The 57,671-nt window shown below is 41.2% G+C and carries 40 protein-coding genes and 1 tRNA gene (1 of these 41 running past the window's edge); 15 read left to right on the top strand and 26 right to left on the bottom strand.

Annotated elements, in window-relative coordinates; genetic code table 11:
• The first annotated feature begins 3 nt into the window (after positions 1-3).
• Positions 4-3,078 carry a gliding motility-associated C-terminal domain-containing protein gene (locus IPO83_15090; protein ID MBK9732577.1) on the top strand — a complete coding sequence of 1,025 codons (3,075 nt, stop codon included), beginning with the start codon at positions 4-6 and terminating at the stop codon, positions 3,076-3,078.
• A gap of 83 nt (positions 3,079-3,161) precedes the next feature.
• On the opposite strand, the gene IPO83_15085 is transcribed toward IPO83_15090, so the two are convergent.
• Together IPO83_15085 and IPO83_15080 are read right to left on the bottom strand one after the other, a co-directional pair.
• Positions 3,162-4,736, bottom strand: coding sequence for a trypsin-like peptidase domain-containing protein (locus tag IPO83_15085; GenBank protein ID MBK9732576.1), 1,575 nt, complete (start codon positions 4,734-4,736; stop codon positions 3,162-3,164).
• Positions 4,729-5,901: a hypothetical protein gene (locus IPO83_15080; protein ID MBK9732575.1), complete on the bottom strand. Its 1,173-nt coding sequence runs from the start codon at positions 5,899-5,901 to the stop codon at positions 4,729-4,731. The genes IPO83_15085 and IPO83_15080 overlap by 8 nt, the downstream gene beginning before the upstream one ends.
• 329 nt (positions 5,902-6,230) lie before the next feature.
• Here IPO83_15080 and IPO83_15075 point away from each other — a divergent pair, with 329 nt between their 5' ends.
• Together IPO83_15075 and IPO83_15070 are read left to right on the top strand one after the other, a co-directional pair.
• Positions 6,231-6,749, top strand: a complete 519-nt coding sequence (locus IPO83_15075; GenBank protein MBK9732574.1) for an inorganic diphosphatase — start codon at positions 6,231-6,233, stop codon at positions 6,747-6,749.
• Between the two features lie 408 nt (positions 6,750-7,157).
• Positions 7,158-7,242, top strand: a tRNA-Ser gene (locus IPO83_15070).
• A 372-nt stretch (positions 7,243-7,614) separates the two neighbouring features.
• Here IPO83_15070 and IPO83_15065 read toward each other — a convergent pair.
• Positions 7,615-9,273, bottom strand: coding sequence for a Na+/H+ antiporter (locus tag IPO83_15065; protein ID MBK9732573.1), 1,659 nt, complete (start codon positions 9,271-9,273; stop codon positions 7,615-7,617).
• 261 nt (positions 9,274-9,534) lie between these two features.
• Here IPO83_15065 and IPO83_15060 point away from each other — a divergent pair, with 261 nt between their 5' ends.
• Complete coding sequence (locus tag IPO83_15060) at positions 9,535-10,272, top strand: class I SAM-dependent methyltransferase (GenBank protein ID MBK9732572.1); 738 nt, start codon at positions 9,535-9,537, stop codon at positions 10,270-10,272.
• Between the two features lie 132 nt (positions 10,273-10,404).
• Here the strand turns inward: IPO83_15060 and IPO83_15055 are convergent, their stop codons facing one another.
• The 4 genes from IPO83_15055 to IPO83_15040 all read right to left on the bottom strand — a co-directional run bounded on the left by IPO83_15055 (position 10,405) and on the right by IPO83_15040 (position 13,516).
• Positions 10,405-11,148, bottom strand: a complete 744-nt coding sequence (locus IPO83_15055; GenBank protein ID MBK9732571.1) for a LytTR family transcriptional regulator DNA-binding domain-containing protein — start codon at positions 11,146-11,148, stop codon at positions 10,405-10,407.
• A complete protein-coding gene (locus IPO83_15050; GenBank protein ID MBK9732570.1) occupies positions 11,141-12,115 on the bottom strand; it encodes a histidine kinase in 975 nt (324 codons plus the stop codon). Before IPO83_15050 ends, IPO83_15055 begins: the two co-directional genes overlap by 8 nt.
• A 170-nt stretch (positions 12,116-12,285) precedes the next feature.
• Positions 12,286-12,672 carry a DUF4288 domain-containing protein gene (locus IPO83_15045; protein MBK9732569.1) on the bottom strand — a complete coding sequence of 129 codons (387 nt, stop codon included), beginning with the start codon at positions 12,670-12,672 and terminating at the stop codon, positions 12,286-12,288.
• Between the two features lie 91 nt (positions 12,673-12,763).
• On the bottom strand, positions 12,764-13,516 hold the full coding sequence (locus IPO83_15040; GenBank protein ID MBK9732568.1) for a hypothetical protein: 753 nt from the start codon (positions 13,514-13,516) through the stop codon (positions 12,764-12,766).
• 496 nt (positions 13,517-14,012) lie between these two features.
• Between IPO83_15040 and IPO83_15035 the strand changes: the two genes are divergently transcribed.
• From IPO83_15035 to IPO83_15025, 3 genes are read left to right on the top strand one after another with little or no spacing between them, the layout of a single operon-like run.
• A complete protein-coding gene (locus IPO83_15035) occupies positions 14,013-14,675 on the top strand; it encodes a DUF2306 domain-containing protein (protein MBK9732567.1) in 663 nt (220 codons plus the stop codon).
• 40 nt (positions 14,676-14,715) lie between these two features.
• Positions 14,716-14,859 carry a hypothetical protein gene (locus tag IPO83_15030; GenBank protein ID MBK9732566.1) on the top strand — a complete coding sequence of 48 codons (144 nt, stop codon included), beginning with the start codon at positions 14,716-14,718 and terminating at the stop codon, positions 14,857-14,859.
• Positions 14,844-15,011, top strand: coding sequence for a LytTR family transcriptional regulator DNA-binding domain-containing protein (locus IPO83_15025; protein ID MBK9732565.1), 168 nt, complete (start codon positions 14,844-14,846; stop codon positions 15,009-15,011). Before IPO83_15030 ends, IPO83_15025 begins: the two co-directional genes overlap by 16 nt.
• A 104-nt stretch (positions 15,012-15,115) precedes the next feature.
• Here the strand turns inward: IPO83_15025 and IPO83_15020 are convergent, their stop codons facing one another.
• From IPO83_15020 to IPO83_15010, 3 genes are read right to left on the bottom strand one after another with little or no spacing between them, the layout of a single operon-like run.
• A complete protein-coding gene (locus IPO83_15020) occupies positions 15,116-16,351 on the bottom strand; it encodes a bifunctional 3,4-dihydroxy-2-butanone-4-phosphate synthase/GTP cyclohydrolase II (protein ID MBK9732564.1) in 1,236 nt (411 codons plus the stop codon).
• Entirely contained in the window at positions 16,320-17,495 is a 1,176-nt protein-coding gene (locus tag IPO83_15015) for a glycosyltransferase (protein ID MBK9732563.1), read from the bottom strand. Before IPO83_15015 ends, IPO83_15020 begins: the two co-directional genes overlap by 32 nt.
• Positions 17,492-18,694: a glycosyltransferase family 4 protein gene (locus IPO83_15010; protein ID MBK9732562.1), complete on the bottom strand. Its 1,203-nt coding sequence runs from the start codon at positions 18,692-18,694 to the stop codon at positions 17,492-17,494. Before IPO83_15010 ends, IPO83_15015 begins: the two co-directional genes overlap by 4 nt.
• A 474-nt stretch (positions 18,695-19,168) precedes the next feature.
• Between IPO83_15010 and IPO83_15005 the strand changes: the two genes are divergently transcribed.
• Positions 19,169-20,866: a T9SS type A sorting domain-containing protein gene (locus tag IPO83_15005; GenBank protein MBK9732561.1), complete on the top strand. Its 1,698-nt coding sequence runs from the start codon at positions 19,169-19,171 to the stop codon at positions 20,864-20,866.
• 54 nt (positions 20,867-20,920) lie between these two features.
• Here IPO83_15005 and IPO83_15000 read toward each other — a convergent pair whose 3' ends face one another.
• The 4 genes from IPO83_15000 to arfB all read right to left on the bottom strand — a co-directional run bounded on the left by IPO83_15000 (position 20,921) and on the right by arfB (position 24,929).
• A complete protein-coding gene (locus IPO83_15000) occupies positions 20,921-22,228 on the bottom strand; it encodes a deoxyribodipyrimidine photo-lyase (protein ID MBK9732560.1) in 1,308 nt (435 codons plus the stop codon).
• A gap of 74 nt (positions 22,229-22,302) precedes the next feature.
• Entirely contained in the window at positions 22,303-23,136 is an 834-nt protein-coding gene (locus IPO83_14995) for an aminotransferase class IV (GenBank protein ID MBK9732559.1), read from the bottom strand.
• Between the two features lie 112 nt (positions 23,137-23,248).
• A complete protein-coding gene (locus tag IPO83_14990; protein ID MBK9732558.1) occupies positions 23,249-24,436 on the bottom strand; it encodes a homogentisate 1,2-dioxygenase in 1,188 nt (395 codons plus the stop codon).
• A gap of 85 nt (positions 24,437-24,521) precedes the next feature.
• A complete protein-coding gene (gene arfB, locus IPO83_14985; protein ID MBK9732557.1) occupies positions 24,522-24,929 on the bottom strand; it encodes an aminoacyl-tRNA hydrolase in 408 nt (135 codons plus the stop codon).
• A gap of 201 nt (positions 24,930-25,130) precedes the next feature.
• Between arfB and rplU the strand changes: the two genes are divergently transcribed.
• Both rplU and rpmA read left to right on the top strand, forming a co-directional pair.
• On the top strand, positions 25,131-25,430 hold the full coding sequence (rplU, locus tag IPO83_14980) for a 50S ribosomal protein L21 (GenBank protein ID MBK9732556.1): 300 nt from the start codon (positions 25,131-25,133) through the stop codon (positions 25,428-25,430).
• Between the two features lie 42 nt (positions 25,431-25,472).
• On the top strand, positions 25,473-25,745 hold the full coding sequence (gene rpmA / locus IPO83_14975; GenBank protein ID MBK9732555.1) for a 50S ribosomal protein L27: 273 nt from the start codon (positions 25,473-25,475) through the stop codon (positions 25,743-25,745).
• 66 nt (positions 25,746-25,811) lie between these two features.
• Here the strand turns inward: rpmA and IPO83_14970 are convergent, their stop codons facing one another.
• On the bottom strand, positions 25,812-27,527 hold the full coding sequence (locus tag IPO83_14970; GenBank protein MBK9732554.1) for a hypothetical protein: 1,716 nt from the start codon (positions 27,525-27,527) through the stop codon (positions 25,812-25,814).
• Positions 27,528-27,952: 425 nt separating this feature from the next.
• On the bottom strand, positions 27,953-29,071 hold the full coding sequence (locus tag IPO83_14965) for a hypothetical protein (protein ID MBK9732553.1): 1,119 nt from the start codon (positions 29,069-29,071) through the stop codon (positions 27,953-27,955).
• 255 nt (positions 29,072-29,326) lie between these two features.
• On the opposite strand from IPO83_14965, the gene IPO83_14960 reads away from it, so the two are divergent.
• The 5 genes from IPO83_14960 to IPO83_14940 all read left to right on the top strand — a co-directional run bounded on the left by IPO83_14960 (position 29,327) and on the right by IPO83_14940 (position 33,564).
• Positions 29,327-30,439: an Mrp/NBP35 family ATP-binding protein gene (locus IPO83_14960; GenBank protein ID MBK9732552.1), complete on the top strand. Its 1,113-nt coding sequence runs from the start codon at positions 29,327-29,329 to the stop codon at positions 30,437-30,439.
• 59 nt (positions 30,440-30,498) lie between these two features.
• Positions 30,499-30,747: a NifU family protein gene (locus IPO83_14955; protein ID MBK9732551.1), complete on the top strand. Its 249-nt coding sequence runs from the start codon at positions 30,499-30,501 to the stop codon at positions 30,745-30,747.
• A 250-nt stretch (positions 30,748-30,997) separates the two neighbouring features.
• Entirely contained in the window at positions 30,998-31,810 is an 813-nt protein-coding gene (gene pyrF, locus IPO83_14950) for an orotidine-5'-phosphate decarboxylase (GenBank protein MBK9732550.1), read from the top strand.
• A 194-nt stretch (positions 31,811-32,004) separates the two neighbouring features.
• Positions 32,005-33,282: a DUF2851 family protein gene (locus IPO83_14945; GenBank protein ID MBK9732549.1), complete on the top strand. Its 1,278-nt coding sequence runs from the start codon at positions 32,005-32,007 to the stop codon at positions 33,280-33,282.
• A 66-nt stretch (positions 33,283-33,348) separates the two neighbouring features.
• Positions 33,349-33,564: a PspC domain-containing protein gene (locus IPO83_14940; GenBank protein ID MBK9732548.1), complete on the top strand. Its 216-nt coding sequence runs from the start codon at positions 33,349-33,351 to the stop codon at positions 33,562-33,564.
• A 389-nt stretch (positions 33,565-33,953) separates the two neighbouring features.
• Here the strand turns inward: IPO83_14940 and IPO83_14935 are convergent, their stop codons facing one another.
• The 10 genes from IPO83_14935 to IPO83_14890 all read right to left on the bottom strand — a co-directional run.
• Entirely contained in the window at positions 33,954-35,747 is a 1,794-nt protein-coding gene (locus tag IPO83_14935; protein ID MBK9732547.1) for a T9SS type A sorting domain-containing protein, read from the bottom strand.
• Between the two features lie 140 nt (positions 35,748-35,887).
• Positions 35,888-36,598 (bottom strand): response regulator transcription factor, encoded by a 711-nt coding sequence (locus tag IPO83_14930; protein MBK9732546.1) that lies wholly within the window; start codon positions 36,596-36,598, stop codon positions 35,888-35,890.
• Positions 36,599-37,240: 642 nt separating this feature from the next.
• Entirely contained in the window at positions 37,241-47,098 is a 9,858-nt protein-coding gene (locus IPO83_14925) for a tandem-95 repeat protein (protein ID MBK9732545.1), read from the bottom strand.
• Positions 47,099-47,482: 384 nt separating this feature from the next.
• Positions 47,483-48,904, bottom strand: a complete 1,422-nt coding sequence (locus tag IPO83_14920) for a sensor histidine kinase (protein MBK9732544.1) — start codon at positions 48,902-48,904, stop codon at positions 47,483-47,485.
• A 38-nt stretch (positions 48,905-48,942) separates the two neighbouring features.
• Entirely contained in the window at positions 48,943-50,559 is a 1,617-nt protein-coding gene (locus IPO83_14915; protein ID MBK9732543.1) for a hypothetical protein, read from the bottom strand.
• 39 nt (positions 50,560-50,598) lie between these two features.
• Positions 50,599-51,240 (bottom strand): response regulator transcription factor, encoded by a 642-nt coding sequence (locus IPO83_14910; protein MBK9732542.1) that lies wholly within the window; start codon positions 51,238-51,240, stop codon positions 50,599-50,601.
• 436 nt (positions 51,241-51,676) lie between these two features.
• Positions 51,677-52,333 carry a ligase-associated DNA damage response endonuclease PdeM gene (pdeM, locus tag IPO83_14905; protein MBK9732541.1) on the bottom strand — a complete coding sequence of 219 codons (657 nt, stop codon included), beginning with the start codon at positions 52,331-52,333 and terminating at the stop codon, positions 51,677-51,679.
• Positions 52,330-54,813 (bottom strand): ligase-associated DNA damage response DEXH box helicase, encoded by a 2,484-nt coding sequence (locus tag IPO83_14900; protein ID MBK9732540.1) that lies wholly within the window; start codon positions 54,811-54,813, stop codon positions 52,330-52,332. Before IPO83_14900 ends, pdeM begins: the two co-directional genes overlap by 4 nt.
• A 163-nt stretch (positions 54,814-54,976) precedes the next feature.
• On the bottom strand, positions 54,977-56,557 hold the full coding sequence (locus IPO83_14895; protein ID MBK9732539.1) for an ATP-dependent DNA ligase: 1,581 nt from the start codon (positions 56,555-56,557) through the stop codon (positions 54,977-54,979).
• 447 nt (positions 56,558-57,004) lie between these two features.
• Positions 57,005-57,671, bottom strand: partial view of a ligase-associated DNA damage response exonuclease gene (locus tag IPO83_14890; GenBank protein ID MBK9732538.1) — the 3' portion only. Its footprint extends 344 nt past the window's final position; 667 of the gene's 1,011 nt are visible here — the last part of the coding sequence; the start codon falls outside the window, past its right edge; the stop codon is at positions 57,005-57,007.

Below are 57,671 nucleotides of genomic sequence, written 5' to 3'. Positions count from 1 at the left end.
GCAATGCAGCTATTCATTTTTCAGGGAAAAAATTTTACGAAATCAAAACCATTGATCAATCCTGTTACAAGATGTTTGTTGTTTGCCACATTAGTATTGACATGTTCAATGGCATCTGTCGATTCCGTGATTGCGCAGTGCGACACTTCACGATGGAAAGCATCTATTGATCCGGGAGCCGGCGGGCCTATTACCGAAGTGCTTCCTGCTTCAACTGTCTTTCAAGGTGGGATATTAACAGCGACACCTTCCGCTTCCTTTCCCAATCCTTATTATGTAAGTTTTTCATTGAAGGACACCTTTTGCATCACCAATAATTTTTCCGTCGAAGTTCGATTGAAGAATGATCCGGCGGAAGGTGGTGCTGTTGCCGGCGATACATGGCTATCACTCACGGGGAGTGGTATCACGGCCGGTTGTCTGCTGGAAGGACTGCCTTCTTCCCAGATTTACACAGGAATTTATGTGGGCAGCAGTTGGATGGGCAACATTCCTCAATTAGTGATGGATCTCACCTCGTGGCGAACGATCCGGCTTGACTTCGTCAACAATGTGGTGAAATGGTCTTACGACGGATCTAATTTTTTCGCCATGAACTATTCCGGCAGCATATGCAATATTAATAACCTGGTGATAGGTTTTCGCGAAGCAGGTAAAGTTGATTACGTTAAAATTTTTGATGCAGTCAATACTGTCGTGTATTATGAAGAATTTAATGACTGTAACAACCTTGCACTCGCACCTGATTGTGTTGCACCTGATGTAACTGCCACTTCTTCCAGTGCTGTATACTGTGAGCATGATTCGATCAAGCTGACTGGTGCAAGCAATGTTTCTGTTCAATATACCTGGAGCGGTCCGAATAGTTTTACCTCTGCACTTCAGAATCCTGTTATTCCAAATGCAGTTCCTGGAGCTTCAGGTTGGTATAAACTTACGGGTTATGTAAATCCATGTACACCGGTTCATAAAGATTCAGTTTTTATAACAGTGTATCCGGAGAAGTTCACCAATGTGTATGCATATATCTGTAACGGCGACGCCTATTTTGCTGCTGGCCAAAATCAAACAACAGCCGGATTATATTATGACACATTAAATACTTCAGCCGGATGCGACAGTATTATTCTTACCTATTTATCACTCCTTTCAACTTCGGCATCTTCCGGTTCCATTTCCATTTGCAGCAACGATTCCTTTTTTGTGGGTGGAAGCTATCAGCACGTTGCAGGCATTTATCATGATACACTGATCAATCATCTTGGTTGCGACAGTGTGATCACGACTACGTTATCTTTGATTGCTCCGGTTTATCATAATGTAAGCATGAACATCTGCCAGGGTGATTCAGTTTTCTTAGCTGGAAATTTTCAGCACCTGCCGGGAATATACAATGATACTGCAGTAGCAATAACAGGTTGCGATAGCGTGATCGTTACTACACTTTCTGTAGTTGCGCCAATCAGTACTTCCTTGAATATTTCCATATGCCAGGGCGACAGTTATCTCGCCGGAGGAGGTCTTCAAACACAAACCGGCATTTATTATGACACACTCACTGCTGTTTCCGGTTGTGACAGCGTCATCATTACCCATCTGAATATTATTCTTGCCGTAAGTGGTTTCCGTACAGTTTTCATTTGTGAAAATGATTCTTTGCTTACAGGAGGAGCCTATCAATATACCGCAGGATTATACATGGACACGCTGGTGAGTGCAGCAGGCTGCGACAGCATGCTCACAACAGATCTTCATTTGATTCTTCCACTTTATGCTAATTTAAATTCATTTATCTGTCAAGGCGATTCGATGTTTGTAGGTGGAAACTTTCAAAAATCAGCCGGATTCTATAATGATACACTTACCGCCATCAGCACCGGTTGCGATAGTATTATCATTACGCATCTTCAATTGATCTTACCATTATATACCACCGTAACACAAAAAATTTGTTTTGGTGATTCCGTTTTCGCGGGCGGAAATTTTCAAAACTCAGCGGGTACTTACATTGATACTCTTCAGAGCGCAACAGGATGCGACAGCATAGTAACAACGGTACTCGAAATCATTTCACCTGTCAACAATGCAATTGCTGTTTCCATTTGCAATGGCAGTAGTTATTTCACTGGCGGAAATTTTCAAACTACTACAGGAACTTACATCGACACTTTGCAAAGTGCCGCCGGCTGCGACAGCATTTTAACCACACATTTACAAGTGCTCTTTCCTGTTTACGAAAATAGAAGTGTATCCATTTGTGATGGTCAATCTTATTTTGCAGGCGGTGACAGTCAGACCTTATCTGGAAATTACATGGACACTTTGATCGCCTCGAATGGCTGCGACAGTATTCTCATTACACAACTCACAGTGTTGGCCAATCCGTTTGTTTATCTCGGACAAGACACTACAATTTGTGAAGGGACTTCAGCAGTGTTTGATGCCGGAAACGGATTTGCATCTTATTATTGGAATGATGGCAGTGATGACAAGAGCATTCAAGCTGCTGCTGAAGGAATGTATTGGGTGAAAGTATCCGATCTCTCGGGCTGCTCGGCAAGTGATACCATTGTCATTTCCGGAGTATATCAAAACCCTGAAAATTTTCTTCCTGCTGACAGTGCTGTATGCGGAAAATTCGTTCGCACGATTAGTGTTCCTGGTTACACTTCGTATCAATGGAGCAACCATTTAACCGGAGACACAGCAACATTTACAGCACCCGGACAATATAGTTTGCAGGTAACGGATTCAAACGGCTGTAAAGGAACTGATGAAATTGTTTTTGAATCAGTTTGTGAAAAAGCCTTGATCATGCCCAATGCATTTACGCCCAATGGTGATGGATTGAACGATGTGCTTAAACCCGTACTTCTTGATGAGATTGTGGATTATGAACTCAAAATATTTAATCGATGGGGCAGATTGATATTCTCTTCCGATAATCCTGACAATGGCTGGACAGGTCGTGAAAACGGAGTGTTATTACCTATTGAAGAATATGTATGGACGGCGCGATATAAGAATGGCAATGGCGAAGAACAGTTTGAAAAAGGAAGTGTAGCGCTACTTAAATAAATCACAATTCCATTGAATGGGCAGGGAAATGTATTAAAGCGCTTTGTATTCAATTTAAATCACTTTTCGAAATACAATGGCTCTCAATAAAGAGAAGCCAATGTAGTAAGATGTGCCGCAACAACAATCTGCATCAGCGATTCAAAGTAATCGCAGCAGACAGCATTCGCATCATAATTGGTTATGCAATCAATTCCGCTGCTAAAAGCAGCGTTTATATCCTTTCGGTTTTCAGGCAGATAACATACAGCGAGCGAGTAAAAAGCCACCTTGTCATTTGAAATCACATTCAGGTAAAAACTCGTGGAAACCTGTCCCAGGTTTTCATCTTCATAACTTTGGTTGCCATTAAGCAACACATAATCAATTCTCCACTCATCGTTGATCTGATACGATTTTGTATACCTGGGATCTATCATTAATCCTTTAACATCATTATCAAAATCGTCATTGATATTACCAATCACTTCATTCACAGGATCGCCCTGGTGATCCACCATGTAATAAAACAAATCAAAATATTCACCATTCGGAAAATCTGCCAGGTCAACACTGAATACTTCATAATCTTTATCATATTTCAAACTTGTTCCGGAAGGCAACGCCAACATGAATCCGTTATTAATATCCTGGTAAATATCAAAATCCAGTACATCATAATCAATATTAAGATTGCTTGCTTTAAAATCCGCGGCAAAACTTTCCATATTTTTTGGATCAATGGAAGTTCTTTGCATCTCGGCAAATGAGCGCGTTTTGGTTTGAAAGAAATCATAATTGCCATACGCGTAAGAGTTGTAGCCATCATTAAGATGGTCCGGAGCAGCCATTACCGGATTTGCAGCGGGATCTTCTCCCCCATTACCGGAAGGACTCACAGGTATTGCCTTTTCAGGCTTCACATCTATCAACACTTCTGCTGAATAAAGTTGTGACGCGTTACCAAGATTTGCCGGCAAAGCAGCTACAGTCGATGCTTCCAATGCATCAAGATTGCTCGCCGGAATGCACCAGCTTACATTCATCAATCCGCGTTCTAAGCCGCCATCACCAATGCCGATGAGTTCATTCTTTGTATTGAAAACAGGTGAACCCGAAAATCCGGGTAACAAACTTCCGCTCAAAAAATAAATCGGCAATTTCATGGAAGGAAATCCCAATGCACTCAGTTGTGTTTTGTCTTCAGGCCTTACCAGGAATTCAAGCGTCTCCGGATTAGCATGCCCTTTTTCCAATGCCTGCGTCTGATCTCCTTTTGAACCGCCATTATAACCAATTGCATAAATTTTTTCTGCGAAAGCCACTTCCCCCTGGTGATAAGTGGTTAACGGAATCAGTGTATTGGAAACAGGATTCGCATCAATAGTCGTTTCAAGCAATACTAAATCGCCCGGCTGATAAACCTTAATCACTTTCGCTTCCCTGATGTTATCACCGGAATAAACAACCTGCACCTTTCCTCCCACTTTCATGGCGTGTAGCGATGTAACCACCCACGACTTCTTCTTCCACATAAATCCGCTGCAAACACCCATTTTGGTTCCACCCGTTACCATCACTTTCACAAGAGATTTTTCGGCTACTTCCGGTTTGAACTGTGAAAATGAAGGTGAACAGAAAGTCAGCAGCAGCAATACAATTATCATCATCTTATTCATGACCAAGAATTTTTGCAAGTGACAAGAACAAAGTCTTTTGATTTCCTTCAGAAATATCAGCACTCAACTTGTTTACAATTGTATTCCATATCGGTGCTGCAGCCACGAGTGTTTTTTTTATTTCACTTAATGATTGTGTGCTGTTCAATTTGTCAACCGCAGCATTTTTAGGAATCTTCAACACACCTCCTTTTCCTTCTTCACAAAAAATATCACGCAAATCAAACAGCGCTTCCAGATACACGCTTTCAGGCAAACCAGTTCCAAGTTTATCCGCCAGCTCTTTCCAGGTTCCGCCAGCCTGTTCAAATGTATTTTTGATTTGTGCAACAGGTTTTTCACTACTTGTCATATCCAGAATATAACATTGACTTGCGTCAATTTCTGAAGAGTACAATACGTTTTTTCTCGCTGCTCCATTCTCATTCGGATCCGCAAACTGATGACCTGTGCTTTGCTTGGCGGATGACGAAGAAGTTATAGCAGCACCTTCACCCGCTTCGTCTGAACCATCTTCTTCTCCAGTTGAGTCTGAATCTACACTTGAAGAAGTTGCCTCACCGGCAGCGCCACCTTTCCAGGAAGAAGGTATCAGGTTGAATTCCCGGTAGGCAATAAAGTCAAGTGCTTCCTGTTTCGAGAATCCGACCTTGGTATATTGCTGCATCATTTTTTCGCGCGATGGCAATAAACCATTGTTGGTTCTGATGTACATGCCCATCACAATGCCCGCTACACAAAAAAAACCGAATGCACCAATGCGTATGCTCTTCAGCGGACTTAAAAATTTATCATCGAGTCCTAACAACACCGCAAGCATACCTGACAATACACCGATGATGCCGCTTACCACAGGCGAAACTGCCAGACCCAGCAGCATGCCCAGCAAAAGCCCAATGCCGGCACCGTTTGCTACTGCTGTAATGATCTGCAATGGAGTCGCAGTGGATGCTTCTGTCACCTGAACAGCAACGTCTGCTTTAACTATATTTTCAACTGGCGTGATTTCCTCAACAGGTTCCGCAGATGGTTCTTCTGCCGATGCTGTTATTGATTCGTTTTCAGGGTCCTTTAGAGTTGCATCCACAGGTTTATTTTCATCGCTCATAAGAAAGGGTTTGATTTTTTCAAAAAGTGTTTTTGCAAATGCGATCAGTTGATTCATTGCGATTAAATGCTTTTAACACATGATTTTTCCAGTTATGAAAATCAACCGCCTTTCAATCCTTTAAAAAATTTAAAGACTTGCCTGGAATCAAAATGCATGTGATACCAGGAATTATTTACGCCCAATATAAACAAAAGAGGATGCAAAGAAGCATTCACTCCCGTTAAGAATCGGATGCAATCACTTGCAATAATCAAAACCTGCATAAAAATGAGTGTTGCTTAACAGTTTATAAATCTATCCCATCACTATCCCTGAAGAGGTGATTACGGCACTTGTATAATTAAAGGCATAAAATTTAGAGCGCATGGTAAAAATAAATTGCTATGAAATTACCACCCGCTTTTGCAGCAAAAAAGAATGTCGTGAACGTAATCATTGAATCACCCCGCGGAAGCAGGAATAAATATGATTATGAACCGGAATCCGGTTTGTTCAAATTAAAAAAGATTCTGCCAACCGGCTTGTTCTTTCCTCTTCATTTTGGATTCATCCCACATACCATAAATGGAGATGGAGATCCTGTGGATGCATTGGTTATGATGGATATGCCTACTTATCCGGGTAACTGGATTGAGTGTCGTGCCATCGGACTGATAGAAGCGGAGCAAACAGAAAAAAACGGGCAAGTTGTTCGCAATGATCGTTTGCTGTCAGTGCCAGATTGTGCTAAAGACCTGGCACATATTCAGAGTATAAAAGATGTGAACCCATCTATGCTTGACGAATTAGTTAAATTCTTTATGTTTTATAATGAAATGGCGGGGAAAAAATTCAGGATGCTGCGCTTGGCAGGCACCGAAGCTGCAATGCTACTTGTACAAAAGACAATTGTTGCGTCGTAGAAGTACTTTTAGAAAGTTGCATAACTTTTATGCACTTCCAGGTTGTTGAAGTAAATCAACCATGAATGGAATAAATTCCTCAGTGAATTTAATTACCGGTGAAATGATTTCTTTAAACTGAAATGGAAATCCGGCACTGAATTGAACTATAAACCTTGCAAATTATATGTTGTAAGGGAATAGATGCATTAATTGCAAAGATGCGGAGAGAGCTTTTGCGTCACAATCAGGGGAAAGTGAGAAGCACAAAAAGCAGAAGACCTTTTGTAATTCATTACATCGAAAAATTTCCTACAAAATCGGAAGCTTACAGAAGAGAGATTTATTTTAAGAGCAGCGAAGGAAGAAAATGGCTTATTGGAAACCATATCATTTGAATATTGATCTTTCCAACCTATCTTTAACCCCGGAGAGATGGCAGAGCGGTCTAATGCGGCGGTCTTGAAAACCGTTGTCCTTCACGGGACCAGGGGTTCGAATCCCTTTCTCTCCGCAGTTTATGTTTTATAAGCATTTATAATTTACATGTCATGGTTATTGCGGGTGTTGCAAAGAGTTATCAGCCAGTTTAAGCACGCACAATGCTTTCTCGTATTGGTTCGTATCAATTTCTTCAATATGATTTCCATTCTTGTCTGTTATGTGTAATGCAACGCGATCAGTAAATTTCTTTTCAACCCTTCGTGTTTGTGAATAGCCGTAACCATAGAAGAACCTCTGGTCCCGTAAAGGACAATGGTTTTTCCAAAGGATCCTTCGGACAAGACCGCCGCATTAGACCGCTCTGCCATCTCTCCGGGGTTAAAGATAGGTTGCGCTTTTGGGAAATCAAATTATCTGTTGTTTCCAATATTCAGGTAGCTTTCTATAGCTTAAATACAGGCAATTCCTTTTTAGAATCACTCTGCGTCGGCTCTTCAATTTTTACCTGCGCCTGCCTTCTCAATACAGCTTCTTCCAGATCAAGTTCATACTCCAGTTTACGCAGCACTTCTTCGCTGAATTTTTTATGGTGTCTTAAGGACGTTAGCTGTGCACGTTCATAATTCACAAGCTCAATCTGCAGCTTGTTGAATTCATGAAATACTTCCGTTGAATGTCCGGAAGAATCGGCCGTCAGCATCCGCTGATTGATATGATCAATGCGCCGTTCATACTTTGTTTTAATATGATGAAGCGCATCGCGTGTAGCATCTTTGCTGGAATAGCTGGCTTCAATTTTTTCAATGGAACTGTACGCTAATTGAATACGCAGTTTCTTCTCTTCGGCTGAATCATCTTCTGTAACAGGAATTTTGAGAAGACCAATGATCCATGGAAGCGAAAGGCCCTGCACAACTAACGTTACCAGGATCACAAAAAAAGTTATGAAAAGGAGGAGGTTTCTGAATGGAAATGCGGAACCATCCTGCATAATTAATGGCACCGCCAATGCCGAAGCGAGCGACACTACTCCCCGCATACCACTCCAGCCCACAATAAACACACCTTTCCAGTTGGGCCATGGTTCCTTTTTCCTGATGGAGCGAAAAAGCAGGAGTGGTAGATACGCTCCGGGAAAAACCCAGGCCATACGAACGATGATAATCAACACACTTAGAGCTGTACCGAATTGTATAGCCTGTAACAATGTTGCACCATCCAGGTCACCAATGATCTGTGGAAGTTGCAAGCCGATAAGCACGAATACAACGCCATTCAATATAAAAACAAGTGTTGACCAGACTCCGATTGCCTGCAACCTTGCTTCATAAGAAAATATCCTCGCTGCGCGAATGGATAGAAATAATCCTGCGGCTACAACAGATAATACACCGGAAAAATGAAAGTGCTCTGCAATAAGGTACGCCAGGTAAGGCGCAATTAAAGTCAACGCTGTGTCAACATTGGGCGAAGTAGGGAGAAACCGGTGAATACCATACACCACCTGACCGATCATTAAACCGACCACTACGCCCATTATCGCAACCATAAAAAATTGTCCCGTCGCTTCGATTAATGAAAACTGTCCCGTGATGACGGCTGCAATAGCGAAACGGAAAATGATAAGACTTGAAGCATCATTCACCAGACTTTCACCTTCGAGTAAAATGGAAACGCGCCTGGGAATTTTCATACTTTTCAACACAGAATTCGCAGCAACTGCATCCGGTGGTGATACAATGCCGCCCAATAAAAAACCCAATGCAAGTGTAAAGCCCGGGATCAACCAAACAGAGAAATAAGCAACGATGGTAGAAGTGGCCACTACGAGTCCGAAGGCCAGCAAACCAATTGGACGTTTGAATGCCCAGAAATCATTCCATGAAGTGTTCCATGCCGCGGCATATAATAATGGAGGAAGAAAAATAAGAAAAACCACATCAGGATCAAGCTTAATGACCGGCATTCCCGGAATCAACCAAATCAACAAACCCGACACAACAAGCATGATAGGCTGAGACAACTTTATCTTGTCGGCAACAACAGACAAAAGCGTTATTCCAAATAATAAGGCAACAAAAACAATTATTTTATCCGACATGCAGTGTTCTAAATTATTCTAATCCGCGTAAAATAAAAACTATTCAGTCGAATTGCACTCAGTCAATCATTCTAAAACAATCTCCTGTAAATGACTAAAATGATTTTGATCTATCATGCAGCAATTAATAGATTAACCATGTATGCAGAAGCCTGCGTTTTTTTCATGGTGATTTTTAAATGCCTTTCTTCCTGTAACTAACACCCAATTTTTGATTCGGCTTTTACATGCATTATCTTCGTTAAATAAAAAAAATTATACTTGAAAGACAATTTCTCCGCAAATTCTGATCAATACGCTTTATTCAGGCCTGGTTACCCAAAAGAAATATTTGATTTTCTAATTCCAATTCTTTCTCATCGCAATCGTGCATGGGATGTTGCCACAGGAAATGGTCAGTTAGCAAATATGCTTGCCGGTTATTTTGAGGAAGTAATGGCAACAGATATCAGCCGGAACCAGTTGAAACATGCCTCGCAACGCAGCAATATCATTTACAAAGTGGAACGTGCAGAAAAATCTTCATTTAAATCCGCTTCTTTCGATCTCATTACTGTTGCCCAGGCAATTCATTGGTTTCAATTCGATAAATTTTACGATGAAGTGAAACGAACATTAAAACCTGATGGAATCATTGCGATAATTGGATATCCATTGTGCCACATCAATGTGGAGGTGGATGCTTTGATCCGGCTTTTTTACAATCAGAAATTGCACGGTTGCTGGGATCCGGAGAGAAAATACCTGGATGATTTGTATACTACCATTCCATTTCCGTTTACTGAATTACCTACTCCTTCCTTTGAGATGGAGTATAAATGGAAACTGGATGAACTTACAGGTTTTCTGAACACCTGGTCCGGCGTGCAACATTATATCAGAAAGCACGGAAACAATCCTGTAATTGAATTACGAATGCAACTGGAAAAAATCTGGCCGGAGCAGGAAAAGAAGCAAGTACATTTCCCGGTTATTTTAAGAGTGGGAAGAAATTTATGATCAGATTCAGCATTTGTTCCCCTTTCATAATTGCCTTCAACTCCTTCGACGGGCTCAGACAGCTGGCAACTTTTTTTAGAGGTACGCTCCCTGAGCCAACCGGAGGACTTTTAAATATCGAATGCTAACAATTTACAATCCTAGCACTTGCTTCAATTTTCCATATCCATTTTTGCTCACCGGAATTTTTTGCCCTCCTTTTAATATCGCAAGGTGACCTTCTTTTTCATACGGATCAATCCTGTTAATCTGTTGCACATTTACCATGAACGAGCGGTGTGTACGGACAAACTGTTGCGCATCCATCACCTGTTCAAAATAATTCATCGTTTTATTTTTTAGGAAATATCCTTCAGCGGTATTTATTTTAACATAATCATCCGCCGCTTCAAGATATTGAATGTCGTGAATGGGAATGATCTTTATTTTGCCCGCTACTTTTACAACAATGCGGTGCTGCGCAGCAGGTAAGTTTAATGCGACCTCCTTTGAGGCTACAATACTACTTTTCAAAGTGCCCGCCTTCCACTGATCCAACCATTTTTTCATTGCCTGATCAAAACGATCTTTACTGAATGGCTTCAACAAATAATCAATTGCATGCGCATCAAATGCACGAATAGCGTATTCTTCAAATGCCGTTGTAAAAATTACCGCAGGTGGTTGATCAATCAGCTCCAGCATTTCAAAACCGTTGATCTTCGGCATTTGAATGTCGAGAAAAACCAAATCCGGTTGCTGGTGTTGAATGGCTTTCAATCCTTCAAAGCCATCGTTGCATTCCTGAACTACTGAAATTTCAGGATACGCCTGAAGATATTCCATCACCATTGATCTTGCCAGCGGTTCATCATCAATGATGATTGTTTTAATCATACTGTTGCGGGATTTTAATGATGGTAGTGAAAAGCTGATCTTCAGTTACTGTAATCAAAAGATCGTTGCGTGCAAACAACAAATATAAACGCCGTTGAACAGATTTCAATCCAAAGCCTGTTCCGGTGGCTGCGGAAGAAGTCTGCGGATCATATGGATTTTGTACTGTTACTATCAATTCCATGTTTTCTTTTCTTGCACGGATTGAAATGGTAATTGCACCTGTGGTATCATACAATCCAAACTTTATAGCATTCTCCACTATTGGTTGCAATAACAATGACGGAAGCCTGAGCTGGTTGCTTTCTTCATCAGAAAGTATTTCTGTCATCAACCTGTGGCCGAACCTTACTTTTTCTATATCAAGATATAACTGAAGGTGAGTCAGTTCATCTGCAAGCATAATCCATTGTTGTTCCTCTTTTTTTAACGTCCCTCTTAAAAAGTCAGCAAGCTGCTGAATCATTTTTCGTGCTTCACCCGGTCTTGATCCAATCAATGCATTGATTGAATTAAGGCTGTTGAATAAAAAATGCGGCTGCAGTTGTTGCCGAAGGTTAAATAATTCCGCGTCACGTGATAACCTGATTGCATCTGCTTTGCGTTGCTCATTTTCGTTCTGTTCCTGCAACGTGTACCATAATACACTCACTATTGCCATGCAACCAATCATTAGAAATGAAATAGCCGTTCTGATGATAATAGACGCATCAAGAAAAGTCAGGTAAGCATCATCCTTAATTAAGTGGATCATTATCCATCTGCCAACAAACATCCATGCAACACTCAATCCAATGCTCCACAAAAGTATGTACCAGAATCTGTCCTTCTGAGGCAGGTAATATTTAAGATTATTACTCACTAATAAGCAGCCAGATAACAGAAGGAGGTTCATGACGCCGCTGTCAAGCATGGAGAGCTGCCAGGAAAATCCCAATCCATGAATCACTACCATATGCAACGTCATCCAGATAATCCAGAAAATAACAAAAGCAAACTGTAACCTGATGGCAGAAAGTGGAGAAGTTGGCAAGATGATTTTTTATATGGCCATGAAATTAAGCAAAGCTGAAGATGCACCGGATGTCTTACAATTGATTTTCACTTTCTGACCTTTCGGCAACAGCTATTGGTGTTTTAAACTTCAACACCTTCTGCATTAGCAAAGCTGAAATCTGAAACAGCATTTCCTTTACCTACGCTGAGTTTCTGTGATTTAACGGTGATCATGTTTGTATAAGCTTCCGCATCTTCCGGTTCCTGTATTCTTGCAAATAATTCAGCTCCATCGCTTAATGCTCCGAAAGGATGTAATTCCGGAACACCAATAAATTTCCATTCCACCAGTTTCTTCTCTGAATTGTAAAATGCATCTTGTTCAAATTTTCCAATAGCACATGCCTTTTCATACGCCTTGCTTTCACTTGACGCTGCTATCAATCTCAACTGTTCATCAAACTGCGCCTGGTGGAGGCCATCACCACAAATAATCCTGAAAACTATTTTTGCGAGGTACCAATTCATATTCATTTTTTTTGCTATTAAAATTATCGGTTGAATGTGGTTGCGATGAATCGTTTTGGATTCATCGCCACATGATATTTTCCGGCAACAATTATTTTGAATAACTGCGAATCTCTATTCCGCCAAGAATCGCCGTACCTTTTAAAACCAATATCTTATCGGGGTCAATGTCAGATGCAATCACTGAACGTTTGTCTTCAATTCCTCCCAAAACAGAAACAAGCTCTGACTTCAATTCCCAATTGCCAGGTATAATCAATTTCGTACCACCCAGTATCGCTGTTACTTCCAATACCGCCCTACCGTTAATATTGGCCTGACTCAGGTCAATTTCACTACCACCAAAGATGCTGACCACATCGCCGCCTTTAAAATTCTTTGACAGTATAACCTTTTTGATACCACCGAACACTGACGTAGTATCTACAAAATCATCATCTGTGGAAGACTCTTGCCTGAACGATGAGGTAACTCCCGGGGCGGAAATGCCTTCATTTGCAATTTCATCTTTCCAGTAACGACGACCGCGAGGTTTAATCATGAGCCAAACACCTAAAATGATAATGAGTACAGGCCACAGATAATGACGCAATGCCAGATCAGGGAACAAATCTTCCAGCATAAATGCACCGCCAATCATAATCATTACCAGCCATGAATTTCCTCTGAAATGATTTTGTATTCCTATCCCAATTCCAAGAACAATTAAAAATGTTTTCCAACTGAATAACCAATAAGGAAGCTCTGTTCCCATTGCTTGCATTAACCAGCCAATGCCAACTAATAAAAGCAACAAACCCAACCAGATATTGTTGTTTCCCCTTTTCAATTCATTATTTTCCATGACTTTCATTTTTTTTCTGCAAATCTAACTATGGTGTAAGCGCTGGACAATTGATATTGGGCAGAATGACTTCTATAGTCGGTGAACATGGGTATTTTTTCGGTGAATGAGCGATAGTGTAACAGTAAATCACGCTGCAGCATAACGAAAATAATTACCGATGGATTAATCGTTTTATTTATTGTAATGTTCCTTGCTACGTTTCGTCCCTCCTAATCTACGCTTCATCGTATTTCAATTAATTTCCGAACAATCATGATTGATCTTTGATGCATCAAAAATATAAGTACATGCCAGAGAAAATGCACACGCTATTAATGGAACCAAATTGGAGAGACCATGTGGAACCAACACTGCTTTTAATCAGCATTATGTTTTAAACTTCCCCGGTGGCAAAGAATTTTTAGCAGGCAAGAAGAAAAACGCAATTGGGATTATCTGAAATCTTTTCCAAATCATTGCTTACACATCTCTCACACTTTCTAACTTTGTTTCCATGCAGTCACCGATAACACCCGCTCTTATCATTCACATCGCAGCAGGATCCGTTGCTCTGCTAACCGGATTATTGTCCATATTGGCAAAGAAAGGACGTAAAGTGCATCGCACAAGTGGCAAAATTTATTTCTGGTGTATGCTTATAGTTGCTTTTTCCGCTGCATACATGTCGCTCCTTTATGATCTCAGTTTCTTTTTAATGCTTTCAATGTTCGCTTTTTATTCCACTTTTGCGGGCTATCGTGCAATCAGGAATAAGTCACGCAAAGCAGACTGGCTGGATTGGCTGATGGTGGGCAGTGCAATTGTTACCTGTGGCTTCATGATAACTTCAGGCAGTATTATTCTCATCGTATTTGGTTCCATTTTCGGATTTTTATCCATCTCTGACGCAAAAGATTTTTCCCAAAAAGAACCCTTCACCATAAAAAGTAAACGATGGCTTGCGGTGCACATTTCAAGAATGATGACCGCATATATTGCAACCACTACAGCTTTTGTGGTGGTAAACCTGAGTGAGGCAGTTCCCAAAAACCTGAATGTTGTTGTTTGGCTGGCCCCTACTGCATTACTTACGCCACTCATTTTCTTCTTTATCAATAAATACATGAACAAGAAAAAAGCGACACCACTGCCCGCTGAAATTTACAATGGATCATAATAATACTTTGTTTGACAAACCGCATTCATAATCATCGCCTTTGAAACCATGGACCTATTCACTTATTGGATTTGTGCTGATTGTCTCACTGGCCATGTTCATGAATTTTGTTGCTGCCGATTACACTGCGCAGGAATTGGTAGTGGAAACAATGTTTACCGCCTTCATATGTGGAGCTACCTGAATCGTCAGTACATTGCTTCCTTCGATGCTATTGGAAATATTTTTTCGCACCTCAATGGAAAACTGAAAGTAAAGGTGAAAGGATTGGAGCATGAAGATTTATTCGTAAGCCGCGAACGCGCTCCGGAATTTAAAGAGTGGCTAGATAGGTGAATGGTGAATGGTCATTGATCATTGGTCATTGGTCATTAATTCACTTCATCGGCATATCGGTAAATTAATTTCACCGGCACATCACTTTTTCCGAACATTCCATATCATTTCAAAATCTCATGCCCCATCTTATCCCGTTTCGTTTGTAAATACTTTACGTTAAACGGATTTGATATTTGTTCTATGGCCACATTTTCAACGATCTCCAATCCATAACCTCTTAGGCCTGCACGTTTTTTAGGGTTATTGGTCATGAGCCGGATTTTGCTTACACCCAGATCACGCAATATTTGCGCACCAACTCCATAATCACGATCATCCATACCAAAGCCGAGTTGGAGGTTCGCTTCAACAGTATCCAATCCTTGTTCCTGTAATGCATATGCTTTCAGCTTATTCAATAATCCGATTCCCCTGCCTTCCTGATTCATATATAGTACAATACCCTTTCCTTCTTTCTCCACCATATACATCGCGTCATGCAACTGGCCTCCGCAGTCGCAGCGTTTTGAGCCGAATACATCACCTGTTAAACAGCAGGAATGAACACGCACCAAAACAGGTTCAGATTCTTTCCAGGTTCCTTTGACTAATGCAAGGTGAACATCACCTGTACTCCGTTGAGTGTAGGCATGCAACTTAAAAACTCCCCAATCGGTGGGCATATCCACGGCCACTTCTTTCTGAATCAGCGATTCCATTTTTAACCGGTATTCAATCAGATCTTTGATGGAAATTATTTTCAGGTTGAATTTCTTTGCCACTTTCATGAGTTGCGGCAGCCGTGCCATGGTGCCATCATCCTGCATTATTTCAACCAACACTCCTGCGGGTTCAAATCCTGCGAGTCGTGCCAGATCCACCGTCGCTTCTGTATGTCCTGCTCTGCGCAATACACCACCGGAAAGGGCTTTTAAGGGGAAAATATGGCCGGGCCTGCCGAGTTCCTCAGGCGTTGTGGAGGGGTCAATTAATGCTGCAATAGTTTTTGAACGGTCAAAAGCAGAAATTCCTGTAGTTACACCCTTTCCCAATAAATCAACGGAAACAGTAAATGGAGTCTGATGCAGGGCAGTATTATCGCCTACCATCAGGTTAAGTTTCAGTGCCTCACATCGTTCTTCGGTAAGCGGAGTGCATACCAATCCTCTTCCCTCTTTTGACATAAAGTTGATGACTTCCGGCGTCGCATTCCGGGCAGCGGTAATAAAGTCGCCTTCATTTTCGCGATCTTCATCATCCACTACAATAATCAGTTTCCCGTTTCTTATCTCTTCAATAGCCTCTTCAATCTTATCGAGTTGAAAACTATTGGTTCCGTTCTGTTGGTTTCCAGACATTGTTTGTTACTCCGGTTAAATAGTTAAAAAAGCCCTTAAGCAATGCGGCATTCATAAGGTAAAAATGGCTGACGTATCGCAGAGCAGAAATGTGGATGTTCATCAGACGCAACATTGCATCGAGTAAAGGAACAGTAAAGAGCAGTGTTTGTATCCAGAAAAAAAATTTGTAAAAATCATTCTCTCTCCATAAAACAAAGCTACTAAAATAGGTGATCATCAGTAAGAAAGGTCCGATCCACCGAATCACTTTGTGCGACCAAAAAGCAAACGCTACTCCTCCATTCCCGAAAGATAATAACCCTTTAAATCGTGAAAGGTTCTGAAAGTTGCCTGTAGCGATCCGCACTTTTCGCCTGAATTCTTCCCGCACTTTATTGCTTACATCTTCTGTGCATGTAGCATTCATTTCACAAATCGCTTTGCCATTTTGTTCAAACACATGCATGGTTACATAAAAATCATCTACAATAAAATCGGGTGGTGTAGGAACAAAAAATTCTTTCCGGATAGAAAAACATCCACCAAAAGCACCCATCATGGCACCCCAAAGCATTCCTTCCTGGTACTTCATTCTGTTTTCATTAAATAAATAATCCCGTTCCTGCCTTGATATACCATCAGCCTTTATAGCAGGATTCAAAATGTTTCCTCCAACCAAAGCAATTTTTTGATTTTTATAATGCTTTACCAACTCATAAAGTGTATCCTTCCTAAAATAAACATTGGCATCTGTGAAAACCAAAATCCCGGCTGAAGCTTTCTGTGCAAGTTCATTCATGATATTGATTTTCCCCATCCGGTTTTCAAAACGCGTCAGTTTGATCTGCGGGTATAGTTTTGAAAATCTGCCAATGATTTCTTCGGTTGTGTCTGTTGATTGATCAGAACCGATCAGCCATTCAATTTTTTCAATTGGATAGCCGGTGTGAAAAATGGATTCTATTTTCTGTGCTATAACTTTCTCTTCATTGTAAACTGCCAGCAGGATAGAGATAAATGGAAGGCTTTCATCTTCTGTTTTATAAACTTCTGTCAGTTGAGATTTACCCATTGACAGCAACTGAAGAATAATAGGATACAAAAGATACGTATGCAAAAGCAAGAAGGCAGCACACCAGAAAATGACCTGCAAAATAATCACGCAAGCAATGATTTATAAAATGCAAGCAACTCTTTTACGATTACCTTATTGTTGAACCTGTTTTTCACAAACGTGCGACCGTTTTCTGCAATGGTGCTGCAGAAATCAGGTTCTTTCAGGCAACGCTTTATCTGCCGTGCAAAAGCATCGGCATCATCTGCAATCAAAATATGTTCTTCATTTACAGCATCAATGCCTTCCACTCCTATTGTGGTAGAAATTACGGTTCTTCCCTCTGCCATGGCTTCAAGAATTTTAACTCTTATACCACTTCCGGAAAACAAAGGCACCACCATGATATTTTTAGAATGTATAAATGCGCGTGAATTTTCTACTTCGCCTACCATTTCCACATTCTGATAATTCTTTTCAGGAAAATCCGGCGGAAAATTCCTTCCTGCCACAAAAAATTTCGCGTTCGGAAACTGGCTAAGCACTTTTGGCCAAACTTTTTCCAAAAACCATTCAATGCCTTCACGGTTGGGTAACCAGTCCATCGATCCGATGTAACAGACGGATGGATTTAAAGCATCAGGCTCTGGTTCTTCAGATGTACCATTCAGATTCATTCCAACCTGACTGGTGTGTATAGGCAATTTACATCCGAGTTCCACAAATCTTGCAGCATCCACTTCCGAAATGGGTACGAGTGCATCACATGAATTGAGGTGATAGATTTCAAATTCCTTCATTCGGGCCGCCAATGATTGCAGATACCATTTCTTGGCGCCCGGTTTTGCGATCTTTGAATTTCGCTCCCAGATTAAATGTTCAATGTTATGAGCTCGCAATACGATTTTCGCTTTCGAAAATTTACGTACGGATAATAAATATGGTAAAAGGTACAACCCTTCCAGTTGAACAATATCAAAATCATTCTCACGAAGTATAGCTGAAAGCAACCTTTCAAAATCAGGAGATACAAATCGCTGTATGTTGTATGAATCGCCCGTAAACAATGTTCGTAACGCATCCCACCAATTGACATCTGTGTCGAGTAATACAGAATGAAAATCCGCAAACTCCTGGTTTTCAACCGGTAATTCATCAGGTGGAAAAAAATGTTTTTTGGTGTTGATTGCTGCCACGGTCACTTTCTGTCCCGCTTCATAAAAACCACGGGTAAGTTGGTGAATAGCAATCACCTCTCCATCGCGGAGCGGATACGGGAATTTTTTACAAACCTGAAGAATGCGCAAGCAGGATCATGTTTTAGCGGTGCAAAGTTATATTTTGCCACCAGCATTTGAAATCCTGCTAAGTGAATGTGCTTATTTTTCTGTTTGGTGGGTTATAAATGGACGTCTGGTATGAACTGATTGCATTTAAAATAATCAACTTGTGTTATGATGGTTAGAAAATAATTCACGAATCTTATCAACATTTTTTCCACCACAACTCCATCAATTCTGAACAGGAACTATCACTACGTTCGTCCATTTTCTTGTAAGCTTTTTATGGCTTGTCTGTATAAATAGCAGGTAAATAACTGTTCAAATAATGGGGAGCAGATTACAGGGCGGCTTTTCAGTCTCCTTCTCTTTTCATATGTCAATTACAAAAAGTTTCACTCAGCTATTTTTATGTTGATAACCTATGAAAGTCATGCATCCGCATTATTGCAAAGTCTCTGATTCCATTATATTTGATTTTGTAAAAACCCATACTGATAAATGATAAAATTTTATACTTCCTCCGCATTGCGGTTTCCTTTTCTCCTTTTATTACTTGCAAATCTTTTGATATTCAATCAGTCTTCATCAGCACAGGCATTTGTGTGGGTTAAGTCATATGGTGGAGTACAAAAAGACAAAGGAAAAGATTTAAGTGTCGATCAATTCGGAAATCAATACCTCACCGGCCTCTTTCAAAATGAGCTGACCATGGGAAGCACTGTTCTGCATGCTGTGGGAGGTGCAACTGATCAGGATATATTTGTTTCAAAAACAGACATTGATGGCAATGCTGTTTGGGGTCATAGTTTTGGAAGTGGTATAAATCTTAGTGATGACTTAGCATTTGGACTGAATACCAATGACAACGGTTTCTCTGCAGTTACCGGCAAATGTTTTGGCTATGTTAAGATGGATAATGGTGATTCATTGTCCGGATCAGGATTGGAAGATATGTGGTTGGTAACCTATGATCCTGATGGAAATCTGAACTGGGCAAAAATTGGTGGCGGAGTAAGTGATGATGTGGGCAGCGCGGTATATGTAGACAATGATCAAAATGTGTATTGCACCGGAAATTTCGAGGGTGATATGAATTTTTATGGCGATAGCATGATGTCAGTTCCTAATGGCAAAAGTATGTTTTGCGCAAAATATAATTGGGGCGGCGAATTGCTATGGGTTTACACTTTCAGTTCCAGCGGCGGCGTTCAGGTACATGATATCCTGGTAGATCCTTCAGGCAATATATATATGTCAGGAAATTACAAGCATACTGTGTCATTTGGTGATTATGAATTTACCTCGTTGGGCGACAATGACGGATACATAGTTAAAATGACGCCTGCCGGCGAAGTGCTGTGGGCAACTACTTTCGGTTCAGATATTCCTTATAGTGATGAAGCCGGTGCTACCATTTCACTCGATGATGCCGGTAACTGTTATGTGGCCGGAGTTTTTGCAGGTAATTGTATTTTTAATGGTGGACAATTAACTACCAACAGCTTAAAGAATGTGCTGGTGGCAGCATATGATATTGATGGTAATTTTTTATGGGCTAATGCGATAAAAGGCGGAGCAGGTGCAAAATTCAGTCCTGTGACACTTTCAATCAGTGTTGAAGAAAATATTTTGGTCAGCGGAATGTTTACCGGAGTTGATACCATCGGATCAGTAGTCCTGGAACCCTATACCAACACTGATTCCGCAGATGCATTCATTGCATCTTTAAACCTGATGGGCGATGTTAACTGGGCTATTCATGTAGGCGGTGATGGAAATGATGGCGCATTTGGCATTGCCGGCAATGGTTCTGCGTTTGCATTTGCTACCGGTAACTATCGTGAAGCCGCGCAATTCGGACCTAACAACCTCCTTTCAAATGGGGTTTCTGATATCTGGATTGCAAAATTTCAGAAGAATACGGTAACTGCATCAAGCACTTACATTCCAACGGTTCAGACCTTTCAAACTTACCCCAATCCATTCAGAGAACAACTTACAATTGACATTCCGATGAAAACAACCGACCTCATTGTATATAATCAATTCGGTCAGGTAGTTTATCGCCGGACAATTTCGAGTGGTGAAAGACAGATCAATCTGGATCTTTCAGTACCTGCCGCGGGTATTTATACCGTTCAATTGAAAGGTGAATATGGTGTTCACACCGGCTTAATTGAAAAGCAATCTTACTAAACACTGCGACCACTTCAGGTAGCAATGAAATGATCTTTGTAAGTTTTGATTGTGCTAACTACGTTTCAATGCCACTTTATAAGCATGGAGGGTTCGCTCCCTTGCTTGTTTATGATCAAGCATTGGAAGCGGATAAGTTAACTCTGTAAACTCGGGTACCCACTTTCTTATGTAGTTAAATTCGGGATCAAATTTCTTCGCTTGTTCTGTTGGATTGAATATTCTGAAATAGGGTGCTGCATCCACTCCTGTTCCTGCTGCCCATTGCCAGCCACCATTGTTAGAAGCGAGATCGTAGTCCAATAATTTTTTGGCGAAGTATGCTTCACCCCATCTCCAGTCAATTAACAGATCTTTGGTAAGAAAGCCTGCTGCGATCATTCTTACACGGTTGTGCATGAAACCTGTGGCATTCAATTCGCGCATTCCCGCATCCACAATCGGAAAACCTGTTTCACCGTTGCACCACTTTTCAAATTCCGTTTCATTATTGCGCCAGGCTATCAAGTCATATTCGCGCCTGAAAGAATGGTGAATCACCTGTGGAAAATGCCAGAGGATCATCTGATAAAACTCCCGCCATATCAATTCATTCAGAAATTTTTCACTGAGTGATTTTGCATGCCGTGTCAATTCCCTGATACTGATCGTTCCAAAACGCAGGTGCACACTCAATCTTGATGTGCCGTTAATGCCTGGAATGTCACGCGTTTTATAATAATTAAGGATCAAATCATCACCCACAAAATCCGGTGGAAATTGTGCATCGGTCTTTTCAAATCCCATGTCCTTCAATTCCGGAATGGAAACAGGAGACTTAGAAAGATAATTACCCTCGTATTTTTTTACCGGGTAACTTTCCAGGTAAAAATTATTGAGTTTCTCTTTCCATTTTCTGCTATAAGGTGTCCACACTACGTAGGGCGTTCCATCATCCTTCAAAAGTTCCTCCTTTTCAAAAATCACCTGATCTTTAAATGTTTGGAATATAATTCCTTTCGAAAACAATAATGAACGAATCAGTTCATCGCGCTCTTTAGCATATGGTTCATAATCATGATTGGTAAAGACTGATTTGATATTGTATTCAAGTAATAAATCATTCCATACATTTTCGGGTTTTCCGTATTTCACAATAAGGGTACTGCCCAATTCCGATAACTTTGATTGAATACGATGTAATGCCTGATGGATAAAATGTACCCGTATGTCTGACTTGTCTTCCAGTTGGTCCAGTATTTCCGTATCAAAAATAAATACCGGCAATACTTTGTCAGCTGATTTTAATGCATGAAACAAGCCTGCATTATCATGAAGCCGCAGGTCTCTGCGAAACCAGAAAACAGAAATGGGTTGTAGCATCAGCGAAGTTGAGAGATCAGAAGTAAGTATGAAGTATTGAGCTGTTATTGTCTTTCAGCGTCAACCTTTGAAAATCACTGTTTTGATAAAGATTTTAATAACAGTTGAAAGACTTTCTTTGTTTGAGAAGTGGTAAATTTCTTTTTCCCGAAAATGGTAACCGGCTGAATACCCCAACCCACATTCGTAATAAACACTTCATCTGCTAATAACAAAGATTCCGGAAGGATTGATTTTTCCTGAAATGAAAAATTACGCTCAGCAAAAATTCTTAACAAGTGTTTCCTCATTACACCGTCAATGCAACCATCTGAAAGTGGTGTTGTGAAAATGTTTCCTTGGTTAATCCAGAATATATTAGATGAAATGGCATCTGTTACTTTTCCGAAAGAATTGAGTAGCAGACAATCATCCAACTGGTTTTCATTGCGATACATGGCAGCCAAAACATACGGCAAAGCATTCATTGATTTGAAAAAGGAAATGGATGAAAAGTTTTTAGGTACCTCATTAAAGATTCCCAACTCAAATTTGTCCTCGTTCCATTTGAAGCCATCATCCAACGGCATCACCTGTATGAAATATTCCGGCTGCTGTAGCTGTGGTTCGTATAATCCACCACCGCTTCTGAAGATGCTGATGCGGACTCTTGCATTTCCACCCATCTCTTCTTTAATTGCAAGATCCATTATCTGTTTATGAAAAAAGAACGCGCCATAATGATCAGGAATTTCAATTTTTAAAGCTTTCATTCCAGCCATCATACGCTGGAGGTGATCATCAAAAAATAACATTTCACCCTCATGAATACGTATGCTTTCAAACAAGCCATCACCATAACTCATTGCCCGGTTGAGCGGAAAAACAGCAACATTGACAGGATAAATACGGCCGTTATAATTGATCATTGGGTTCGCACGCATTGCGTTCGCTATTCCTTTATTTTGACAAGCATACCTACTTCGACAAGAGTGAGAAAAACCTCTTTTTTACCTGCGTGAGAGAGCGATAAACAAAGCTCTATGCAATCAAAAGAGAGTCCCTGTCCTTATCACTGATCCACGACATGTAGTAGTCCTTGTCTTCAATTGCAACCGCTTCTTCAGTCATCAGCAAAGGGTGGAATGTGTCAATCATCACCGCAAGTTCTTTCGTTTCTTTTGCACCTATACTTTTCTCAACCGTTCCGGGATGCGGGCCATGCGGAATACCACCTGGATGAAGCGTTATCATTCCTTTAGTCACCTTTTTGCGGCTCATAAAGTCACCATCCACATAATACAATACTTCATCTGAATCGATATTGCTGTGATTGTAAGGTGCAGGAATTGCGAGCGGATGATAATCGAATAGCCGGGGCACGAAGCTGCACACTACATAATTTCTTCCTTCAAATGTCTGGTGCACAGGAGGTGGCTGATGAACGCGACCCGTGATCGGTTCAAAATTATGAATAGAAAATGCCCATGGATAATTGCATCCATCCCAACCTATAACATCAAACGGATGGTAGAGATAATGATAAGGATACATCATCCCATTCTTGCGTATGTAAATGAGAAAATCACCTTTTTCATCATGGGTCTGAAGGTCCTTTGGAACCTTGATATCCCTTTCGCAAAACGGAGAATGCTCCAGCAACTGACCCACTTCATTCAGGTATCTTTTTGGGGGTACTATTGGACTGAAAGATTCCATAACGAGTAACCGGTTATTTTCATCGTTAAAATGAATCTGGTAAACAGTTCCACGCGGAATGATGAGGTAATCACCATATTCAAAATCAATATTTCCATACATGCTTTTCAAGGTGCCTGATCCAACATGCACGAAAATCATTTCATCGGCATCCGCATTCTTGATAAAATATCCGTTGGTAGATTTTCTGGGTGCAGCCAGCGCAATATGAATATCACTATTCGCAAGTACATACTTCCTGCTCTTTAAGTAATCATCCTCCGGAAGGACATTAAATCCCTGGTAACTCCGGTGGAGCATCTGTTTCGGTGCGAGCAACTTCGGTTCAACAGAAAATGGTTCATCAACCGATTTGATGATGGTGGGCGGATAGTGATGGTACAAAATCGAATAAGTGCTTGCAAACCCCTCTGTAGAAAACAGTTGTTCTGAGTATAATTCTCCGTTTGGTTTACGGAATTGGGTATGGCGTTTCGGCGGCACACTTCCTAAAGAATGATAGTATGGCATTGTATGAAATTTGGAATATCAAAGGTAGAGATTGAACGTCAGATTGACACTGATATCACCTTTTTAATTCAGGCCCAAATCCACATCAGTCATCAAATTTTTTAATTCTTAATTGCTTCTTCTCAGCATTTTTTCTTTTGTAGTCAAGCCGTTTGGCTTTAGCCGCAGCAGAAGGTTTCGATTTCACACGCACTTTCCTTTTCTTAAATGCATTCGTAATCAATTCATCAAACTTCGCCAGGGCAATTTTCTTGTTACTGATCTGCGAGCGACTTTCCTGAGAATCTACCATTAACCTTCCTTCATTACTGATCCGGTTTCCCAGTTTCACAATGAGCATTTTTTTTTGTTCTTCATCCAGCACAATTGAATGGGAGACATCAAAATACAACTCCACTTTCGAAGCCACCTTGTTAACGTTTTGCCCACCTTTGCCGCTACTCCTTACGGCTTTAAATACTAACTCGGCATGCAGAAGGGCAGGATCAAACATAATGGTGCAAATAAATAAAAAAAGCTGCCTGTTTAATACAGGCAACCTTTAAAATGGAAATTTCCTGCTGTTTCGCTGTAAAAATTACCAGCATCCACTGTCTCAGACAGCATTCTGCGTCCGGAAGAATTTTGCTTCCGCTATTTTGATTTACAGCCGGAAAGTTTATCTTTGCAGCCCTTAATCTAAATTTTCAGGCTCATGTACGCGATTGTAGATATTGCTGGTCAGCAATTCAAGGTGGAACCAGGTAATGAAATCTTCGTCCACCGCCTTCAGGGCAATGCAGGTGACAAGGTGGAATTTGATAAAGTTTTGGTTCAATTGGCAGAAGGTGGTATTGTAAAGAATATCAAGGCGCCGGTTGTTTCCGCAACTATTCTCGACCATCTTAAAGGTGATAAAGTAATTGCCTTCAAAAAGAAACGCCGTAAAGGTTATAAACGCAAAGTTGGTCATCGCCAGGCGTTTACAAAGATTAAGATTGATACGATAGCTTAAAGATTACCATCAACCAACTTTAAACCCGAAAATTTACTTGTCATGGCACATAAAAAAGGTGAAGGCAGTTCCAAAAACGGACGTGATTCGCATGCACAACGACTTGGTGTAAAAATTTACGGCGGTCAGGCTGCCATTCCAGGAAATATTATTGTTCGCCAGCGCGGCACCAAATTCTGGCCAGGACTTGGCGTTGGTTTGGGAAAAGACCATACTATCTTCGCTAAGGTGAAAGGCATTGTTGAATTCCGTCGCAAACGCGATGAACGCAATTATATCAGTGTGATTCCTGTAGAAGAAAAACAGGTCAATTAATTAAAAAAACCTCTTTCATAAAAGCTCCTCATGGGAGCTTTTTTTATTTAATGAATGGCTTATACTTCATTTTCCGGTAAAGTAATTCGCGATAGCCTGGTTTAGTTTATGGTGCTTTTGAAATTCAAGCACATACTTCCATTCACTGCCACTTGATTTCAACAAAATCAATTTCACCAAGGCATCTTTTTCTTTTTTGTTCCATGATTTAAAAGGAGGTGAAAGCAACAGTAACAACATTGAAAAATTCTGAAGACTCTTCTTTATCGAAGAGAAATCAATCTGCCTGATTTTCAACCCAAGAAATTCCACACCAAATAGAATTGCTTCCTTTTCCGCCTTCGTCCGGTTGCCGTTAAACCGGTTATTAATCATCTTACTTATTCCATCACTGATCCTTAAAACATCCAGGTCATGATTTCCTGTTTCATTCAGGCTCAATTCCATAGCTGACACAGCTAATTTCTGTAATACCTGCAACGGTGTGCGATACTCTTTATTCAATTGTATCTTTTTGTATTCTGAGTTAGCAAGTTCTTTCATCTTCTTATCTATAGGAATAAATCCAAAACGGTAATAAAACCAAAACGCACCGGACTTTAATCCTTCAGTATTCTTATATCCTATCTGGTAAGGTTCAATAATGAAACGATGGATTTTATAATGATGATGGTACAAACGCAACACTTGCAAAAAAAGATACGCCGATTCACCACCCCGAAAAGCTGACAGCACATTCACACCAATTTTACAACGCTGTTGAAAAATCCATCCTCCGCCATAAGCAATGGGTATCCTGTTTTTAAAAGCCATATAACCGATATAAGAATCAAATGGCAGCCGGCGGTTCGTATCCATAGGATATAAGGCAATTGAAATTCCTTTTCCCATCTCAAAGTATTCGACTGCCTGTTGGTCAGCATAAGTGGACGGATCTGTCTCTCGTTCGAGCATGCCAAGTATGCCGCGCGATACGGTTACCAGTTCCGTCTTTTCCGTCAAAGAAATCCTGACTGCTTTTTCCAAAGGTTGAATAATAATTTTTGAAGCAACCAATAGCCTTTTGAATTCAAGCTTTTGATAATAGATCTTTGCGGGAAGTGATCGCGCATAAGTTCTTGATACACCTGTTTGATTTGTGTTCCAGGTTATATAAATTTTCAGGTTATCATATAAAAGATCGCGCAACGTGGGCGTGAAATCTCTGCATCGAAAAAGATCCGTAAGCCATTGCAAATCAGACAGTGGACTTTTTCCTTTAGCAAGAGCAATAAACTCCTCCAATGACCAGTCATTCTTTTCAAAAACTTCACGCTCTGTCTCCGGCAAAAGCAATAGCAGAATTTCTTTCATGATTTGCTTATCCGCTCCACATTCAAAAATGCTTATCTGTTCCGGAAATTGATGGGCCAGCCACGCAGTAAGATCAAAACCAAATGCAACATTTACCGGCGTAAAGGCGATTCCGGTACCGCTTAGTTGCTTTTGATTTCGCTGACTACCATTTTCAAAAATGGATCGTGCGCTGTTGGATACCCTTTCAAGTTCGATAGCCGATAGTTGAAACAGGGATTTGTTTTCCGGATATGCTTGCAAAAAGAGCAAACAATCATGGTAGGCAATTAATACCTGCATTTCATTAATTGGCCGGCTGGAAATTTTCTTCAGCAATAGCGCTTTCTGTTCTGCCCACGTTCTGCCAAACCGGTTGCTGACGCTGCGTAATTGTTTCACTTCGTCAATACTCAACGATTCACTGGTTATCTTTTTCTTCTTGATCATGCTTTACAAACTATTTGAAAAATGCTGCAAACGGAATCTGTTTACATTGCAATATCCACTATTGTATATTTCCTATCGGAAAAATAATACACCCATCCGGCAATGCAGGTATTTTTTTAATAAGGAAAAGATGCGCATTACAATTCATGTGTTGAAAGTTATTATCAAAAACAATAAGCACCTGAATACGGCATTGAGCAAAAGCAAGCTGCTTTAAAGTGATCTTACTTTGCTGAGCTTATGGGAAGAAACAACAGGAAAATAAAAAATAGTATTCGTTTTGTTTGACTAAAAAGACGCACCAGTCTCTTGGATGCGAACAATTACCCTAAACTTTTGTCACTCCTTAATAATTCGCATACAATATTTTACCACACCTCTCATTCACGGGCACATTAAACAGCCGGCATATTGGCACATCCGCATCATATCTTCAACTGCAACTGTGCAACAAACATGGTATTATTTTTTTGTGAACCTGATATCTCTTCCTTGTAATTTGTATGAACTACATTTAATTGAAGCCGTGCATCATTGTCAGGGACGAAGATAAATCCAATACCGCCGGTGATTGTATTGTATGCACCTTCGTCATTCGTAACCAGTGGATTGGTATGTTCAAATTTTCCACCGATCTCAAAAGTTTGTAAACCGGGTACATCAACATGATACCTCAATAGTGCCTGAGCAAAATACCCGTTCATCATAAAGTTCTTCATCTCCTTGCTGGAATCAGTATCACTCGAATATTTTACGTTGTTGTTCCCGCCAATGTATTCTCCTTCCAAAATTAATTTCAAATGGTCACCAAGAGGTTGCTGAAGACTGACATCTGCACCTGCTGCACCAGCAGTTACGCCTTTCTCAATAGAATTAAGCTGCCCATTTATTGCAAAACGTAAACTTTGTATGGGAGAAAACTCTACCCTTCCCACATAGTCCTTACCAAAATTCAGGTCATAATTTAATGACCGGTCGCTGCCGTTAAATACACCCGCATAATAAGTAAGAGGGGTGGTTTTTTTAAGAAAAGTACCAAATACCATCAGTCCGGGATTGTAAGAAGAATAATAATTACTCACAAATAAACGACTGGTAGGTCCACGGTCAATCATGCGCAGATCTTCATGACTGGTTAATTCATCGAACTCAAAAGGTTCTTTAAACTGACCACCGCGAACAGATAACTGATCAGCATATTTATACTCGAAGTAGGCCAACTCAATTACTTTACCAAAGGTGGTTCCGGTTGATTTCAATTCGGGCAATTGCACGCGAATTACGCCTGACCATCGGTCATTCAGCTTAATATCAGCCCGTAATTCTGCACGCCTTATTCTGAAATTAGAATAAACAGGCGTAGGTGTGATTTTCCCTTGTGCATCCACACTGTCGGTAAGTGAAGCTTCATAGCGTGCATGAAGCAGACCTTTCATTTTAATCGTAGGATTAAATGAAGATGCCGAAGTCGTTGTGCCTGTTTGTCCAAAAACTAATGTTACAGTCGAAAAAGCAATTAGTAATAGTAGTACAGCATTTTTCATGTTAAGGAAGGTTTATTAATTCGTTAAATCGGCGTAAAGATATTATTAGACTATTCTACTCTATATTACCAAATCATTAATAATACTTGAATAAAACATTAATACGTTTCCGGAATGTTTGCACTTTTAAATTAATAATCGCAGCGATAACTTTTTAACACTCAGGAATTTCAACAATGTTAACGGTCTCAGATTGCTGTCAAAACGTCGATTTTCAGCTGATTGTCCGTACATTCGCCGATGAAAATTCCCAAAATGCCTATTACGAAAGAACAAGTGCTCAAAGCGCTTAGCTATGTAGATGATCCTGACCTCGGAAAAGACCTGGTGACCCTGAATATGGTGCGCGATATTATTGTGGAAGGAAACGATGTATCATTCACTGTAATCCTGACCACGCCTGCCTGCCCGATGAAAGATGCCATACAAAAAGCATGTGAAAATGCTATTCATCACCTGATTGATAAGGAAGCGACGGTGCATGTTAACATGACTTCTGATGTAACCTCACGCAGGAAGGACAATGGTGTAGTGTTGCCCGGTGTAAAAAATATTATTGCAGTTGCGTCGGGTAAAGGTGGTGTTGGGAAATCAACAATTGCAGTAAACCTGGCAATAGGACTTGCTCAGAATGGTGCTTCGGTAGGATTGATTGACGCCGATATTTATGGTCCATCAATTCCGCTTATGCTGGATATCAAAGGGCAGCGGCCAATGGTGAAGGAAGCTGGTGAAAAGCAACTCATGATTCCTATTGAGAAATTTGGCATTAAAGCGTTATCAATAGGCTTATTAGTTGATGAAAAGCAAGCGGTAGTGTGGCGAGGACCCATGGTATCTTCAGCATTGCGGCAATTTGTGACAGACTGTGATTGGGGTGAGCTGGATTACCTGGTGATTGATCTTCCACCGGGCACCGGCGATATTCATCTTACATTGGTTCAAACCGTTCCTGTAACAGGCGCCATCATTGTTACAACTCCTCAGGATATTTCTCTTGCTGATGCAAAAAAAGCGATAGGTATGTTCAGTATTCATCCTATTAATGTTCCAATCATCGGCATAGTGGAAAACATGTCTTATTTTATTCCCGAAGGAACAGATGGGGCGCTTCCGGAAAACAAACATTATATTTTCGGTAAAGGTGGCGGACAAAAATTGTCGGAAGAATACAATGTGCCATTGCTCGCCGAGATTCCCATTGTACAAAGAATCAGGGAAGGTGGCGACGAAGGAAAACCTGCTGTATTAAGTGATGAACCTGTTAGTTCATCAGCTTTTCTGAAATTGGCCCAGAAAGTTGCACAGCATGTTGCGATCAGAAATGCTAATTTTGAATCAACCAAAGTAGTAGAAATGGCAGGTTAAAATAGACAGCAAGCAATCCATGTTAGTTCGACTTTTATGTCGAAATAAAACAATAAACAATGACCACAAAAAAGAAACACCAGGATTTATTGATCCGCGTGGAAGAATCACTTAACACGCTTCGACCCTACCTTATAACGGATGGCGGAAATATTGAAGTGATTGAACTAACGGACGACATGGTGTTAAAACTTAAACTACTCGGAAACTGTGAAGATTGTCCAATGAGTGAAATGACGATGACGGCCGGAGTTGAAGAAGCTATTAAAAGATCGGTACCGGAGATTTTGCGGGTTGAAGCCACATGAAGGGTTTGAAGGGTTTGAAGGGTTTGAAGGGTTTATAAAGTTTATAGAGTTTAGATTGTTTAGATTGTAGTTCCCGAAAGATGATAAAGGGGGCAACTGAAACAACAGATTTATATTTTTTAATTCAGTTGAATGAAACCAAACAATATAAACATTTCAAACATTTCAAACATTTCAACTATTCAAACATTTCAAACATTTCAAACATTTCAACCATTTCAAACATTTCAACTTTTCAAACCCTTCTCAGTTGACACGTAAAGATTTAACCGAGCACATCAAAAGAAAAAAATCTTTCCTCTGCATAGGTCTTGATACCGATATTGAGAAAATACCAAAACATCTTCTACATCATCCTGATCCTGTTTTTGAATTTAACAGGGGTATCATAGATGCAACAAAAGACTGTTGTGTCGCATATAAAATCAATACTGCTTTTTATGAATCGTCAGGTATAAAAGGCTGGCAAAGCATGAAGAAAACCTGGGAATATATTCCTAAAAACATTTTCACGATTGCTGACGCAAAGAGAGGAGATATCGGAAACACTTCTGCTATGTATGCCCGTGCCTTTTTCGATAAAGCACAATCGGGTTTCGGATTCGATGCATTGACAGTAGCTCCATATATGGGGAAAGATTCTGTAACTCCTTTCCTGGAGTATGATAACAAGTGGGTTATTTTATTGGCGCTGACTTCCAATGCAGGCAGCAATGATTTTCAACAACGGGAAACGGCCGGTGAAAAATTGTTTGAAGCTGTGATCCGCAAATCATTGTCATGGGGAAACGCAGACAATATGATGTACGTAGTGGGCGGTACTCACCCGGAATTATTTAAGCATATACGCACAATGGTACCTGATCATTTTTTACTCGTCCCGGGAGTTGGCGCACAAGGTGGTGATTTGCAAAAAGTTGCTGCAAATGGTATCAATGAACAATGTGGATTGCTGATAAATGTTTCCAGAGATATAATTTATGCGGATGCATCAGAGCAATTTGCAGATGCAGCAAGAAATCAATCGTCCCGTTATCAGCACGAGATGGCTGCTTTTTTATAATCGGGTGTTAAAAGATTAATCTTTCTTAACAATTGCGCACCATTGTATTTTTATAAATGCCAGCGCTTTTTAAATATTACTGCCTGTCAGTACGCATTTTCTGCAGTTATATAAACAGAGAAAAATCCGGCTGATAATTTTATCATATCGCCGGCATTTCTTAACCTTACAGTGTATTTTATAAATCTATTCTTATGACTGAAAAATTTCTGCATTATCTGTGGAGAATGAAACTCCTGAATAACCATGCACTGCTCACTTCCGAAGATGAAAAAATTTCAATCATCACCGCCGGCGAACTCAACCATGATGCGGGCCCTGACTTTCTGAATGCAAAAATCAGGATCGGGGAAACGCTTTGGGCTGGCAACATTGAAATTCACGTGAAGTCCTCTGAATGGAAAACACATCGCCACCAGGATGACAAGGCTTACGATAATATTGTGTTGCATGTGGTTTATGAAAATGATGCTCCCATTTCCAGAGAAGACGGTAGTCGCATTCCATGCCTGGAAATAAAAAATCATTTTGATACTTCCATTTATGAGCAGTACCAGGTTCTCATGAGAAGCAACACGTGGATTCCCTGTGAGCAACAAATAAATAAAGTTCCGGCCATCTTCATACAGCAATGGTTGCATCGCCTGCTGGCTGAACGAATGGAAAGGAAAATTCAACCTATCCTTTCATCCCTGCAGGAAAACCAGCAGAACTGGGAAGAAACATGCTACCAGTTTATTGCCATGGCTTATGGTGCGAGAATAAATGCAGCACCCTTTCAGATGCTTGCGAGATCACTTCCTGTAAAAGTGCTGGCGAAACATAAAAACAATTTGTTTCAACTGGAAGCACTTCTTTTCGGTACAGCAGGATTCCTGGATGAAAAATTTACAGACGACTATCCGGATACACTGAAAAAAGAATTCAGCTTCCTGAAAAAAAAATACGGATTGCAGCCACTAAAAAAGCACGCATGGAAATTTCTGCGGCTGAGGCCGGCCAATTTTCCAACCATTCGATTGGCACAGTTTGCTCATCTCCTTTTCAGGTCTTCTCATCTTTTCTCCAGAATTATTACTCCTTGTGCCACTGAAAACTACTTTTCACTATTTGAAGATGAGGCTTCATCTTATTGGGATAATCACTACCGTTTTGACAAGACATCAAAAACGAGAAAAAAAACATTTGGCAGAGCCTCTATTGAATTGTTACTCATTAATACCATTGCACCGTTTCTATTTGTATATGGCAAACTACATGGCGAAAGCAATCATTGCGATCGCGCTTTTTCCCTGCTCGAAGAATTAGGGGCTGAAAAAAACAACGTGTTGCAGAACTGGCATAGGCTGAATCTTCAAGCGAATACGGCCTTTGAATCGCAGGCATTGCTCCAGCTTCATCACAGCTACTGCAAGAACTTTCGCTGTCTGGATTGTGCAATCGGACACCAAATACTTAAGACTGCGCCTTGAATTTATCTGCCTTCATTCCACTAAAACTAACTTGATTAGTATTCGGAAAGAAAGTATTTTTGCGGAATGAACCGCGTAAAATACTTTGTGGAAGGAAGAATTTTCGGAGTTTGCAGCTACCTGGGCGACAAGCTGGGCATTGCATCTTCGTATATACGGTTATTCTTTATTTACACTGCCTTCATCACGGTAAGCTCACCTGTTATCATTTACCTGATCCTTGCATTCTGGATCAACCTTAAGAAATATATCACCAGAAAGAGAAATCCGGTGTGGGAATAACACATATTTCCGCCACATAAATTATTCACAACAATCCTTTTTATAAAACCGGCGAATACGTTTCAGCATCTTCTGAATCAGCAACAACCAACCGTTTTTTGTTTTTTTTGTTTGTATCGTGCTGTTATTCATTCAGGTGTTTTAATATTTGAAGTGTTTATGCCAACCAATAGCTAAGATACCGGATCTTGGACAGAACCTTATTAATTCATTTTAATTCCTGCAGAGGTTAGGCCATGAACCTTTCTCCTATTACAAATTCTAATATGGCTTTTGGATTCATTCATTTGCAGATCCATCAACTTTCAGGTTGATCTCTGCTCATAAAAAAAACCGCACAGCCTTAGCTGTGCGGTTTTAAAAATGAAGATCATCGGGTTCAACCTACTCTATTTGATCAACATTACTTTTTGTTCTCCTCTGTAATCACCGTTGATCATTCTTACCAGGTACATGCCTGAAGACAAATCATTCATGTTGAAATTGATGGTTTCATTGTCACTCAGCTTGTTGCCATTCATATTCACTGTGTTGATCAATCTTCCAAACATATCAAAAAGTTGCACGCTTACTGCGCCTTCTTTTACATTCAGAATTGTAACATTCAGGTAATCAGTAACAGGATTCGGCCATGCATTGATTTGAATATCTTTAACCTCTGCAATCTGATCGCCCTCCTGCATCTTCTGTCCAATCGTTATTTCAATTTTCTTTGAATGGTGTGTACAACCAATTGATGTATCTGTTACCCACACTGCGTAGGTGCCGGATTGACAAGCGCAGTAAATATTAGAATGAATGTTTCCAACTGTAGCGTCTGCGCCATTGTATCTCCAGGTATAAACGTAATTAGCATCGAAAGCTGTAGACAACCTTTTACAGGGTGCACCACAACTTGCATTGTTGGTTTTGATAGTAATCTTGGCCTTAACCTGCTCATACGCGGTAACCACAACTTCATCTGAAGCTGTGCAGCCATTTGCTGCATTAACTGTTACTGTATACGTTGTTGTTTGACCAACAGTAGTAATCGGATTGGCAATATTCGGATTGTTCAAACCCGTTGTTGGTGACCAACTGAAAGTAGCAGTTTGATCAGCACATACAGCAGAGAGCATTAATGATTTACCATGACACTTGGATGCATCGGGTCCGGCATTTACCGAAAGGCTACATGGATCGGGATGAATAACCAACGAGGTATCAAAGGCAGCTCCACATCCGTGTGCATCTGTTACGGTTAATGCATAAATACCCGGAGTAAGGTCGGCTCTGTTTGCTGTGGTTGTTCCATCATTCCAAAGGAAAGTGTAAGGCGTTGTTCCACCAGTTACGGTGATATCAATTGTCCCATCGGAGCCTCCGCCGGCTGTGGTGACACCAGTTACCATTACATTCAAGACAATTGCATCCGGTTCACCAATACTGATACTTTTTGAAACCTGGCAATCAGTTCCCCCATCGCTTACAGTTACGGTGTATGTTCCAGGTGAAAGGTCAGTTCTATCTTCTGTTATAGCTCCGTCATTCCAGAGGTAACTTACATCATTACTTTGTGCTCCGATAACTGTTAAGTCAATTGTTCCGTTGTAATCGCCATGACATGATACATCCGTCCCATTCAATTCCAATGACAAATTGCAGGTTGATCCGCTGTTGCAATCCTCATCTGTGCTCGTCTTTACACAGCTGCCATTAAAATTAGATGCTCTCAGATGCACACTCTTTGAACCACTCGGACCTTTTGCATTTAAGGTATTTGCATTATCACAAGGTTGATAGCCACCGCATTTATAAGAAATTGGTGTCGTAAAACAAGCAGGATTTGGCATAGTGAAAGATCCTGAATAAACACCACCGCTGCCTGTTGCCGTGATGCACCAGTTACCAGTATTACTATTTTGAAAGAAGATAGTAATCTCACTGCCTGAGCATTCAGTTACCCCGGCAATCGTAATATTATAGTCACCTCCTTGTATAACTTCCCAATTATCGGGGCCACCACCCTGAGCAGGAGTATAGCCAACACAAGCGCTATTGGAAGTAACGGTTACAACACCGTTGCCATTGGTGGCATATGCCTTCATATAGAAGGAGGCACTGAGAAAAATAATTGTAAAGGCTGTGAGAAAAATGCTTTGACACAGTAGATGTTTGAGCTTTAAGCTTGTAATTGTTTTCATGTTTTGTGGTTTGTTTTCGAATACCTACGTGCGAAAATGCAATCAGAGTTTTTGAACGACTCCGGCATTATACTAACCACCCCAAAAATTATACGAACCACCTTATGGCTTATACAGGCCTATCAATAGATATTTTAATCTTATCGCTTAATGACGAGTTCAGAAGGCATACGATTCAATAATTTTTCCTGATAACTTTTACCTACAGGAATAGATAGCTTCCCGATAGTGACAGAATTATTGTTGAAGGAATCGATATTGTGAAAATTAATGGCAAACGATTTATGAATACGAATGAAATAATTCTGAGGAAGTTGTTTTAATATAGTTGTTAAGTTCATAGCCACTACATGCTGAGAACTTCTTGTATATACTACTGCATAATCTTTCATGGCCTGGATATAGATGATATCATCACATTGAAGGCGATGGTATTTGCCTTCTGAACGGATAAAAACAGCATCATTGGCCAATGGTTTCTTTGACATTCCGTTAAAAAAAATGTGGGCTTTGTTGATGGCACTTTTAAAAGATTCGGAAGTAAATGGTTTAAGCAAATAATCGAGGGCGCCTACCTTAAATGCATCTAATGCAAAATCCGCATGTCCGGTAATGAATATCGTTTGTGGCTTTACATCTAGTTTGTTAAGGAATTCAAAACCATTTAAACCAGGCATATTGATATCGAGAAATAATATGTCAGGCTGGAATCTCTCAAAATAATCAAGCGCCTGAACAGGATCCGAATACGATGCGATAAGATCAAGCTCAGGCACACGACTGATCAGGTTTTGCAAAACTTTCAAACTGATAAGATCATCTTCTAATATGATGCAACTCATTGATTTCATACCTATTTCTTTGAAACTATTTAAAATTTGAGGATTTGAAAGTAAATTCACAAACAATAGGTCGATGCTACATTTTCATAATTGTGATTTCGTTAACGTATGATATTCATAATGCAGATGATAATTTGGTTCGCAAATGGAATTCATAATAAATATTATATCAAGTAAGATTCTTTCGCCTCCTGTATCAATTGATGGTGTAGTTCAGCATGATTTGTCTTTAACCTGATTTTTTTAAATAAAAGCCGCTTAATTACGATAGAGAACTGTTGATGGTTTTCACTGGTTCAAAAAAAGATTTTAAAATCGACGTAAGGCGATGCCGATCCGGATAGCAGCATTAAATCACCATTCTTTTTTAAACCGTAATATGAAAAATTTGTATAATCTATATTTCAATTATCCTGAGACATTGAGGAGAAAGTGAGATGAAATATCATCAACACAGCACTGTCTATACGCTATTGCCTTGGTAACTGATTTCAGATTTTAGAATAGGAGCACAGAGTTCTGCCATTCAAATAAATTTGAAAAGCATAAAGAATCCGGAAATTTGCTTGCACCATTTAATAATAAAAAACCCGCACAACTTTTTAAGGTGTGCGGGTTTTGAAAATCAGGCCTTTCAGACCCACTTCTTTTTTATTTGATCAACATCACTTTCTGTTCTGCTTTGAAGTCACCGTTGATCATTCTTACAAAGTACATACCTGCTGACAACTGTTCCATGTTGAAAGTGATGGTTTCGTTGTCACTCAGATCGTCACCGTTAAGGTTTACAACATGCATCACTCTGCCAAACATATCAAGCAATTGCACAGTTACCGCACCTTCCTTTACGTTCAGAATTGAAACATTCAGATTATTCGAAGTAGGATTAGGCCATGCATTGATTTGAATCTCCTTAACCTCTCCAAGTTGATCTCCATCCTCCGTCTTCTGACCAATCGTTATTTCTACCTTCTTTGAATGGTGTGTACAGCCGTTTGTTGTATCCGTTACCCACACTGCATACGTTCCTGAAGCACAAGCACAATAGGTGTTGCTGGAACTGTTACCTGGAGCCTTCTTTGAATTAAATTTCCAGGTATAGACGTAGTTAGCATTGAAAGGAGTAGACAACCGTTTACAGGGAGCACCACAACTTGCATTGTTGTTTTTGATGGTAATCTTGGCCTTCACTTCCGCAAATGCTACTACATTAACATCATCGGAAGCAGTACAGCCGTTTGCTGCAGTAACTGTAACTGTATACGTGGTTGAACTACCAACATTGCAAGTTGGATTCGCGATATTAGCATTGTCCAAGCCTGTTGCCGGCGACCAACTGTAAGAAGCAGCCTGATCATTGCTTACAGCGCTGAGCATGATTGGTTTGCCGTGACATTTGGTAAGATCAGGTCCTGCATTAACAGTGATGTCACACACCTTTTCAATGATGGTAATGGTAACCGTTGCTGCTGAGCAATCGCCATCCACATCACACACCTGGTAGTTAAATACATCTGTGCCGAAGTAGTTCAGATCAGGCGTGTAAGTATAGGAACCATCAGGGTTCATGGTCACTGTTCCATTCGCTGCTCCGCCATCTACACCAATCAGTGTCCATACATTACCACCGTCGCCACTTGGAGTATCATTCGTCGATGCATCTCCGTTTACCGCTGTGTTTTCATCGGTAGTATTCACATCATTCACCGCTACTGGTGCATCATCTACAGGATTGATCGTGATCGTTACAGTGGCTGTTGAGCAATCGCCGTCTACATCACAAACCTGGTAAGTGAATACATCTGTTCCGTTGTAGTTTGGATCAGGTGTGTAAACATAAGATCCATCAGGATTCATCGTCACTGTTCCATTCGAAGCACCACCATCAGGTCCAACAAGTGTCCATACATTACCACCGTCTCCGCTTGGAGTATCGTTGGTGGATGCATTTCCCGGAACCGGTGTGTCTTCATTCGTTGTGTTTACATCATTCACCGCTACAGGTGCATCGTCTACAGGATTGATCGTGATCGTTACTGTGGCTGTTGAGCAATCGCCGTCTACATCACAAACCTGGTAGTTGAATACATCTGTTCCATTGTAGTTTGGATCTGGTGTGTAAACATAAGATCCATCAGGATTCATCGTCACTGTTCCATTTGAAGCACCACCATCAGGTCCAACAAGTGTCCATACATTACCACCGTCTCCGCTTGGAGTATCATTGGTGGATGCATTTCCCGGAACCGGTGTGTCTTCATTCGTTGTGTTTACATCATTCACCGCTACAGGTGCATCATCTACAGGATTGATCGTGATCGTTACAGTGGCTGTTGAGCAATCGCCGTCTACATCACAAACCTGGTAAGTGAATACATCTGTTCCGTTGTAGTTGGGATCTGGTGTGTAAACATAAGATCCATCCGGATTCATCGTCACTGTTCCATTCGCTGCTCCGCCATCAACACCAATCAGTGTCCATACATTACCACCGTCTCCGCTTGGAGTATCATTGGTGGATGCATTGCCCGGAACCGGTGTGTCTTCATTCGTTGTGTTTACATCATTCACCGCTACTGGTGCATCATCAACAGGATTGATCGTGATCGTTACAGTTGCTGTTGAGCAATCGCCGTCTACATCACAAACCTGATAGTTGAATACATCTGTTCCGTTGTAGTTTGGATCAGGTGTGTAAACATAAGATCCATCCGGATTCATCGTCACTGTTCCATTCGCTGCTCCGCCATCTACACCAATCAGTGTCCATACATTACCACCGTCTCCGCTTGGAGTATCGTTGGTGGATGCATTTCCGGGAACCGGTGTGTCTTCATTCGTTGTGTTTACATCATTCACCTCAGGTGTGTAAACATAAGATCCATCAGGATTCATCGTCACTGTTCCATTCGCTGCTCCGCCATCTACACCAATCAGTGTCCATACATTACCACCGTCTCCGCTTGGAGTATCGTTGGTGGATGCATTTCCCGGAACCGGCGTGTCTTCATTCGTTGTGTTTACATCATTCACCGCTACTGGTGCATCATCTACAGGATTGATCGTGATTGTTACAGTGGCTGTTGAGCAATCACCGTCTACATCACAAACCTGGTAGTTGAATACATCTGTTCCGTTGTAGTTGGGATCTGGTGTGTAAACATAAGATCCATCAGGATTCATCGTCACTGTTCCATTCGCTGCTCCGCCATCCACACCAATCAGTGTCCATACATTACCACCGTCTCCGCTTGGAGTATCATTGGTGGATGCATTGCCCGGAACCGGTGTGTCTTCATTCGTTGTATTTACATCATTCACCGCTACAGGTGCATCATCTACAGGATTGATCGTGATTGTTACAGTGGCTGTTGAGCAATCACCGTCTACATCACAAACCTGGTAGTTGAATACATCTGTTCCATTGTAGTTTGGATCTGGTGTGTAAACATAAGATCCATCAGGATTCATCGTCACTGTTCCATTCGCTGCTCCGCCATCCACACCAATCAGTGTCCATACATTACCACCGTCTCCGCTTGGAGTATCATTGGTGGATGCATTGCCCGGAACCGGTGTGTCTTCATTCGTTGTATTTACATCATTCACAGCTACAGGCTGCTCATCTACATTATCAATTGTAATGTTAGCTACTGCTGTTGAGCAATCGCCATCTACATCACATACCTGATACGTAAACTGATCAGTTCCTACATAACCGGCATCCGGTGTAAAGGTGAATGAACCATCCGGATTCATCGTTACGTTTCCGTGTGCAGCTCCACCGTCAACTCCAATCAGCGTCCATACATTACCGCCATCAGGGCTTGGTGTATCATTACCTGCTACACTGGAATTTATATCTACATCCTGATTAGTAAAGTAGGTATCATTAACCGCTACAGGTACATCGTCAGCAGGATTGATCGTGATCGTTACAGTGGCTGTTGAGCAATCGCCGTCTACGTCACAAACCTGGTAAGTGAATACATCTGTTCCGTTGTAGTTTGGATCTGGTGTGTAAACATAAGATCCATCCGGATTCATCGTCACTGTTCCATTCGAAGCACCACCATCAGGTCCAACAAGTGTCCATACATTACCACCGTCTCCGCTTGGAGTATCGTTGGTGGATGCATTTCCCGGAACCGGTGTGTCTTCATTCGTTGTATTTACATCATTCACCGCTACAGGTGCATCATCTACAGGATTGATCGTGATTGTTACAGTGGCTGTTGAGCAATCACCGTCTACATCACAAACCTGGTAGTTGAATACATCTGTTCCATTGTAGTTTGGATCTGGTGTGTAAACATAAGATCCATCAGGATTCATCGTCACTGTTCCATTCGAAGCACCACCATCAGGTCCAACAAGTGTCCATACATTACCACCGTCTCCGCTTGGAGTATCGTTGGTGGATGCATTTCCCGGAACCGGTGTGTCTTCATTCGTTGTGTTTACATCATTCACCGCTACTGGTGCATCATCAACAGGATTGATCGTGATCGTTACAGTGGCTGTTGAACAATCTCCATCCACATCACATACCTGATAAGTAAATACATCTGTTCCATTGAAGTTTGGATCAGGTGTGTAAACATAAGATCCATCAGGATTCATCGTCACTGTTCCATTCGCTGCTCCGCCATCTACACCAATCAGTGTCCATACATTACCACCGTCTCCGCTTGGAGTATCGTTGGTGGATGCATTTCCGGGAACCGGTGTGTCTTCATTCGTTGTGTTTACATCATTCACCGCTACTGGTGCATCATCAACAGGATTGATCGTGATCGTTACAGTGGCTGTTGAGCAATCGCCGTCTACATCACAAACCTGGTAAGTGAATACATCTGTTCCGTTGTAGTTTGGATCAGGTGTGTAAACATAAGATCCATCAGGATTCATCGTCACTGTTCCATTCGCTGCTCCGCCATCTACACCAATCAGTGTCCATACATTACCACCGTCTCCGCTTGGAGTATCGTTGGTGGATGCATTTCCCGGAACCGGCGTGTCTTCATTCGTTGTGTTTACATCATTCACCGCTACTGGTGCATCATCTACAGGATTGATCGTGATTGTTACAGTGGCTGTTGAGCAATCACCGTCTACATCACAAACCTGGTAGTTGAATACATCTGTTCCGTTGTAGTTGGGATCTGGTGTGTAAACATAAGATCCATCAGGATTCATCGTCACTGTTCCATTCGCTGCTCCGCCATCCACACCAATCAGTGTCCATACATTACCACCGTCTCCGCTTGGAGTATCATTGGTGGATGCATTGCCCGGAACCGGTGTGTCTTCATTCGTTGTATTTACATCATTCACAGCTACTGGTGCATCATCTACAGGATTGATCGTGATTGTTACAGTGGCTGTTGAGCAATCACCGTCTACATCACAAACCTGGTAGTTGAATACATCTGTTCCGTTGTAGTTGGGATCTGGTGTGTAAACATAAGATCCATCAGGATTCATCGTCACTGTTCCATTCGCTGCTCCGCCATCCACACCAATCAGTGTCCATACATTACCACCGTCTCCGCTTGGAGTATCATTGGTGGATGCATTTCCCGGAACCGGTGTGTCTTCATTCGTTGTGTTTACATCATTCACCGCTACTGGTGCATCATCTACAGGATTGATCGTGATTGTTACCGTTGCTGTTGAGCAATCGCCATTGATATCGCAAACATGGTAGGTGAACACATCAGTACCATTGTAGTTCGCATTCGGTGTGTAGAGGTAAGAGCCATCCGGATTCATGGTTACTGTTCCGTTAGCTGCGCCACCATTTACACCAATCAGTGTCCATACATTACCTCCGTCTCCACTTGGAGTATCATTGGTGGATGCATTTCCGGGAACCGGTGTGTCTTCATTCGTTGTATTTACATCATTCACAGCAATTGGCACTTGATTGAGAATAGTTACAAATACAATTGCCGTATCACAATCACCATCGCCATCACAAATCTGGTAGATGAAATTGTCGCTGCCGAAGTAATTAGTATTCGGTGTATACTCAATGAAATCATCAGTAGGATCATTTGGTGTTGAATTGGTATTTACCACAGCAGTTCCATGAGCTGCATTGGTGGTTACCGTAATCGCACCAGAACTGGGTCCATTTATTCCAAAGTCATCATTTATCAATACATCAATATCAACTGCTGTATTTAAATTGGTTGTTGAATGATCCGCATTAGCAGTTGGTTCTCCAGGAGCTGAAGGAGGATTTACAACAATATCCACTCTTGCTGTATCACATTTACTTGGAAGCTGCGTACATCCACCAGGATTAACAGGTGCATCGCAGATTACATATTCAAGTGCATCTATTCCGATAAAGCCGGGAGCCGGAATATATTCCAACAATCCATTTGCAAGAACTGTAGCTGTACCATGAGCAGGTTGTAAAACGCCTGCAGGTAAGCTTGCCGTGAAATCATTATTATCAGGATCACTGTCATTCGTCAAAATATCCCAGAAGATTGGTTGATTTACCGTACCTATTGCAATGTCATCTCCTGCAACCGGTTTCGCGTTTACGCCAACACCTGATACGGTAATATTTACGGTAGCATTTCCTGAACAGGCGACCGGTGTTCCATCATCACAAACTTTATAAGTAAATGCATCAGCACCGAGGTAACCTGAATTAGGTGTATAGAGCGCATCATTGCCAATTAATACCACTGTACCATTGGTAGGATTGGAAACGATAGAAGCTGTTAATACTCCATTTTCCGGATCGGTATCGTTAGCGGTGATAAGTATCGTTACTCCTTTGCACTCATTGGTAGTAGCCACATCATTTACAGCAACGGGAGGTTGATTGTTAACGGTAATCACCACCATAGCGGTATCGCAAAGAGGAGCCTCATTACAACCACCACTGCTGGCTTCGCAAATCTGGTAAACCAGGGTGTCTTTGCCCGTGTAGCCAATAGCAGAAGTATACAACACATTGTTTCCGGAAACAGATGCAGTACCATGTTGTGGTCCGGAGATGATGGAAGGCGCTGTAGTTGCATTGCCATCCGGATCACTATCATTGGATTTAACGGTAATGGTCATGTTTGCGCCAGAGTTACCAGAAGCAACATCCTTGACTGCAATCGGTGCTGAGTTGGTAACCGTAATTTGCACGATACCTGTATCTGAAGCACCATTGTTATCAGTTACTTTATACAATATTGTTGCAACTCCATTGAAAGGCAGCGTAGGTGTGAAAATTACAGAACCTGCCGTGAATGTTGCAGTACCTGAACCACCAGGACTTACCGTTCCGATTATTCCTGTAACAGTCATCGTATTACCTGCATCAGGATCAACATCATTGGCAAGCACCAATATGGTATCCTTTTTAACAGATTGTGTAGTGGCAAAATCCTTTTTGGCCAATGGAGCACGATTTAGAATTGCTGCGCAGGAACCTGGCACAATGTAGCTGATTACAAGTTTAGGACGCTTAGTGGTCACTCCCTCTTCACGACTGGCGAATTGCATGCTATTATCACCACCGGATTCAGTAACTGCCTTGAGCAGAACACCTAAATTGCTTGAAGGCGTTGTTACCCATCCATTTACCAATGTATTGATGTTCCAGCTATAAAACCCATTACCAGACACAGTAGTTGTTGCCGCAGCAAGAGCAGTGTAATCACCACCTTCTGTTGTCCATGCTGTTCCACTTGCGCTCTCCTTCCAACTTGGATCACCTCCTTTATCGCATTTGGTTCCTTCAACCCAGGTCTTGGTTACGTTATGCAAACCAATCGGCATGGAGGCAGACTTACCGCCAGTTTTATCTAAAGTTAAAACAGAGGAGCTGATGATTGCACCGCCGGGAATACCTGACACATCGAATTTGAGGAGGGCGCGTTCCGGCTTGGAACCTTCGCGATCAACATATAACTTGGTACAAGTACCGAAGTTATTATCCTTTTTGTCCTTCTTCAGTGAAAGATCAATAGTAGCATCTAAAGTGAGTGTACCGGATGATCCTGAAACCGCTTTATAAAACAGATTGGCGCAAGCGTCGTCAGTAATTGAAACAACAGCATTGCCAGTAGAGCAATAGCCGTTTGAATTACAAATCTGATACTTGAAACTATCAGCACCACTGTAATCAGTATTGGGCTGATAAGTAATGGTACCATTGGGATTGATAGCCGCTGTTCCATGTAATGGCTCAACAGTAATATTATTAACGGTCATAGTCGCACCTAAAGGATCGCTGCTTTGACCCAATGCATTAAAAGATGTTCTGGTATCTTCCAAAATAGTTGAGTTGAAGTTTGCCGCCACAGGACCTCTGTAAACGCAACCTTCAAGGTCAAAAGTAACTGCGTCAATATTTGGCTTGCCTGCGGTTCTTTTGATTCTTAGATATTCGGTACCGGCAGTAACAACATAGTTGCTGATAATAACTGACGCACTGTTAGTGGTGAAAGAAAGCAGGTTACTGAATGTAGTTCCATCCGCACTTTGTTCCACAGTCATGGTAGAAGAACCAGGACCTGCATGTTTCCAATGAACAAAAGCAGTATCGCTGGCAGGAATCACATCTGTCAACAATACAACCAGCACGTCAGTGTTATTATCCAATTCAGCAGTTACAGCGTCAGGATCTGCTGAAACTTCATCAGGATTAGTAACTGATGTGAAAACGATCGCCGTATCAGCTACGCCCGAAGAAGTTGTTCCATAATATTCAGAGGAAGTACAACCATGCACATCTAAAGATCCAACTGTTACTATGATAGTGGCTGTAGCGCACAATGCCGTATTATCGCAAAGCTGATATGTAATGAAATCTGCACCGGAGAAATTCTGATTCGGAATATAGGTAATGATACCACCTCCATTGTTCACAAATGTTCCGTTGTTACCACTTCCAATCAATGTTACGGTCAATGGACCGCCATCAGGATCTGAATCATTTGCCAGTACATCAATGGTTGCACTGCTGGTCGTACAACCTTCAGGAATATTAGCAATATCATTCACAGCAACAGGAGGGCGTGGGCCGGGAGTTACCGTAACATCTGTTGTAGAGAAAGATTTACGTCCGCAATTATCGGTAACAATTACTTTAATAGTAACAGAGGTGTTGCTTAAAACCTGTGTAGGCGTAAAGGTTGGATTTGCTGCAGTGTTGTTTGGTGAAAAAGTTCCTGCTGAATTTCCATTAGCGTAAGTAGCAGTCCATACATAGGAGTAAACGCCGCTACCACCACTTACTGAAGAGGTCAGCGGATAGCCAACAGCACCTTCCATATTGGCCGGAATGCCGCTCACGGTAACGTTTACCGATTTATCAGTCATTGAAATCAAACTCCAGTTAAAGAACACCCTTACTGCTGCGATGTTATCAGCAGCAGCAGCTTTAAAGATGTCATGACCTGCTTCATAGAGTACCCAACCTCGGTTAGGATCTCCGAAACCACGTCCATAAGCGATTTGCGCTGCAGGACCTGCAGAAAGAGCAGGCACATTTGCCTGCGAGGGATCAGAAACAGCAATGTTGGTTGATGCTCTCCAGCCGCTTGCCTTAGGCAGATAAATTTGCTCCGACCCGTTTTGAGTGGCAGCATCAGTGATACCCATAAACTGCATGAAAGGATCAGCTGCCAAAGTGGTGTTTTGAACATAAGGAACACTACCAGTAGTGTGATTGGTCCATAGAATTAATGCATTTTCTGAGTAACAACTTGTACCGGTTGCTGTTCCTGTTTTATTTGATAAGAAGTTGGTTTGCTGACTTGGGTTTGCAGGATTGAACATGTCTTCCAATGCGGATACAGCATGACAACCTGCCCAGATACCACCTTTACAGTTTAAGTTCCATTCGAGTAAATGACCATGCGTACTCCAACACGGATCCGCGTGAGGCATTACAAACAAATCGTCGCAACAGGTTAAAGTGCCGGGCGCATTAAAATTATATGCATTCGAAGGAATGCCTGCAGCATTCATCCAGTCCACAGCAATCGCACCATTCTGCGCGTCGAGTGTCCAACGAGGCACAGCGGTGAGGGTAGTGTAAACTGGCACCGTGGCCGAAGTGGTAAAGGAGTCAATTACAACACCCTGCGATTTGAATGTATTAATCAATGCATTTACTGAGGGTGTTCTGAATTCGTTGGGTATAATAAAGCAACCAGCTTTATATGATTTGCCATTGTAAGAAAAGTCGTTCGCCTGCCACGTTTTGGAAGGATTGATAACCCATTTTATGGGAACACCATAGGTGTTGAGCAACTGATACACCAAACCGTAAGGCTTCAGTGCATTGTTGGTGGTTTGAGGCACCACACCCATATTGATAATCAGCGAGTGGGCTTCAATAGTCTCGTTTCCTGCAAATGCTTTCGGCCCTGAGAAAAGGGCGCCGATCACTAGTGCAAAACCGATCAACAAGGTTTTGAATTTTCCGTTGCAACAGGTTAACAATTTTGCCGTAAGTCCTGTTGTTTGTACTACTGTTTTCATAGGAGGAGAATTAATGTTTAAAGTGTAACTGAATGGAGTATTGTGCTAAGGTTTATTTTTAGATGGGTACTTGTTTTTATGCTGACAGACTGGTCAATACTTTTGATATTTGATTTGAACTGTTATACATGGGTAATTACCCCGCAGAATAACAAGCGCACATTAGTTACTACTCATTTTTTCAAAAGCGGGTCAAAAATAGAATTACGCAAAAAGGATACTTGTAGAATTATTGCTACATGATGCTAATACCCTATGAAACACCAATGCGCATTAGTAAGATTTTACCAAATATTAGCATGAATCTCCTTAATCGGGCACACTTCCAATAGTTTTAAAGCGCATAAACGGAAGCGTTAGGAAGAGATTTACATCATAAATGGATCAGTTGAGGGGTTTTATAGTGATTTGCACAGAAGTACCTTGCAGCGGTTCACTTTTTACTTCATAACTGCCATTGATTAATGGCAATAAGTCGCGGAGTAAGAGGTAGCCAAGTCCACTACCACCAAAATCGTTTTCGGAAAAACCGCTTTTCAACAACTGCTCGCCTGATGGATTATTGATACGATCAAGTATTTCTTTCGGAATACCTTCTCCATTGTCGATCACCTGAATTTTGTATTGTGTTATTTCATCAATGGCCAATAAAAGAATGGTGCCCTTCCGGGTGTGTTTAATTGCATTGGAAATTACATTGGTCAGCACAATAGAAAGCAATTGCGGGTCAGTATTAATTATATCGTCTTCAGAAACGGTATTCAACAGTTGCGTATCCTTTACATCAGCCAATTCACTGAGCATTTCAAATAATTCGTGAACAAGGGCAAATACAGGTACATGCGAGGATCTTACAGTAATGCGATCGTTCTGGAGGTTAATCCAGTTCAGAATGTTGGAAGCATTGTCGTAAAGTTTAACAGTTGCATTCTGAATATCTCCTAATGTTTTAGCCAGCGCCTGTGGATCATCCTGTTTCTGTTCTTTTGCCAATTTTGCAGAGAGTCCGATAAAGCGGAGCGGTGTAATGATATCATGTGAAAGAATAGCTATCATTTTATCTTTAATAGTGACCGATTGCTGCAGATTTTTTTCTGATACCGCGAGGCTCCTGTTGGCAAGTTTCAATTCGTTGGTACGAACGCCGATAAGCGCTTCCAGCCGCAGGTTTCTTCTGATCATGCCTCTTGCATGAAGCCGTGTTACCAGCCAAAATGCACCGAACAGGAAAAGCAAAACAAGTCCGATGAACCATGATGTCTGAAAGAAATACGGTTCAACATGTAAAGGCAAAATTACCTGCACCCAATCGGCTGAATCAAAGCCCGACCGCTTTCTGATCAGCAGCTTGTAACTTCCGAATGGCAGATTTGAAATTACAATCCGGCGTTCATTCTGCTTAACGGGTATCCAGTTCTGTCCTCTTCCCTCTATTTTATAATCCATCCAGATGTTATCTCCTGTGCCCCAATACGGTGTGGAAAAAAGGACCTCCAACTGCCGGTAATCACTTTGAAGATTTAACAATTGGCTAACTGTTACAACCTTAGTATCCACAACGATTTCATCAATGCTGATTTTTTCCTGTGGAAGCAACGCTGTGATCATCTCCGGCTTAAATGACACTATTCCCTGTATAGTAGGAAATGAAACATAACCGTTTGCCAATATCGCATAAGCAGGTGAACACCCTCCGTTGAATTCGTCTGTAAGCATGCCGTCATTCACTCCATACCTGTAATAATATACCGGGTAAGTTGCATCTGAGAAATAATTCTGCAGACTTTGCTGTGTCGTTTGGAACAATCCACGATTGGTGGTAATCCAGATGTTCTTATTGCGGTCTAAAAAAATGCATGTACATCTACCATCGCCCCATACCGGTCGATAGGTGCTTTTACCAACTTATTTCCTTTCCATAAATAAAATCCATTTCCATAAGTCCCAATAAAAATAATATCGCCGATGGTTTGCATTGCCCGAACATATATACCATCAAAAGCATGAAGGGTATCGCATTTTAACGTTGTGCTATTCAGAAAATAAACGCCCTGGCCGGTTCCCACCATCAACGTTGAATCGGATATTCTGGAGAAGCAATAAGTCGGATCACCGGACAGCGAAGACAGTAACCGCATGGAATCATTTTCTATATATCCAATGCCATTTTGCGAGCCCACCCAGATTCTATCGGCATCTTCAAAAAAAGTATTGATATCACCGGTGAATTTTTTGGGTATGATGGTTTTTGCTTTCTCAACTTCATGATAACGGACAATGTTATTCTGGTAAGGATACCAGATATCACCGGCGCTATCCTTAAGTAACGCATAATTATCGTAAGGACCGATTGCTGATTGCTCAAATTTTCCCGTAAGGGTATTGTACACCCGTTGATTGGAGGTCATCACCCTCGCGCTGTCAATCGCTAATTGAACATAATATACATTGCTGATTCCTGCTGCTGAAATATCGAATTGATCCGTCCTTAAAGAATTTTCGCGGTACACGAACAAACCTTTTGAATCGGTACCTATCGCAATAATTTTTCTTTGCGCATCATAAGCCATACAATTAATAAGGCATCCTTCGGGAAGATTTTTGGTAAGCAGTTCGGATGTAAATGCCTGCTTACCTACCCCAACAGCTATCCTGTATAATGATGTACCGTCCATTACGAATGCATAATTAAAGGGCCAGATGGTCCTGTATACATATTCAAAAGCTGTTTTATTTTCAGGCGCTTTTTTCCATAGATCGCCGGTAAGTGTGCACCTGGTGATGGTTCCATCTTTTATATTCACCTCAAACAAATGATTCTCCTTATCTAAAAAAAGAAGTCGGCCCTTAACCATAAAATAGCCAACAGGATTGTAGTCACCGGTTGGAAATATCTTCTGCAAAACAGTCCCGTGAAAAAGCATCGGATCTTTCCAGCCAATCAATAGGTAACTCGAATCGCTCAAAGGAAATACCGACACCATTGTACGATCAGGTTTGCCGGTGTATTTTCCGATCAATTCTTCCCGCACCATTTTTTCATATATATCAATACCGGGTATTGCTCCTTTTATCTGGGTTACATTTTGTCCGGGTTGAAATGGCCGTATAAGCTGCTGCAACTTTCCAGGTTCGATGGCAAACACACCAATAGAACTGTTTTGAACAACCACATCCCCTTCAAAGGTTTTCAGGACACTGTTACCTCTTTCGGTTAAAAATTCCGGATGGCTGAAGTTATTGAAGGTCTGCACGCTATTACCATCAAACCGCACTATGCCACCTTCTGTCGAACACCATAAATAGCCTGATGAATCAAACTGCGCAGAAGTGACGCTGTTTTGAGGCAAGCCATTTTGGGAAGTATAATGCTCTACGTGAAATGAGTGCTGCGCATAGGCGGGCAGCAAACAAACAAGAGCGATGAACAGGGAAACACTTCTTCTTAACATTTTCGGCATGCGCATCAATATAAGGCAAAATAACAAGCGCAAAGAAGTTCATCCGTTAAAGTGATAGAACTGTGCAATATTCTGCAACTCCACCATATTGTTTACGCCCACCTTGTCAAAAATTCTCGCTTTATAAGTCGCGACGGTTGTTGCTTTAAGGTTGAGCAGGCCGGCAATTTCTTTCACTCCTTTGCCATTCATTAAATTATTGAATACGGCCATTTCCCGCTCTGAGAGATCCTCAAAAGGATGTTCACCTGATTTGCCTTCGCCTGACTCCGACCGCAATTGCTGTTGCAATTTATCGCTTACAAATTTGCGGTTCAATAAGAATAAGTGAAGAGCTTTAATAATTTCACCCTGACTGCTTTGCTTACTCAGGAATCCGTTAGCACCCATATGAAGCAGCCGCTTGCCGAAAATTTCCTCCGGGCTCATTGTATAAATCAGGATCTGCAAACCGGGATACTGTTCTCTGATGCCGGAAAATATATTCATCACATTGCAATCCTGTAATTGCAGGTCGAGAATAAGATGGGTGAAAGTGTTATCCTTTAACCGCTCAGATAGCTCCTTGCAATTTTCCACTTCCTCCAGATTGTAATCGGTGAACTGCGACTCCAGAATAAATTTCATACCTACCCGGATAATAGAATGGTCATCAGCTATCAGTATCCTCGGGCTATTCATCTGGCATTGTACCTTATCAGGAAATAGCAAACATACAAACTTGTTTTTTTTGAGAGTGTAGAAGTATGGCTACAAGGGTGAAATTGGAGAGTTGGAGAGTTTGAGGGTTTGAGGGTTTGAGGGTTTGAGAGTTTGAGGGTTTGAAAGTTTGAAAGTTTGAGGTTCCGTTGAATCAGGAGAATAGGCTTTGATTCAGGCAAAGTCATGTGATAATTTATAAAAAAACTACAATCAACACGTAACAGCAATCCTGTTTTTCTCATTGCACCAACCAATGCCGTTATACTAAGTTTTCATACGCACTTCAAAACATATCGCCATTATCATGGGATTGAAGTGACAGTAAAGATTGGTTGATGCGTCTACTCTCCGGCTTCGCCGCAACCATACAACCATTTAGTCATTTTAACAATATATCAAGTTAGCAATTTTAATATCAAACCTGATTCACCATGTTATTATAAATGATAAATACTGCATCTGACTCAGCGGGTTGTAACACACTATGACCTGTGAAGCCACCAAAGGCAGGCAATACACAAGATGTCTTACCAAAACTAAAACAGGGAAATATGACCGACTGCATTCCTTTTCCGCTTAAACGTACTGCCGGATGCAGATGCCCATAAAACTGATAGTATTTTTTTTCAAACACGTCCACTGGTTTATGGGTAAGAAAAAATGGTGCAACCACCATTGATTCATGATGCAGGATTATTTTTCCTTCAACCATTAACTGATCATCAAGTATATCATGATTGCCTTTAATCAGGTGGAAGGTAACCTCAGGATATTGCATTCTCCATTCAATAAAATGCTGCCACTCGTTGTTGTGAAAGCTGTGAAACAAATCGCCGAGCAGATAAACGGTAGTAACTTTCCATTGATGAATCACCTCCGACAGCCTGCTTAAATCATCGTGATGCACCAGTGATGAAACCGGAATGCCTGCCTTTCTGAAATGCCCGCTTTTTCCCAAATGAAGATCAGCTACAAACAAACTGTGCTGCCGTTTCCAGAAAATAACTTTTTCAGGAAGCAACAACAGCTCTTCCCCTGCAACAGTATGAGATGTTACGTCCTTCGGATTCATGGCTTAGTTTTTTTTTGCGCTGCCAACTTTCGGCGCATAGGTTTATTCCTTACCTCTTCTCCGAAATGCAGTTGCATTTTTCTCACACGCTCCTCTAATTTCTCACTGGTAAGTTTTTCGCGCATGCGATCCACCATTATCGGAAATGCAAATGGCGTTGGTTTTTCCGGATGAGTGATCATTGTACTTTGTGAATTGATGCGCATCAATGCTCTTCTTAACCGCAACTCCTCTAATTGAAAATCCAATACCTCCTGGTAGCATTGCCGCAACAATAAATTTTTAGGATCATACTCTGAAAAAACTTTAAACAATAAAGAAGTGGAGGACTGCAGGTGACGTTCCTTTTCCTGCCTGCCGGGAAAACCCTGGAAGATCAATCCTGCAATACGTGCCACCTCGCGAAAACGACGCATCGCCATTTCCGTAGCGTTCACACTTGCCTCGATGTAGGCCAGTAAATTTTCGGTAGAAAATAAATCCTGCGCAATTGCTTCTTCCAACGGAATCGGAGCATCAGAAAGCAATTCAAATCCATAATCATTCATAGCAATGGAAAATGAAATGGGTTTGATGAGTGCAATACGATAGGCAAATAAAGCCGCCATTCCTTCATGCACCAGTCTTCCTTCAAACGGAAAAAAGAAACAGTGATGTCCTTCATCAGTTTCCAATTGCTCAATCAAAAACTCATGCAGAGAAGGCAACAGTGAACGTTGTTCCTGCAAATCCAATAATGGCTTCAATACTTTTACTTCTATTTCCTTTTCAGTATGATGTTTTGCTTCGTCAATTTTTTTACGAATCATCGCAGAGAGCTGTGACGACAATGGCATTCTCCCGCCCTGCCACGAAGGAATTTGTCCTTTCGTTGGTTTTATTTTACGAACATAAGCAGTGTTGCCACGCACCTGCACCAGCGACAAACATTTTCCCGCAAACCAAAACACATCACCCGGATTCAAACGCGAAATAAAATACTCTTCTATCGTTCCGATATTTCCACCAGTGAGATACCTGATGAACATGCTCGCATCAGCTACTATGGTACCGATAGACAGACGATGACGCAACGCGACTTTTTTATCATACACTTTAAAAATACCATCTGCTTCTATCACCTTTGAAAACTCCTGGTAATGTTCAAGCGATGAACCGCCTGTAGTAATGAAAAGTAAAACCCAATCCCATTCATCATCCGTTACATCAGCAAATGCAAAAGTTGTTTTTATTTCTTTAAAAATTTCTTCCTGCCGGAATCCATCACCTACTGCCAGTGTAACTAAATATTGCACCAATACATCAATGGGCTTGATGTAAGGAATTCTATCTTCCAAAATATTTTTTTCAATGGCCTCTTTTAAGGCAGCTCCTTCAATAAGCTCCAGTGAATGGGTTGGAACAAAATAAATGTTGCTTTCTGCATCCGGCTGATGGCCGCTTCTTCCTGCACGTTGCAGGAATCGCGCAACTCCTTTCGGACTTCCAACCTGTATCACAGTTTCAACGGGTGTGAAATCAACTCCGAGATCCAATGAGGAAGTGCATACCACTACCTTCAACCTATCATTGTGCAACGCATTTTCCACCCACGCTCTCACTTCCTTACTCAGTGATCCGTGGTGAATAGCAATCGTTCCTGCAAGGTCAGGTGAATAGTTCAACAATTGCTGATACCACATTTCCGCCTGGCCTCGTGTGTTGGTGAACAATAAAGTAGAACGGCTCTTTTCTATTATCGGAAGAATATTCGGAATCAATCGGGTGCCTAAATGACCGGCCCATGGAAATCTTTCTATCTCATCCGGAAGCACCGAGCGGATGTTGATCTTCTTGCGGATATCGGCAACCACTACACATTTGTTTCCTTTGAAATCATTTCCGAGCAAAACTTCAATTGACTGTGCAAGGTTTCCGATGGTTGCGGAGATACCCCAGGTTTTTAATCCGGGCCTGATACTTTTAATTCTTGATAAGGCCAATTCCACCAACACGCCACGCTTCGATCCAAATAATTCATGCCATTCATCCACTACAATTACCTGCAGGTTTGAAAATAATTTTTCGGATTCACCGGTGGTAAGTAAGAGATGCAAACTTTCCGGTGTAGTTATTAATGCATCCGGCAATTTTTCAAGCTGCTTCTTTTTTCGTGCGGCAGACACATCGCCTGTCCGCAATTCCACTTTCCAGTTTACTCCCATTTCTTTTGTGGCTTCCTGCACAGCCAGATGAATATCCTTTGCAAGCGCTTTCAATGGTGTGATCCAAAGCAATTGCAATCCTTTAGGCTTCTTTTCATTTTGCATATACTCCATCAATGCCGGCATCCAGAGCGCGAATGTTTTCCCACTGCCTGTTGGCGCGTTCAGCAAACCGGAATAACCGGCAGCATATTTTTCCCATACTTCATACTGGAATGGAAATGGTTTCCATCCTTTTTGTTCGAACCAGGATTCTATTTTGGGAAGGGAAGACATTAGTGATGATAAAGTTAAATGAACACGGATAAAACGGATTTACAAAAAAATAATAGAACGCGGATTAAACGGATCTAACGGAGTTACACGGATTTTTTTTCGTTTTTATCCGTCAAATCTGCGTCATCTGCGTTCCATTTTTACCACGTTAAAACCTTCCCACTTAAATAAGTTTTTTAAGAGTATTCAAATTATCAGCCTCGGCTGCTTTTTTATCCTTTCTCCAACGGTGTATTCGTGGGAAGCGAACAGCAACACCGGATTTATGCCTCGATGAAAGTGCAATACCTTCAAATGCCAGTTCAAAAACCAATTCAGGTTTTACCGTGCGGACAGGTCCAAATCGTTCTAATGTATTTTGCTTCACGAAGCGATCCACTTCACGGATTTCTTCATTCGTCAATCCTGAATAGGCTTTGGCAAACGGAACGAGTTTATCATTATCCCACAAAGCAAAAGTGTAATCGGTAAACAATCCCGAACGAATACCGGAACCTGTTTGCGCATAGATCATTACAGCATCAATAGTATAAGGATCCAGTTTCCATTTCCACCACGCTCCCTTTTTTCTTCCAACGAGATAAGCAGTATCCTTTTTCTTCAGCATCAGTCCTTCACTTATTTTTTCGCGCGATGATTTTCTTTTTTCCGTTAGTTCTTCCCAGGAACTAAAATCAATAACAGGTGAGGCGATCAGCAATTCTTTCAATCCGCAAGATTCAATAACCTCTTCGAGTTGAGCACGTCGCTCCTGCAACTTTCTTTCCCGCCAGTCTTCACCGTTCCATTCCAGCAGGTCATAAGCGAAGAATGCCACAGGTGCGTCTTTCAATATTTTAGCAGAAACATTTTTTCTGCCAATGCGTGTTTGTAATACCTGGAATCCGAGCGGTTTGCCTTCACGATAAGGAAGAATCTCTCCATCTAACACAGTTCCAGCCGGCAGCATTTTTCCGATGGATGCTAACTCCGGAAATTTATCTGTCACCAGTTCTTCTCCTCTTGACCACAGGAAAAAATTTCCTTTCCGCTGCATGAGCTGTCCGCGAATGCCATCCCATTTCCATTCGGCCTGCCATTGTTCTGGTGATCCTAATTCTGCTAACGGAGATTCCAAAGCATAAGCAAGACAGAAAGGATAGGGTTTGGAAATATCTTCCGTTTCCGCATTGAAGGATATCAACTCACTGAAAGAAATTTTCTGCGGATCCCAGTTGCCCATCAAGCGGTGTGCAAGAAATGATTCTGGCAATCCGGTGTGCAGTGCAATCGCCTTGATCAGATTATTTTTTGAAACACCTACACGAAATGAAGCAGACATCAGCTTGTTAAAAACAAACTTTTCCTGCTGGTCCATCTGGTACCAGGCTTCTGTAATAAATATTTTCTTCTGTTCTTCCGTTGCTTTTTTTAATAGCAGAAAACCATTCATCCATTCACTCAATGGAACATCGCTTAAAATTCTTTTCTGCGGAACAATAAGAGAAACAGTCTCAGAAAAATCTCCAACCTGGCTATATGATTCTTCCAGCAGCCAGTCCGGTAAACCAGAACCTTCAGCAGCCCATTGTCTGAGTTTGGCACTGTTGATTTCACGTTTAGGTCTTCTTCCTGTAAACAATGCTATCGTCCATAATTTATCTGCATCACTTACCACGTCAAAGTATTTTGTCAGCAACTGAATTTTATCGTTGGTGCTGTTGGTTTGATCGAGGTCTGCGAAGAGTTGTGAGAAGAGTTGCATGGGTGATGGTTATATGGCTATATGGCTGGAGGGCTTCGTGGTTTTAATATAGCATTGTTGCATTGCTAAATTGTTAAATTGTTGTTTGCCTTTAAGCACACTTTGTGTCAACAATTAAATCATTAAACAGTTAAGCAATTGCTTCTTTATGGAAATGGTTAAATGGCTAAATGGCTTTTCGGACTATTCTCAAACTTTATGTCAACAATTAAACCATTAAACAGTTAAGCAATTGCTTCTTTAAATGGTTAGATGGCTGAATGGCTGTTCGGACTATTCTCACACTTTGTGTCAACAATTAAACCATTAAACAGTTAAGCAATGGCTTCTTTATGGAAATGGCTATATGGTCACATGGCTAAATGGTTGTTCAGCCACTCTTACACTTCGTGTCAACAATTAAACAATTAAACAATTAAACAATCAAACAGTTAAACACTTGAACATCTATCCAACCTCATCATCAACAATCACTTCACCTTGATACGAGGTAGTCACTTCCTGCGCATCAAGTCCCTTTTCCCGCAGCCAACGTGCAAACTGGTAAGTATATCCATGTGTTACGAATACACGTTCTGCGCCGGTAGCCTTAACCGCATTGTTTAATCCATTCCAATCGGCATGATCACTTAAAGCAAAACCGATATCATGCGCGCCTCTTCTTTTGTTACCCCGTATCTGCATCCAACCCGAAGCAAAGCCAATAGAATACGGTTTCAATTTCGCCAACCACGAAGTATTTTGCACAGCCGCAGTTGCCAGAATCAGTGCATTACGGAAATCTTCTCTTTTGTTTTCTGCAGTGATCCTTTTTACTTCCGGAACAGGTGAACCATTTTTGCGCAGCACTTCATTCACATTTTCAATAGCACCATGCGCATAAATGGGTCCTGTACTCAAATCGATACCGCATAAAATCCTTTGTGCCTTTCCCAATGCATAGCAAAGAAGAACACTTGCCATACCTCTTTCCTGATTTCTCTTCCACCAACTTTCAATCTCATCAAAAATCCTTTGTTGTGCTTTCCACTGATAAACAGGTAATCCAAAAGTGGATTCTGAAATAAATGTGTTGCACTTCACAGGTTCAAAAGGTGTTGAGATACCATCATCT

The organism is Chitinophagaceae bacterium, from assembly GCA_016717285.1.
In the GTDB taxonomy this organism is placed as follows: Bacteria; Bacteroidota; Bacteroidia; order Chitinophagales; family UBA10324; genus JACCZZ01.
Note: the sequence above shows the minus strand (reverse complement) of the source record. Positions and strands in the feature narration are given on the sequence as shown.

Coding starts and splice junctions, on each gene's coding strand:
- IPO83_15090 (MBK9732577.1), top strand. CDS start 4: ATGCAGCTATTCATTTTTCAGGGAAAAAATTTTACGAAATCAAAACCA.
- IPO83_15085 (MBK9732576.1), bottom strand. CDS start 4,736: ATGAATAAGATGATGATAATTGTATTGCTGCTGCTGACTTTCTGTTCA.
- IPO83_15080 (MBK9732575.1), bottom strand. CDS start 5,901: ATGAATCAACTGATCGCATTTGCAAAAACACTTTTTGAAAAAATCAAA.
- IPO83_15075 (MBK9732574.1), top strand. CDS start 6,231: ATGAAATTACCACCCGCTTTTGCAGCAAAAAAGAATGTCGTGAACGTA.
- IPO83_15065 (MBK9732573.1), bottom strand. CDS start 9,273: ATGTCGGATAAAATAATTGTTTTTGTTGCCTTATTATTTGGAATAACG.
- IPO83_15055 (MBK9732571.1), bottom strand. CDS start 11,148: ATGATTAAAACAATCATCATTGATGATGAACCGCTGGCAAGATCAATG.
- IPO83_15050 (MBK9732570.1), bottom strand. CDS start 12,115: ATGACGTTGCATATGGTAGTGATTCATGGATTGGGATTTTCCTGGCAG.
- IPO83_15045 (MBK9732569.1), bottom strand. CDS start 12,672: ATGAATTGGTACCTCGCAAAAATAGTTTTCAGGATTATTTGTGGTGAT.
- IPO83_15040 (MBK9732568.1), bottom strand. CDS start 13,516: ATGGAAAATAATGAATTGAAAAGGGGAAACAACAATATCTGGTTGGGT.
- IPO83_15035 (MBK9732567.1), top strand. CDS start 14,013: ATGCAGTCACCGATAACACCCGCTCTTATCATTCACATCGCAGCAGGA.
- IPO83_15025 (MBK9732565.1), top strand. CDS start 14,844: ATGTGGAGCTACCTGAATCGTCAGTACATTGCTTCCTTCGATGCTATT.
- IPO83_15020 (MBK9732564.1), bottom strand. CDS start 16,351: ATGTCTGGAAACCAACAGAACGGAACCAATAGTTTTCAACTCGATAAG.
- IPO83_15005 (MBK9732561.1), top strand. CDS start 19,169: ATGATAAAATTTTATACTTCCTCCGCATTGCGGTTTCCTTTTCTCCTT.
- IPO83_15000 (MBK9732560.1), bottom strand. CDS start 22,228: ATGCTACAACCCATTTCTGTTTTCTGGTTTCGCAGAGACCTGCGGCTT.
- IPO83_14995 (MBK9732559.1), bottom strand. CDS start 23,136: ATGATCAATTATAACGGCCGTATTTATCCTGTCAATGTTGCTGTTTTT.
- IPO83_14990 (MBK9732558.1), bottom strand. CDS start 24,436: ATGCCATACTATCATTCTTTAGGAAGTGTGCCGCCGAAACGCCATACC.
- arfB (MBK9732557.1), bottom strand. CDS start 24,929: ATGTTTGATCCTGCCCTTCTGCATGCCGAGTTAGTATTTAAAGCCGTA.
- rplU (MBK9732556.1), top strand. CDS start 25,131: ATGTACGCGATTGTAGATATTGCTGGTCAGCAATTCAAGGTGGAACCA.
- rpmA (MBK9732555.1), top strand. CDS start 25,473: ATGGCACATAAAAAAGGTGAAGGCAGTTCCAAAAACGGACGTGATTCG.
- IPO83_14970 (MBK9732554.1), bottom strand. CDS start 27,527: ATGATCAAGAAGAAAAAGATAACCAGTGAATCGTTGAGTATTGACGAA.
- IPO83_14965 (MBK9732553.1), bottom strand. CDS start 29,071: ATGAAAAATGCTGTACTACTATTACTAATTGCTTTTTCGACTGTAACA.
- IPO83_14960 (MBK9732552.1), top strand. CDS start 29,327: ATGCCTATTACGAAAGAACAAGTGCTCAAAGCGCTTAGCTATGTAGAT.
- IPO83_14955 (MBK9732551.1), top strand. CDS start 30,499: ATGACCACAAAAAAGAAACACCAGGATTTATTGATCCGCGTGGAAGAA.
- IPO83_14945 (MBK9732549.1), top strand. CDS start 32,005: ATGACTGAAAAATTTCTGCATTATCTGTGGAGAATGAAACTCCTGAAT.
- IPO83_14940 (MBK9732548.1), top strand. CDS start 33,349: ATGAACCGCGTAAAATACTTTGTGGAAGGAAGAATTTTCGGAGTTTGC.
- IPO83_14935 (MBK9732547.1), bottom strand. CDS start 35,747: ATGAAAACAATTACAAGCTTAAAGCTCAAACATCTACTGTGTCAAAGC.
- IPO83_14930 (MBK9732546.1), bottom strand. CDS start 36,598: ATGAAATCAATGAGTTGCATCATATTAGAAGATGATCTTATCAGTTTG.
- IPO83_14925 (MBK9732545.1), bottom strand. CDS start 47,098: ATGAAAACAGTAGTACAAACAACAGGACTTACGGCAAAATTGTTAACC.
- IPO83_14915 (MBK9732543.1), bottom strand. CDS start 50,559: ATGCCGAAAATGTTAAGAAGAAGTGTTTCCCTGTTCATCGCTCTTGTT.
- IPO83_14910 (MBK9732542.1), bottom strand. CDS start 51,240: ATGAATAGCCCGAGGATACTGATAGCTGATGACCATTCTATTATCCGG.
- pdeM (MBK9732541.1), bottom strand. CDS start 52,333: ATGAATCCGAAGGACGTAACATCTCATACTGTTGCAGGGGAAGAGCTG.
- IPO83_14900 (MBK9732540.1), bottom strand. CDS start 54,813: ATGTCTTCCCTTCCCAAAATAGAATCCTGGTTCGAACAAAAAGGATGG.
- IPO83_14895 (MBK9732539.1), bottom strand. CDS start 56,557: ATGCAACTCTTCTCACAACTCTTCGCAGACCTCGATCAAACCAACAGC.